This is a genomic window from Aeromicrobium sp. EU05-FHT14F07, from assembly GCF_058790455.1.
Genome location: NZ_JBYTCR010000008.1, coordinates 1 through 55,741 on the forward strand (window position 1 = coordinate 1; position 55,741 = coordinate 55,741).

Consider the following 55,741-nt stretch of genomic DNA (forward strand, 5'->3'; position numbering starts at 1 on the left):
GGTCAACTACGAGGACACAGCGGCCCCCGACCGGGAAGCCGCATAGAGAAGCCCTCCACGATTCGGGGGGAACCACACGCCGCGCAGGTCGCGCCCTTCTCATCGGGCAGGATCTCTGAATAGGCGAGGCGGGAGTGGTCATCGACGAGTGAGTGCACGTAGTCGTAGCCGATGCGGGTCTTGTTCACGCGTGAGCGATGGTTCTGGGTGCTCTGGCCCTGACCGCGCCAGCCGCCGCCGTCGGGGATGCGGCCGAGTTTCTTGACGTCCATGTGGACCAGCTGGCCCGGGCGCTCACGCTCGTAGCGCAGGGTCGTCTTCCTGGTGGCGCGCAGCAGCTCGCCGGTGATCGAGTCCAGGTCGCTCAGGTGCGGCATCTCGTGACGGGCCAGGACTCTGGAGACGGTGCGGGCTGGCACGTCCAGCTCCGCCGCGATCCAGTCCCGCCCGCGGCGCTCACGGGTCCGAAGCGCCACGATCGAGGCCTCGACGTGCGGGCTGGTGCGGCGGGGGCAGGAGCGAGGTCTGGAGGACCGATCGAGCAGACCACCCTCACCTTCGGCCTCGAACCGAGCAATCCACTTCGCCACGCAGCGACGTGAGATACCCATCGCTTTGGCGATGTGGGCTTGGGGCCAGCCAGCACGGTGCCGATCAATGATCAGCAGCCGGCCGTGGAATGTCGTCCGGGCGTTACGGTGGGACACGAGAGCCTCCTGGGCGGCGTGAATCTAGACAATCCACACCTCACCCCGGAGGCTCTCTCCACGTCAACGACCAGGCACCAACCTCATGGCCGGTTACAACTAGAGGGTGAAGGTCCCGTCGGGGTGGACCTGGGCCAGGCCTTCGTCGAGGAGGGCGTCGAGGCAGCGCTCGCGCTGCGCGACGTCGTCCCAGACCGCGTCGAGCGCAGCCTTGGGCACCGGGTCGGTCGCGTCGCGCAGCACCGCGAGGAGGCGGCCGCGGCACTGGCGGTCGGTGCCGGCCCACGCCTGGCCGCGGCGCGGGGGGCCGTCGTGGTCGGGGCGGCCGAGTGCGAGCCAGCGGCAGCGGTCGGCGACGGGGCAGACGTCGCAGCGGGGCGCCCGGGCGGTGCACACGAGGGCACCGAGCTCCATCGTCGCGGCCGCCCACCGATGCGCGTCGTCGGCCGGCAGCAGTGCCTGGGCCAGCCGACGCTCGGCGGCCGTGACCGACGCCGACGGGTACGCCTGGCCCAGCACGACCCGCGCGAGCACGCGTCTGACGTTCGTGTCCATGACCGCGTGCCGCTGGCCGAACGCGAACGACGCGACCGCGGCGGCCGTGTACTCGCCGACCCCGGGCAGCGCCAGCAGGGCCGCGTGGTCGTCGGGCACACGTCCGTCGTGCTCCGTCGTGATCGCGACGGCTGCCGCGTGCAGCCGGAGCGCCCGGCGGGGGTAGCCGAGCCGGCCCCACGCCCGCACTGCCTCGCTCGAGGGCTCCGCGGCGAGCTCGGAGGGCGTCGGCCACCGCTCCATCCAGGCCTCGAAGACGGGAAGCACCCGCACGACCGGCGTCTGCTGCAGCATCAGCTCCGACACGAGCACAGGCCACGGCTCGGGGAGAACGTCGGACGTCCCGCGCCAGGGCAGCTCACGGGCGTGGTCGTCGAACCAGCCGACGACCGCGTCGTGCAGTCCGGCGAGGTCGGCGGTGAGGGGAGCGGACGAGGTCGGCATGGCGCGTCGATCCTCGCACGAGCAGCCACGCGAACTACCCTCGGAGCGTGAGCACGCGACCGACCCGCCGTCCGTTGCCGCGGGCGATCTACTGGCGTCGCCGCTTCCTGCTCCTCGCGGTCGTCCTGCTCCTGGTCTGGCTCGTCGTGACGCTCTGGCCGGGCGGGTCGGACGACGCGGAGCCCGCCGCCGCACCCTCGCCGAGCCCGTCGGCGAGCGCGTCGGCCTCCGCGTCCCCGACACCCAGCCCGACCCCGTCGCGGTCGGCCCAGAGCGACGCGCAGGTGACGCTGACGGCCACCAGCACCGCCTGCACGCCGGAGTCGGTGCGCATGACGCCCACGGTCCCGGAGGACCAGTCGGCACGGCAGGCCGTGCGCGTCGAGCTGCTCATCTCCACCACCGCCAGGAAGGGCTGCACGCTCGACCCGGGCGACACCGACCTGATCGCGGTGATCAAGAGCGGCGACACCGCGGTGTGGGACTCCACCGTGTGCAAGACCGCCCTCCTCGACGAGCCGGTGGCGCTCAGCCCCGGCTGGGCGACGGCGGCGTCGGCGCGTTGGTCGGGTCGTGGCTCCGGCCCCGCCTGCTCGCCGCGGGAGGGCTGGGCGTCGCCCGGCACCTACACGCTGCGCATCGGGACGCTCGGCGGCGAACCGGGTGCGACGACCTTCACGCTCGTCCAGCCGAAGCCCAAGCCCCGCCCCAGTGCCTCCCCGACTCCCAGCGTCTCCCCGAGCGCGTCGGCGAGGCCGTCCGCCTCTCCGAAGCCCAGCGCCACCCCGACCCCGAGTGCGTCGCCGAGCCGGGACTGAGTCGGATCTCTGCTCGACCGGACCGCTGCGGCGGGCGCGGTGTCTGGTCTCCGAAAGGGCCTCGACCGGGCGGCTGGGCGGGAGCTGGGCTGGGTTCTCGGGCTGTGGGTTGCGCTCGGGGTGGACGCAAGATCCTGCGTTTGCGCGTGCCATCGGTGGATCTGCCACCTTCTGAGCGCTCTTCAGGTGGCAGACCCACCGCCGGCGGGGACGAGCGCGGAAGGATTCTTCCTTTCCGTGGGACGGTCCACGAGAAGGAAGAATCCTTCGTCCCCCCAACGCAAACGGCACCCACGATTCTGCGTTCACGCGAACCAGGTCGAACGCTTCTGCGTTCACGACGGGATCCCGTAGCAAACGCAGAGTCCTTGGCCATTCCGCACACGAACGCAGCATCTTGCGTCCCACAGCGCGAGCCACAGCCCGAGACCCGAAGCCGGCCCCCGCCCAGCCGCCCGGTCGAGGCCCTTTCGGAGACCACCCCGAGCGAAGGTCGAGGCAGCGCACCGGCGGGCCGAGACCCCCTACGGCAGCGCACTGGCGAGCCGAGACCCCCTGCGGCAGCGCGCCGGCAAGGTCACGACGACCGCAGCCAGCACAGCGGCGCGGCCCCGCTTCCCGCACTCCGAGCGCAGCAAGTCAGACGCGCAGCCGTCAGACGTAGCGCTCGAGGATGCTCGACTCCGCGAGTCGCGACAGGCCGTCGCGGACCCCGCGGGCGCGCAGGTCGCCGACGCCCTCGACGGTCTGCAGGTCGTCGATGCTGGCTGCCAGCAGCTTCTGCAGCGTGCCGAAGTGGTCGATGAGCCGGTCGATGACGGTCTGCGGCAGCCGGGGCACGCGGGCGAGCAGCCGGTAGCCGCGCGGTGCGAGCGGGTGGTCGAGGGAGTCGCCGGCGCCGATGCGCAGGGCCGTGGCCACGCTCGTCAGGTCGACGAGCTCGGTGGAGTCGATCTCGGCGAGGTCCTGCAGGACCGTGCTGACCGCCCGTCCCCGACGCCCGGACGGCATGTAGTCGCGGATGACGAGCTCGCGCTCGGCGTCGACCCCGCTGATCAGCTCCTCCAGCTGCAGCGCGAGCAGACGGCCGTCGGTACCGAGCTCGAGCACGTACTGGTCGATCTCGGCGGCGATCCGGCTGACCATCTCGAGGCGCTGCGCGACCGCGGCGACGTCGCGGACCGTGACGAGGTCCTCGATCTCGAGCGCCGACAACGCGTCGGACACCTCGTCGAGGCGGCTGCGGTACCGCTCGAGGGTGGCGATGGCCTGGTTGGCGCGTCCGATGATGGCGCCGGCGTCCTCGAGCACGTGGCGGGTGCCGTCGAGGTAGAGGGCGATGATGTGCATCGAGGCCGACACCGAGATGACCGGAAGACCGGTCTGTCGGGCGACGCGGTCGGCGGTGCGGTGCCGGGTGCCCGACTCGTCGGTGGGGATGGACGGGTCGGGCATGAGGTGCACGGCGGCCTGCAGGATCCGCTGCGCGCCGGAGTCGAGGATGATCGCGCCGTCCATCTTGGCCAGCTCACGCAGGCCGGTGGCGGTGAACGGGACGTCGAGCGCGAAGCCGCCCGTGCTGACGGCCTCGACGACCTTGTCCTGACCGAGCACGATGAGCGCGCCGGTGCGGCCGCGCAGGATGCGCTCGAGGCCCTCGCGCAGCGAGGTGCCGGGCGCGATCGCCGCGAGGACGGTGCGCAGGTCAGGTCGAGGTGCCACGGGCGACAGTGTAGGGGGAGGGTCCAGGTTCAGGGCTGCTCGACGCGTCCACGGGCGCTCGGCAGGGCCAGCACGGCGGCGACGACGTCACCGACCTGGGTGACGCGCAGCGACGGGGGCACGTCGTCGAGCCCCTCGGAGCGGGCCGGGACGATGGCGGCCGTGAACCCGAGCCGCGCGGCCTCGCGCAGCCGCTCGGCGGTGTGCCGCACGGGCCGCACCTCGCCGGCGAGCCCGACCTCGCCGAGGACCACGAGTCCGGCGGGCGCGACCCGGTCGGCCTGCGCGGAGGCTGCCGCGACCAGCACGGCGAGGTCGACGGACGGCTCGACGAGACGCGCGCCGCCGACGGACGCTGTGTAGACGTCGTGGCGCGAGAGGTTGACGCCGCAGTGGCGGGTGAGCACGGCGAGGATCATGGCCACGCGGGAGGAGTCGAGGCCGCTGGACGTGCGGCGCGGCGACGGGGCGTTGGTCTCGACGGCCAGCGCCTGCACCTCCGCGAGCAGCGGACGTCGGCCCTCCATGGTGACGGTGACGCAGGTGCCGGGGACCGGCTGCTCGTGACGGCTGACGAACAGGCCCGTCGGGTCGGGCACCTCGACCAGGCCGGAGTCGGCGAGGTCGAAGCAGCCGATCTCGTCGACGGGACCGAACCGGTTCTTCACGGCCCGCAGGAGTCGCAGTCGCGAGGCGCGGTCGCCCTCGAACTGCAGGACGACGTCGACGAGGTGCTCCAGGACGCGCGGCCCGGCGACGGCGCCGTCCTTCGTGACGTGGCCGACGAGCAGGGTCGCGATGCCCTCGCTCTTCGCCCGCTGGATGACCGCCGACGCGACCTCGCGCACCTGCGTGACGCCACCCGGCACACCGTCGACGTCGGCCGAGCCGATGGTCTGCACGGAGTCGACCACCAGCAGGCTGGGCCGCACCTGCTCGACGTGGGTGAGCAGTGCGCCGAGGTCGGTCTCCGCGGCGAGGTAGAGCTCGTCGTGGACCGCGCCGGTGCGTTCGGCACGGAGCCGCACCTGGCCCGCCGACTCCTCGCCGGAGACGTAGAGGGTGCGCCGACCCTGCCGCGCCCACCGGGCGGCGAGCTCGAGCAGCAGCGTCGACTTGCCGACGCCGGGCTCGCCGGCCAGGAGCAGCACACCGCCGGGCGTGACCCCGCCGCCGAGGACGCGGTCGAGCTCGCCGATGCCCGAGGAGACGGCCCGCGACGACTCGACCTCGACCTGCGTGATGGGTCGCGCCGGGGTGACGGTGGCGGCAGGCGCGGTGCGCCCGGCCCGGGCCGACGGTGACGCGACGTCGACCGTGCCCCACGCCTGGCACTCACCGCAGCGGCCGACCCACTTGCTGGTGGTCCAGCCGCACTCGGCGCAGGCGTACACGGGCTTGGCGGCCTTGGGCGCCTTCGCGGTGGGCATGGGGTCAGCCTAGGTGCGCGGTCCGACACCGACCCCGCTCCTTCCCCAGGGGTGCTGCCGAGGGGGAGGTGCGCAGGCTCAGATGCGGACGACGCCGCCGGGGGTCTCGAAGGAGACGCTCATGATGCCGGGCAGGCCGTGCGGCGCGACCCACTCGACCGCGATCTCCTCGAGGGCGGTCACGGCGGGCTCGCCGAGCCAGTCCGACAGCCGGTGGGGCGAGCCGGCCATCTCGACGGCGGTCAGTGCGATCTCCGACGGCGCCATCTGCGACGGGTGCTCCTCCGGCGGCACGTCCCAGCAGGTCACGTAGGGCAGCTGCGGGTCGGCCTTCATCCCGCTCGTGCCGATCTGGCGCCACTCCAGGTTGAAGCCGTCGGGGCGACGCCGGTTGCCGGGCACCGCGTGCCGGCCGATCCGACGCTCCACCTCGGTCATGTCGTCGACCGACACGCACCAGGCCATCCAGCCGCCGCCGGCCTCCGAGCGCTGGCGGACGACCTGCCCGAACGCGGCCTTGTCGGCGGCGGGGTGGTCGAGGACCTCCACGACCTCCACGTACTGGCGGTTGCGGAGCGGCAGCACCATGTTGCGGGTGCCGAAGCGCGGGTGGGCGCCGCCGTCGAGGAACGTCGCGCCGAGAGCCGCGGAGAGCTCGGCCACGGTGGCGTCGAGGCCGGCGGGGCCGGCGGCGTACGAGAGGTGGTCGAGGTGCATGGGCCATTCTTGCCAGACGGCCCACGTCTCCCGACGACCGGGGTCCACCAGGGCGAGGTGCGAGGTCGTCATCGCCGGCTCACCTCGCCGCCGCCGCGGTCGCGGGGTGGACGTTCGGGGCGCCGGACGCGAGGTGGTCCTCGCACTGGCGCTGGAGCTCGGCGTAGCCGGCCTCGCCCATCAGGGCGACGAGCTCGGCCCGGTTGCTGACGTACACCGGCTCCTCGCCCACGTGGGCCTCGGTGTTCGAGGAGCAGTACCAGTCGAGGTCGTGGCCCCCCGGCCCCCAGCCCGCGCGGACGTACTCGCCGATCTGCACCTCCGAGTAGCTGGTGCCGTCGCCGCGCTCCACGTCGCGGAACTGGCGGCGCAGCGGCAGCTGCCAGCACACGTCTGGCTTGAGGGTCAGCGGCTCGACGCCCTCCTCGAGGGCGAGGCCGTGCAGCGCGCACCCGTACCCGCCCGCGAACCCCCGGGGGTTGTGGAACACGCAGGCGCCGTCGAGGGCCCGCGTCTTGCGGTCGCCGTCGTCGTCGACGTCGGTCCAGGCGCCCTGCAGGGCGTGCGGACCGTCGGGGTGGCGGTACCAGCGCTCGGGCGTCAGGCGCCCGACGGCGTCGGCCACCCGCGTCTCGTCGTCGGCGTCGGCGAAGTGCGCGCCGAGGGTGCAGCAGCCAGCGTCCGGGCTGCTCGCGTAGATGCCCGCGCAGCCGGCACCGAAGATGCACGTCCAGCGCGACGTCAACCACGTCAGGTCGCAGCGGAACACCTCGTCGACGTCGTCCGGGTTCGCGAACTCCACCCACGTCCGCGGGAGTCCCAGGTCGACCTCAGGCATGCCTCCACTGTACGAACCGCCGGGGGAGCTCGGCCCGACGGGCGGCGTGGGAGGATGGGGGACATGCGCATGGGCGTCCTCGACATCGGGTCGAACACCGGGCACCTGCTCATCGTCGACGCGTACCGCGGCGGACCCCCGCTGCCGGCCTACTCCTTCAAGGAGCCGCTGCGTCTGGCGGAGCAGCTCGGTGACGACAACTGCGTCACCGACGACGGCGTCGCCCGTCTCGTCAAGTACGTGGGAGAGGCGAAGGCCGAGGCGCTGGAGCGCGGCTGCTCCAGCATCGTCGCCTTCGCGACGTCCGCGGTGCGCGACGCCGACAACGCCGACGCCGTCCTGGCCGCCGTCCACACGGCCACCGGCGTCGACCTGCGCGTGCTGCCGGGCGAGGACGAGGCGCGGCTGACGTTCCTCGCGGTGCGCCGCTGGTTCGGCTGGTCCGCCGGCCGGCTCGGGGTCTTCGACATCGGCGGCGGCTCCCTCGAGCTCGCGGTCGGCCCCGACGAGGAGCCTGAGGTCGCCCGGTCGGTGCCCCTCGGTGCCGGACGGCTCACCCGCGACTGGCTCGACGCCGGCCGCACGCACGAGGAGCTGCGGCTGCACGCGCGGTCCGTCATCGCCGACGTCGCCGGACCGCTGCTGCGCGGCGGCGGGTTCGACCGCGCCGTCGCCACCAGCAAGACGTTCCGGTCGCTCGCGCGGATGTGCGGCGCGGCGCCGTCGAACGAGGGCCAGTACGTGCGTCGCGTGCTGCGCCGCTCCGACCTGCGGCCCCTCATCTCCGAGGTCGTGCACCTCGACGTCGAGGAGATCGCCCAGCTGCCGGGCGTCTCGCACGACCGGGCCCACCAGATGGTCGCCGGGGCCGTCGTCGCGGAGGCGGCGATGGACCTGTTCGGCGTCGAGGAGCTCGAGATCTGCCCGTGGGCGCTGCGCGAGGGCGTGCTCCTCGAGCACCTGGCGCACCTCTGAGCATGGCCGCCCCCCTGCGCGTCTCCCTCTCGACGTCCTCGGTGTACCCGGGCACGACGGCGAGCGGCTTCGAGGCCGCGTCGCGGCTCGGGTACGACGGCGTCGAGGTCATGGTCGGCATCGACGAGGTCAGCACCGACGCCGAGGCGTGCCGCGCGCTGTCGCAGTTCCACGAGGTTCCGGTCGTCTCGGTGCACGCGCCGACGCTGCTCCTCACGCAGCGCGTGTGGGGCACCGACCCCTGGGGCAAGCTGCAGCGCAGCGCCGAGATGGCGCACACCGTCGGGGCGTCGGTCGTCGTCGTGCACCCGCCGTTCCGGTGGCAGCGCGAGTACGCGAAGGGCTTCGTCGAGGGCATCGCGGAGCTCGAGGACGAGCACGGGCTCGTGTTCGCGGTGGAGAACATGTACCCGTGGCGCACGGGCAAGCGGGAGTTCCACGCCTACCTGCCCGACTGGAACCCCGTGGGCGAGGACTACGCCCACGTGACGCTCGACCTGTCCCACAGCGCCACCGCCGCGGACGACCCGGTCGCGATGGCGCGGGAGCTGGGGGAGCGGCTCGCGCACGTGCACCTGGCCGACAGCACGGGCTCGCCGAAGGACGAGCACCTGGTCCCCGGTCGGGGCACGCAGCCGTGCGCGGAGTTCCTGCGCGAGGTGGCGGCGTCGTCGTTCGCCGGCGAGGTCGTGGTCGAGGTCAGCACGCGACGGGCCGCCGACCTGCAGGAGCGCGAGGCCGACCTGCTCGAGGCGCTCGCCTTCGCCCGGGAGCACGCCGCCCGCTGACCCCCGTGTCCCACTCCCACGCACCACGGCGCGCCACCAGCCCCGCTGAGTGTGACGTTTCGGGGGTGGAGAGGCCGCTGGCGGCCCGCAAACGTCACGCTCAGCGGAAAAGGAGGTGGGGGGTGGGCTGCCGGTCGGGCAGGATGCGGGCATGATCACCGTCGACCAGCTGCTCGCGTTCGGGCTCGCCGCCCTCGTGCTCATCGCGATCCCGGGGCCGAGCGTCGTGTTCGTGATCGGCCGCGCGCTCGCCTACGGCCGTTCCGTCGCCCTGATGACCGTGCTCGGGAACTCGCTCGGGCTGCTCGTCATCGTGGGACTCGTGACGGTCGGGCTGTCAGCGCTGCTCGAGCGCTCCGTGCTCGCGTTCACCGTGCTCAAGCTCGCCGGCGCGGCCTACCTCGTCTGGCTCGGCGTGCAGGCCGTGCGGCACCGCAGGGACCTGTCGATGTCGGACGTCGACGGTGCCGCACCTCGGACGCCCCTGCCGCTGCGGACCGCACTGCGCCAGGGGATCGTGGTGGGGCTCACCAACCCGAAGGCCTTCATGATCTTCGCCGCCGTGCTGCCCCAGTTCGTCGACCGCGGTGCCGGGCACGTCCCCGTCCAGATGCTGCTGCTCGGGCTCGTCGCCTTCACGATCGCGCTGCTCGGCGACGGCCTCTGGGCCGTGGTCGCCGGGAGCCTGCGCTCCTGGTTCGCCCGCTCGCCCCGCCGGGGTGAGGCGGTCGGCGCACTGGGCGGCGCGTCGATGGTCGGGCTCGGCGTCGCCCTCGCCGTGACCGGTCACCGACGGTAGACACCGCCTCGACCTACGACGCCGGGGCCGACCTCCCGAGCCGTCCGGACAGCACCGAGCCCACCACGAGCTGCATCTGGTGGTAGATCATCAGCGGCAGCACGACGAACGCCACGACGTCGCTCGGGAAGAGCACGGTGGCCATCGGCAGTCCGCTCGCCAGGCTCTTGTTGCTCCCGCAGAATAGCAGCGCCACCCGGTCGCCGCGGTCGAACCCGACCAGCCGGCCCCACGCGGTGCACCAGGCGAGCCCCAGTGCGAGGAGCGTGGCCGCCAGCGCGGCCACGACCGCGAAGTCGTGCAGGGGGACGGCCGACCAGATGCCGGCCTCGGTGCCCTCGCTGAACGCGACGTAGACGATCAGCAGGATCGTCGAGCGGTCGAAGCGCTTCAGGCCGGTGTCGTGGCGCTCGACCCACGCCCCCACCACGGGACGCAGCAGCTGCCCGAGCGCGAAGGGGGCCAGGAGCTGCAGCACGATGCGCAGCACCGAGCCCGCGTCGACCCGTGCCTCGCCGCCCATCAGGAGCGCGACGAGCAGCGGCGTCATCAGCACGCCCAGCAGGTTCGACGTCGATGCGCTGACCACCGCCGCCGCGACGTTGCCGCGCGCGAGCCGCGTGTAGACCACGCAGCCCTGCACGGTCGACGGCACGAGCGTCAGCAGCAGCAGACCGGCGGCCAGCTGCGGTGCGAGCCAGGAGTCCGGGAGCAGCCGCGTGCCCAGGCCGAGCACCGGGAACACCACGAACGTGACGCTGAGGATGCTCAGCTGCAGCCGCCAGTGCCTCAGGTTGCGCACCGTCTCGGCGGTCGAGAGCCGCGCGCCGTACAGGAAGAAGAGCAGTCCGATGCCGACGGTCGAGACCGTGCGCACCACCTCGAACGTCGTCCCGGTGGCCGGCAGGAAGGAGCCGAGAGCCGCGGCGCCGAGGAGGAGCACGAGGAACGGGTCGATGCGGCGCACGGCCCGACGGTACGCCCGCGCCCGCCCGAGACCGCCGAGCGCCCTAGGGTGGCGCCATGAGCGGCGCGACGACGGACCACCAGCCCGACGGCCCCCACGCCGGTGGCACCGACCCGGACCGCATCGCCATCCTGGGCGGCGGTGTGATGGGCGAGACGCTCCTGTCGGCGTTCGTCGCGTCGGGTCGGCGCCCGGGCGACCTCGTGGTGAGCGAGAAGCTCGAGGAGCGGGCCGCCGACCTGCGCACCCGCTACGGGGTGCAGACCACCGACCCGGCCACGGCCGTCCAGCGCGCCGCCGTCGTGCTCGTGGTCGTCAAGCCGCAGGACGTCGCGGCGCTCGTGCAGGAGATCGCCCCGTACGTCGACCCCTCGGCCACGGTGCTGTCGCTCGCGGCTGGCGTGCGCATCGCCGCCTACGAGGACGTGCTGGCGGACGGCGTCGCCGTGGCCCGCGCGATGCCCAACACACCCGCGGTGGTGGGGGAGGGCATGTTCGGCGTCTCGCCCGGTCGCGCGTGCGACGAGGACCGCCTCGCCGCGGTCGTGGCGCTCCTGGAGACGGGCGGTCGCGTGGCGGTCGTGCCGGAGGAGCAGCAGGACGCGGTCACCGCCGTCTCCGGCTCGGGTCCGGCCTACGTGTTCTACCTGGCCGAGGCGATGATCGACGCCGGCGTCGACGCGGGCCTCGACCGCGACACCGCGCGGGCGCTCACCGAGCAGACCCTCCGGGGCGCCGCGGCGCTGCTCACCGACTCCGACGACGAGCCCGCGGAGCTGCGCCGCCGGGTCACCTCGCCGAACGGCACGACGCACGCCGCGATCACCACCTTCGACGAGCACGGGGTCGACGAGGGACTGCGTGCAGGCGTGCGGGCGGCGGCGCGACGCTCGGCCGAGCTGTCGGGGTCGTAGGCTTCGACCATGCCGGACCGCGCCCCGCACGGACCCGCCGACGAGGCGGAGCAGAACCCTGGCCAGGCCACAGGGGGGCCCTGCCTCGTCTTCGACGACCGTCTCACCGGCTACGACTTCGGTGCCGCGCACCCGATGGCGCCGGTGCGCGTCGACCTGACGATGGTGCTGGCGGGCGAGCTCGGCGTGCTCGACCACCTCGAGGTCGTCGGTGCCGAGCCCGCCACCGACGAGGAGCTGTGCACCGTGCACACGCCGGTCTACGTCGAGAAGGTGCGCAAGCTGTCGGTGCACCCCACGCACGCCGACCCGAGCGTCGGCCTGGGCACCGAGGACAACCCGGTCTTCGGCGGCATGCACGACGCCAGCGCTCTGATCGCCGGCGCCACCCTCGAGGCGGTCCGGCGGGTCTGGACGGGCCGGAACACGCACGCCGTGAACGTCTCCGGCGGCCTGCACCACGCCATGCCCGGCTCGGCCAGCGGGTTCTGCATCTACAACGACCTCGGCGTCGGCATCGCGTGGCTGCTGGCCCAGGGGGCGCAGAAGGTCGTCTACCTCGACGTCGACGCGCACCACGGCGACGGGGTGCAGGCGATGTTCTACGACGACCCGCGCGTGCTGACCATCTCGATCCACGAGGGTCCGCAGTCGCTGTTCCCGGGCACCGGCTGGTCGACGGAGACCGGTGCGGAAGGCGCGGAGGGCACGGCGGTCAACGTCCCGCTGCCGCCCGGCACGTCCGACGCCGGCTGGCTGCGCGCCTTCCACGCCGTCGTGCCCGACGTGATCCGCGAGTTCGGCCCCGAGATCATCATCAGCCAGCACGGCTGCGACTCCCACATGGACGACCCGCTCACCAACCTCATGCTCAGCGTCGACGGCCAGCGGGCCTCCTACCTCGCGATCCGCGACCTCGCGCGCGAGGTGTGCGGCGGCCGGTGGGTGGCCACCGGCGGCGGCGGGTACGCCGTGACCGAGGTGGTGCCGCGGGCGTGGACGCACCTGCTGGGCATCGTCGCCGACCACGACGTCGACCCCGAGGCCGCGACCTCGCAGGGCTGGCGCGACCACGTCGAGCGGCTGCGCGGCGTGCGCGCCCCACAGCGGATGACGGACGGCCGGTCGGCCTCGTTCCGTGCGTGGGAGATGGGCTACGACCCGGCCAGCTGGCTCGACCGCAACATCCTCGCCGCGCGCACCGACACGTTCCCGCTGCTCGGTCTCGACCCGCACCTCTGAGCGTCGGGTGCACCGGCACCCTGCGCGGCCGGGTCCTGGACCCGGGCCGGACGTCCTGATCACACGGGTCTCGTGGAACTCGTTCCGTCTCGGCTATCCCTGGAGCCCCAGGAGGCACTACGCTGCGGAGCACGAGCCGCGCCGACTCCCGGAGGGGAAGCCGGGGGTGCGCGGTGCCCTGGAAGAGGTGAGGACCATGACTGCAGGAACGACCTTCCTGACCGTCGCGGAGGTTGCTGCGCAGATGCGCGTCTCCAAGATGACCGTGTACCGGCTCGTCCACAACGGCGAGCTGGAGGCCCTGCGCGTGGGCCGGAGCTTCCGCGTGCCCGAGAAGGCGGTGCGCGACTACCTCCAGAAGTCGTTCTACGAGGCCGGCTGAGTCGGTCCGGCCACCGTCGCGTAGGCTGGTCCTCCGCCAGTACCGCACCGAGTAGAGGTTTGTTTCGTGGGTTCAGTCATCAAGAAGCGTCGTAAGCGGATGTCGAAGAAGAAGCACCGCAAGATGCTCAAGCGCACCCGCGTCCAGCGCCGCAAGCTCGGCAAGTAGGCCCCATGGGGCGGGTCGTCCTCGTCACGGGGGTCTCCGGGACCCTCGCGTCGCGCGTCTCGCGACACCTGGCCGAGCTCGGCGCGTCCGCCGGCATCGACCGGGTGGTCGGGATCGACCTGCGTCCCCCCGTCGGTGACCTCGGCGGGGTCAAGTTCGTCCGTGCCGACATCCGGACCCCGGTGGTAGCCAAGGTCATCGCCGTCGAGGACGTCGACACCGTCGTCCACCTCGACCTCGCCCCCGCGAGCCACCGCTTCGGCGGCGGTGGCGGCGTCAAGGAGCGCAACGTCATCGGGACGATGCAGCTGCTCGCCGCCTGCCAGCGCTCCGCGACCGTCGCAAAGCTGGTCGTCGGGTCGTCGGCGGCCGTCTACGGCTCCTCGTCCCGCGACCCCGCCCTCTTCCGCGAGTCCGACTCCGCCCGCGGCGGCGTCCGCACCGGGTTCCCGAAGGACGTCGTCGAGGCCGAGTCCTATGTGCGCGGGTTCAGCCGACGGCGACCCGACATCCTCATCACGACCCTGCGCGCCGCGCAGACCCTGCACCCGCAGATCGAGAGCCCGTTGCACAGCTACCTGCGCAACCCGCTGCTCCCGTCGGTGCTCGGGTTCGACCCGCGGCTGCAGTTCCTGTCGCTGCACGACGCCCTGAACATCATCGCCGAGGCGGTGACCAAGGACCGTCCGGGCACGTTCAACGCGGCCGGTCCGGGGGTGCTGCTGCTGTCGCAGATCGCTCGACGCCTCGGCAAGCCGACCGTCCCCCTGCCGGCCATCGGCTTCGGTGCCGCCGCCGCGCGGGTCGTGCGCAGCATGGGCGGGGAGATCTCGCCCGACCTGCACCGTCTGCTCATGCACGGCCGGGCCGTCGACATCGCGGCCCTGCGCGACATCTTCGGGTACGAGCCGACGGCCACGACCGAGGAGGTGTTCGAGGAGTTCCGTGCCGCGCAGCGCCCCGGGGTCCTCGCACGTCTGGGAGGTCACGGATGAACGACGAACGTCGCACCATCGGCACCGACGGCGCCGCCGGCCGGGGCACACGCGGTGGCTCGCCGTCGTCCGGCGCGCGGTCCCTCGCCGGCGGCAAGGCGACGCCGCGCAAGCCCGTCCGGAAGGCTGCCGCGTCGTCCACGTCCGAGGGCAGTGCCAAGGCCCCCCGCAAGACCGCCGCGCCGGGCTCGGCGGGTGCCGCGAAGCCCGGCACCGGCCCATCCGCGACGTCCGGGTCGACCCCGCCGGCACGCGAGAAGCCCCGGAAGTCCGCGTCGAGGACCGGAGCGGGCCGGGCCAAGGCCCCGACGTCGGCCGGGAGCGGCTCGACGTCGCGTCCCCGACGTCCGTCGGCGGCCGCGGGAGCCGATGCCGCACCGCACCTGCGCGCGGTCACCGAGGAGGACGCCGCCGCTGCTGCCGCGGCTGCGGCCGAGGAGGCGGCGCGCGAGACGCGCACCGCGTCGGGTCGCGCCACCCTGCCCGGGCTGCCCGTCGAGGAGGTGCTCGTGGCCGTCGTCCAGGCGGCGCAGCGGATCCTCGGCAGCGACTGGGAGCACCGGCTGGCCGTGGCGGTCGCGGCGCTGCGCAAGCGCCTGTCGGGCGACTTCGAGGTCGACGAGTTCGGCTTCGACCCCCAGCTCGCCGAGGTCCTGACGGCGGCGTTCGAGCCGATCGCGGAGAAGTGGTTCCGGCTCGAGGTCCGCGGCGCGGAGAACATCCCGAGCGAGGGCGGCGCGCTGCTCGTCGCCAACCACTCCGGCACGGTGCCGGTGGACGGGCTGATGACCGGCTACGCGGTCAAGCGTCACGGCGGGCGCGACCTGCGTCCGTTGGGTGCCGACCTCGTGTTCGCCCTGCCGTTCGTCGGCCAGGTCGCCCGGCGTGCGGGCGCGACGCTCGCGTGCACGCAGGACGCGGAACGTCTGCTGGCCTCCGGCGAGATCGCCGGCGTCTGGCCCGAGGGCTTCAAGGGCATCGGCAAGCCCTTCGCGGAGCGGTACAAGCTGCAGCGGTTCGGCCGCGGCGGCTTCGTATCGTCGGCGCTGCGGGCGCAGGTGCCGATCGTGCCCGTCTCGATCGTCGGCGCCGAGGAGATCTACCCGCTGGTCGGCAACGTGCCGTCGCTGGCGCGTCTGCTGGGACTGCCCTACCTGCCCATCACGCCGTTCTTCCCGTTGCTCGGCCCGCTCGGCATGATCCCGCTGCCGAGCAAGTGGATCATCGAGTTCGGCGAGCCGATCCGCACCGACGCCTACGAGCCCGACGCGGCCGACGACCCGATGCTGCTGTTCAACGTCACCGACCAGGTGCGCGAGACGATCCAGCAGACCCTCTACCAGCTGCTCGTCGAGCGGGGCAACGCGTTCTTCTGAGCCGCGCGGTGCGGTCGGGCGTCGTCACGACACCGGTGTGCCGCGGTGGGGCTCGGCGCGGTCGGCTCCCGCCGGACTACTTCCTGGGTCCGAGCAGACCGCCGAGCAGGCCGGGCACGAGGCCCTCCTGGTCGTCGTCGCCCAGGAGGCCGCCCAGCAGCGGGTCGGTGACGGTGCCCAGGCCCTTGCTCTGCGTGGTCGGGGTGGGCGTCGGTGCGGGCAGCGTGGGCACCTGCACGAGCGGAGGCGTGGTGGACGGGGTGGTCGCGGACGGCGCCGTCGACGTGCCCGCGCTGGAGGGCGAGGGGGCGGCGGTGGAGCGGCCGGCCGAGGCCGCACGCGTCGACCCGTCGCCGGAGGCGGCCGGTGCGAGCACCGAGCGGACCACGTCGACGAGCGAGCCGAGGTCGGCGCTGCCGCAGCTGGCGCAGAGCCGGCCGGCCTGCCCGGCGAGGTCGGTCACCGCGGCGGCGGCGGCGGAGAACGACTCCGTCGCGTCGGCGGGGACGTCGGCCGCCATCGTCGTCAGGTCGACCGCGGAGGCGGCGGCGAAGTCGTTGACGGTCTCGATCGAGGCCGTGGAGCCGTCGGTGTCGTAGGCGTCGAACAGCGAGGCCGAGCCCTGCTCCGCCTGCGTGCTGAACTCGTCGAGCAGGTCGGGGACCTGGTGGCGTGCGGCGGGGGAGCCGTCGGCGATGACGGCACGCACCTCGCGCAGGCGCTCGGCCGCGAGCTCAAGACGCTGCGTGCCGCGTGCCTCGTCGGAGCGGTGCAGCGCGAGCTCGACGTCCTCCACCGTCCGCTTGACGGGGTAGAGCACGTCGCCCGGAAGGGCGGAGGCGCTGCTGGCCACCAGGCCGACGACGCCGAGGGACGAGACCGCTGCGACCGCGGCGGTGGCGAGCCTGCGACGTGCACGCGACGGTGCGGCGGCCGGGGCAGCGTCGCCCGCGGCAGCCGTGCGGCGCGAGGCACCCGGGGCGGGGACGAGGACCGTCCGGCCCTCGGCGATCAGCCGCTCGCGCAGCGCCGAGGTGAACTCGGGGCGGGGCGCGGCGCTGGCCGACGTGCGCAGGGTCTGCGCGGTGCGGACGAGCTCGGCGACCTGACCCGTGCCGTGCGCACCCGACTCCCACGCCTCGTGGAAGGCCTGGGCGTCGTCGCGGCCCGGTCGGCGGATCATCGCGTCGTCCTGTCTGTGGTCGTGGTGGTACGAGGTCCAACGACCAAGAAGACGTGCGAGTTACGGGAACGTGACGCGGTGGTCGCGAGGATGTGCGAACTCATCGCGCGTCCTGGGGCATCTTCTTCGCGAGGTTGCGCACCGCGCGCAGCTGGAGCTGCTTGATCGCACCCTCGGTGCGTCCGAGCGCGGCAGCGGTCTGGGCGATGCTCAGACCCTGGATGAAGCGCATGAGCACGCACTCGCGCTGCTCCGTCGGCAGCTCGGCCACGGCGGCGAACAGCATCTCGTTGGAGAGCAGCGCCATGACGTCGTCCTCGGTGCTCGGAGCGCTCTGCGGGCCCTCTGGCACGTCGTCGGAGACGATCTCCAGCCGCGCGCGACCGGACTTGAAGTGGTCGACGACCAGGTTGCGGGCGATCGTCGTGAGCCACGCGCCGAAGTCCTTGCCCTGCCAGCTGAACCGCTGGATGGCACGCAGTCCGCGCACGAACGTCTCGCTCGTGAGGTCCTCGGCGAGCGTCTGGGAGCCGACGCGGTAGTAGATGAACCGGTAGATGCCGGTGACGTAGTGGTCGTAGAGCTGGCCGAACGCGTCGACGTCGCCCTCGCGGGCGAGGTCGACGAGGGCACGCAGCCGCAGGGCCTCGGGGTCGCCGTCGGGATCGACGGGTCCGCTGGAGAACGCCGAGTGCGTCGCGGGCGCGGGCTCGGCCAGCGCCATGGCCAGGCGCAGGTCGTCAGGCGTCTGCAGGGCGAGCCGCAGCGCGGCGCGCAGTGCTCCCGTCCAACCCTCCATGATCCCTCCCGAAGATCTGCACGATCTTAAGCACTCGGCTCTGTTCCTGTCAGGAGTTCTCAGGTATCGACCTGGTGAACCTGACGACGGTGCTGGTCAGCGCGCCCGGCGGAGGGTGCGGACGGCCTGCCAGGCCGCTGCGCCCGCGACGGCCAGCCCGGCCGCGCGCGTGCCGGCGAGCGCGACCTTGCGGCCGGTCCGGTAGTCGCGCACGTCCCACCCCTGCGCCTTCGCGTGGGCGCGCAGGCGGGGGTCGGGGTTGATTGCGCACGGGTGGCCGACGAGCGAGAGCATCGGGAGGTCGTTGCTCGAGTCGGAGTAGGCGTAGCAGCGCTCGAGGTCGAGACCCTCGCGCTCCGCGATCGCGCGGACGGCGACGGCCTTGCCCTCGCCGTGCAGCAGCTCGCCGACCAGCTCCCCGGTGTAGGTGCCGTCGACGTGCTCGGCCACGGTGCCGAGGGCGCCCGTGAGGCCGAGGCGTCGTGCGATGACGGCGGCGATCTCGATGGGCGCGGCCGTCACCAGCCAGACCCGCTGCCCGGCGTCGAGGTGCTGCTGGGCCAGGGCACGGGTGCCGGGCCAGATCTTGTGAGCCATGTGCTCGTCGAAGATCTGCTCGCCGATCTCCTCCAGCTCCGACACGTCGTGGCCGGCGATGAACGCGAGCGCGGACGAGCGGGCCTTCGCGATGTGCTCGGGGTCCTCGACGCCGGCCAGGCGGAAGTAGACCTGCTGCCAGGCGGCCTTGACGATGTCGCCGGTCGTGAAGAAGTCGCGCTGGTGCAGCCCGCGGGCGAAGTGGTAGATCGACGCGCCCTGCATGATCGTGTTGTCGACGTCGAAGAAGGCTGCCGCGTCGGGGTCGGGATCGGGGGCGAGCCAGTGCTCGACCTCGCTCGCGGCCGCCGCAGCCTGGCCGGCGAGCACCGACCGCGACCGCAGGTTCGGCCCCGGACGGGGGACCCGCTGGCTGGACATGACCCGAACCTATCGGGTTCACGGCCCCGCGCCCAGGGTCGACGTGACGCCCCCCGTCTTTCCCCGCGTCTCGTGGACCTGACGACGAGATCCGACGTGGACACCGGCGTCGGCTCACCAGGACGCGGACGCCCGCGGACGGGGCGGGTGACTGGCGCACTGTGGTTGACTCGCATCGTGACCTCCTCGACCACGACGAACGTGTCTGCGCTGGTCAGCGACGCCGCGCGGCGCTCGCCCGAGGCCGTCGCCCTCGTGCAGCACCGGGGCGGCCGTCAGGAGCGCACGTGGGCGCAGCTCGACGCCGACGTCGACGCCGCGTCGCGCGCGCTGAGCGGGGTCGGCCTGCGTGCCGGCCACCGCGTGGCGCTCGTGATGGCCAACCGGATCGACCTGGCCGTCGCCTACTTCGGGATCCTGCGCGGCGGGATGGTCGCCGTCCCGGTCAACCCGCGCTCGACGGAGCGCGAGATCGGCCGCATGCTGGCCGACTCGGGCGCCAGGGTGGTGCTGTGCGACGAGAGCGCGGTCGACCAGGTGCGCTCCGCGGTCACCGACCTCGACGTGCTCGTCGTCGTCGACGGCACCCCGCCACGTGAGGGAGAGGTCGGGTTCGACCGTCTCCTGCGCGACGCCCCCGACGTCGAGCCCGCGGCCCCCCGCGACGAGGAGGCGCCGGCGGTGGTGCTCTACACCTCCGGCACGAGCGGCAAGCCGCGTGGCGCGATCCTGTCGCACCGGGCCCTGCTCGCCAACGTCGAGCAGACCGCGGCGGTCGAGCCCCCGATCGTCACGCCCGACGACGTCGTCCTCGGTCTGCTGCCCATGTTCCACATCTACGGGCTGAACGCCGTCCTCGGCCAGGCCGTGCGCCAGGGTGCGCGGGTGGTCATGGTCGACGGCTTCGACCCGGCCGGCCTGCTGCGGACGATCCGTGACGAGGGCGTCACCAACGTGGCCCTCGCGCCGCCGGTCGTCGCCGCGTGGGCCGGTCGCACCGACCTGCGCGAGCACCTCGCCGGCGTCAAGCACGTGCTGAGCGGGGCGTCGACGCTCGACCCGGAGCTCGCCGCGGAGTTCGCGGCGTCCTCGGGGCACGTCGTCGAGCAGGGCTACGGGCTCACCGAGACCGCTCCCGTCATCACCGCGACGCTTGCCTCAGGACGTCCGGACGGCGAGCCCCCGCGCCCCGGCTCCGTCGGACGTCCCCTGCCGGGCGTCGAGCTGCGTCTCGTCGACACCAGCGGGGAGGACGCCGAGCCCGGCGACCCGGCCGAGGTGTGGGTGCGCGGCCGCAACCTCTTCTCGGGCTACTGGCCCGACGGTTCCGACGGACCCCGCGACGACGGCTGGTACCCGACGGGCGACATCGGCTACCTCGACGACGCCGGCGACCTCACCTTGGTCGACCGGGTGCGCGAGCTGGTGATCGTGTCGGGCTTCAACGTCTACCCGGCCGAGGTCGAGCTCGTCGTCGCCGAGCTCGACGACGTCGCCGAGGTGGCGGTCGTCGGACTCCCGGACGAGCAGACGGGCGAGGCGGTCGTCGCGTTCGTCGTCCCGCGGGACGACGCACCGACCGACGGGCTCGAGGCCCGCGTGCTGGAGCACTGCTCCACGCGGCTGGCCCGGTTCAAGCAGCCACGTCAGGTCGTCGTGGTGGAGGGGCTTCCGCACTCCGCCACCGGGAAGGTCGCCAAGGGTCGGCTGCGGGCGCTGGCGCGCAGCCACGACCTCGGCCTTCAGGCCCGATGAGCCTCTTCCGTCGCCGCACGCGAGCGCCTGAGGAGGCGCGGCCGGACCCCGCTCCGGCCGTGCCGCACGCGCACGCCGCGCGCGTGGTCGTCTACAGCCGGGCGGGCTGCCACCTGTGCGAGACCGCCGAGGCCGAGGTCGAGCGGATCTGCGCCGAGCAGGGCAGCGACTGGGCGCGGGTCGACGTCGACGGCGACCCCGAGCTGGTCCGTCTCTTCCACGCCATGGTGCCAGTGGTGTTCGTCGACGGCCGCCAGCACGACTTCTTCCGCGTGACGCCGGCCCGGCTGGTCGCCGCGCTCGCCCGCCCGACGCCCTAGGGGACGGTGCGCTGAGCGACGGTCGACAGGCGCCGCCGCCCTACCACGTCGCGTGTGAGGAATCCCACCCACCCCCGTCGTCGATTTTGTTCCGTCGTTCACAAGCTCGTAAACTGGTCCGTGCGCTGCCCGCCCACGTCGGGTGAATCCTTGCGGCGCGATGGAGCACCGTGACCCTTCTGCGCGAGACCCCGACCGGGACCCCCGATCCCGCGGCGGCATCGGCGACCCGCGACGTCCCTGACGCGACGCTCGCACGCCTGCCGCTGTACCTGCGGGTCCTGCAGACGTTCGCGGACGCGGGCGCCGCGACCTGCTCGTCGGTCGAGCTGGCCGAGGCGGCGGGCGTCAACCCCGCGAAGGTGCGCAAGGACCTGTCCCACCTCGGCTCCTACGGCACCCGGGGCGTCGGCTACGACGTCGAGTACCTGCAGTACCAGATCGCGCGAGGGCTGGGGCAGACGCAGACGTGGGACGTCGTCATCGTCGGCGCCGGCAACCTCGGCTCGGCGCTGTCGACCTACGGCGGCTTCGCGCCGCGCGGCATCCGCGTGGCGGCCGTGCTCGACACCGACCCGGCCCGGGTCGGCAGCACGGTCGGTGGCGTCGAGGTGCGCCCGCTCGACGCGCTCGACGCCGTCGTCGCGCAGCACGCCATCGCGATCGCCGTGGTCGCCGTGCCCGGCGACGCCGCGCAGGACGTCGCCGACCGCCTGGTCGCCGCCGGCGTCACGAGCATCCTCAACTTCGCACCTGCCGTGCTGCAGGTGCCGCCCCACGTGCAGGTGCGCAAGGTCGACCTCTCGGTCGAGCTGCAGATCCTCGCGTACCACGAGCAGCGGAAGGCGGAGACGGCATGAGCGAGCGCCAGCGAGCGGTGAATGGGCACCTCATGCCGGCACGTCCGTACCGTGCTCTTCCCACGGAGGTGACGGCATGAGCGTCTTGGTGGTGGGCATGTCCCACCGGTCGGCCCCGATCGACGTGCTGGAGCGCGCGTCGCTCGACACCGACGCGGCGGTCAAGCTCGCGCACCGGGCGCTGGAGACGGCGTCGGTCACGGAGGCCGCCGTCATCTCCACCTGCAACCGGGTCGAGGTGTACGTGGAGGCCGACCGGTTCCACAACGCCCTGGAGGACGTCTCGCACCTGCTGGCCGAGCACGCGGGGCTGGGTCGTGAGGACCTCGTGTCGCACGCGTACGTGCACTACGACGACTCGGCGGTCGCGCACCTGTTCTCGGTGGCGGCGGGCATGGACTCGATGATCCTCGGCGAGAGCCAGATCCTCGGCCAGGTGCGCCAGGCGCTGCACACGGGCCAGGCGGAGTCGACGGTCGGCTCGGCGCTGAACGCGCTGTTCCAGCAGGCGCTGCGCATCGGCAAGCGCGGGCACGCGGAGACCGGGATCGACCGGCTGGCGCCGTCGACGGTGACGGCCGGCCTGGACGCCGTGGGCGACGTGGTGCTCGAGCCCGACACCCGGTTCCTGGTGGCCGGGGCGGGGACGATGGCCAGCCTCGCGGTCCGCACGCTCGTGGAGCGCGGTGTCGAGCCGCGCCGCATCATGGTCGCCAACCGCACGTTCCAGCGCGCCTACGAGCTTGTCGCCACCTTCGGCGTGAGCGCCGTCCGCTGGGAGGCGCTCGACGTCGAGCTGGCGGCGGCCGACGTGGTCATCAGCTGCACCGGTGCGGCCGGGTCGGTCTTCGAGGTCGACCGGGTCGCCGCGGCGCTCGCCCGGGGTGGTCGCCGGTCCGAGGAGATGGTGTTCGTCGACCTGGCGCTGCCGCGCGACGTCGCCGCCGGCGTGGGTGAGCTCGACGGGGTCACCGTGATCGACCTGGTCACGCTCGCCGCCCGCTCGGAGAACGCTGAGCTGGCCGGCGACGTCGAGCAGGTGCGGGCGATCGTCGCCGACGAGGTGCGCAGCTTCCTGGCGGCCAAGGCGCAGTCGCGCGTGACGCCCACCGTGAAGGCGCTGCGCAGCATGGCCACCGAGGTCGTGGACGCCGAGACGTCGCGTCTGCTGGGCCGCCTGGACGGTCTCGCGCCGGACCAGGTCGAGCAGGTCCGCATCGCGCTGAAGCGGGTCGCCGACAAGCTGATCCACGCGCCGACGGTGCGGGTGCAGCAGCTCATCGACGGCCCTGCGGGGCTCACCTACGCCGACGCGCTGTCGGACCTGTTCGCGCTCGACCCCGCCACGGTCGACGCCGTCACCCAGGTGAAGGGAGGCAAGGGATGAGCGACCGCGCCCCCCTGCGTCTCGGCACCCGTGCCAGCGCCCTCGCCACCACCCAGTCGGGGCAGGTGGCGGCCCTGATCACCGAGCTGACCGGCGTCGACGTCGAGCTCGTCACCGTCAGCACCGAGGGCGACCGGAACCAGGCCCCGCTCACCCAGATCGGCGGCACGGGCGTGTTCGTCGCTGCCCTGCGCGAGGCGGTGCTGGACGGTCACGTCGACCTCGCCGTGCACTCGCTGAAGGACCTGCCGACGACCCCCGACCCGTCGCTCACGCTCGCCGCGGTCACGTCGCGGGAGGACCCGCGCGACGTGCTCGTCGCCCGCGACGGGCTCACCCTGGGCGAGCTGCCGCACGGCTCGCGGGTGGGCACCGGGTCGCCGCGTCGCGCCGCCCAGATCAACGCGCTCGGTCTCGGCGTGGAGGTCGTGCCCGTGCGCGGCAACGTCGACACCCGCATCGGCAAGGTCACGTCGGGCGAGCTCGACGCCGTCGTCCTCGCCCGCGCCGGGCTCCTGCGCCTGGGGCGTGAGGACGAGGCCACCGAGGTGCTCGACCCGATCCAGGTGCTCCCGGCCCCCGGCCAGGGCGCCCTCGCCTGCGAGTGTCGCGCCGACGACGCCGAGACCGCTACGATCCTCGCCGTGCTCGACGACCGGGACACCCGGGCCGCCGTCACGGCCGAACGTTCCCTGCTCTCCGCGCTGGAGGCAGGGTGCAGCGCACCCGTCGGTGCGCTCGCCGACGTCGTCTGGGGAGACGACGGCGACGAGCTGTGGCTGCGCGCCGTGGTCGGAGACCCCTCCGGCTCACCCACCATCCGCCTGTCCGCCTCCGGCCCGCTCAGCGAGCCGGCAGCGGTCGGCGAACGTCTCGCTGCCGAGATGCTCGCCGAAGGTGCGTCCGAGCTGATGGCCGACACCCCGTCCGGCACATCGATCGGATCCACCTCATGACCACCCGGCAGTCCAGGAAGAAGACCGACACCGTGACACCACCCACCACCGCCACCGTCGAGGCACCCGCGAAGCAGGAGCCCGCCACCAAGCGGAGCCCGAAGCCGCTGGGGCACGTCAGCTTCGTCGGCACCGGCCCGGGCGATGCCAGCCTGCTGACCGTCCGCGCGGCCGAGCTCATCGCCGAGGCCGACGTCGCCATCATCGAGCAGCCCGAGCAGGCTGCCCTCGTGCCCGAGGGCGTCGAGGTCGTCGACGGCGGCGTCGGTGAGGACGGCACCGCCCTCACCCACGCCGCGCGTGCCCGGCTCGTCGTCCGGCACGCGAGGACCGGCGCCCACGTGGTGCGCCTGGTCAGCGGCGACCCGTTCACGTACGCCACGGCGCCCGAGGAGGCGGCCGCGTGCGCGAAGGCCGGCATCGCCTTCGAGATCGTGCCCGGCGTCTCGTCGGTCACCGGTGTCCCCGCCTACGCGGGCGTGCCGCTCACGAACAAGGCGCACCGTCAGTACCGCGTGGTCAGCGTCGGCGACGCGACCATCACCTGGGCCGACCACGCCGGTACCGACACGCTGGTGCTGCTGTCGGCCGTCGCGCGCATCGGTGAGGCCGCGGCCGGTCTGATCGAGGCGGGCCGCTCCCCGCAGACGCCTGTCGCCATGACCCGCGTCGGCACGACCACCGAGCAGACGACCGTCGTGTCCACGCTCGCCGACATCGCCGTCGACGCGAAGGCCGCGGCCATGACGTCGCCGGCCATCACCGTCGTCGGCGAGGTCGTCGCGATGCGCGAGGCGCTGTCGTGGTTCGAGACGAAGCCGCTGTACGGCTGGCGCGTGCTCGTGCCGCGCACCAAGGAGCAGTCGGCCGGCCTGGCCGCGCGGCTGCGCTCCTACGGCGCGGTCTCGGAGGAGGTGCCGACGATCTCCGTCGAGCCGCCCCGCAACCCGCAGCAGATGGACAAGGCCGTCCGTGGCCTGGTCGAGGGCCGCTACGAGTGGGTCGCGTTCACCAGCGCGAACGCCGTGAAGGCCGTGCGGGAGAAGTTCGAGGAGTACGGTCTCGACGCGCGCGCGTTCTCGGGCCTGAAGATCGCCGCGGTCGGCGAGAAGACCGCCGAGGCGATCAGCACGTGGGGCATCCGCGCCGACCTCGTGCCGAGCGGGGAGCAGTCGGCCCGCGGCCTGGTCGAGGACTGGCCGCCGTTCGACGAGCTGCTCGACCCGATCAACCGGGTGTTCCTCCCGCGCGCCGACATCGCGACCGAGACGCTCGTGGCCGGCCTGCAGGACCTCGGCTGGGAGGTCGACGACGTGACCGCCTACCGCACCGTGCGGGCGGCCCCGCCGCCGGCGCCGACGCGTGAGGCGATCAAGACCGGCAAGTTCGACGCGGTGCTGTTCACGTCGAGCTCGACCGTGCGCAACCTGGTCGGGATCGCGGGCAAGCCGCACGCGTCGACGATCATCGCGTGCATCGGCCCGGCCACGGCGCAGACGGCGGAGGAGCACGGCCTGCGGGTCGACGTCCTCGCCGAGCAGCCGTCGGCGGACGTGCTCGCGGACGCGCTCGCCGAGTTCGGTGCCGCCCGTCGGCTCGCCTTCCTGGAGGCGGGGGAGCCGGTGCTGAAGCCGTCGCAGAAGAAGCCGTCGTCGCGGCGCAAGGCCTGACGTGGCCCAGGACCGACCTGCCCAGGACCGGCCAGCACAGCGTCGACCGCCTGTGCACCGACCGCGCCGTCTCCGCACGACGCCCGCCATGCGGGCGCTCGTGCGCGAGACGCGCACGGAGCCGTCGCAGCTGATCCTGCCGATGTTCGTGGGGGAGGGGCTCGCCGAGCCCAAGCCGATCTCGAGCATGCCGGGCGTCGTGCAGCACACCCGGGCGTCGGCACGGGCAGCGGTGCGCGAGGCGGCCGACCTGGGCCTGGGCGGGGTCATGCTGTTCGGCGTGCCCGAGCACAAGGACGCGGTGGGTTCGGGGGCGCTCGACCCCGACGGCATCCTCAACGTCGCCCTGGCCGACGCCCGTGACGAGGTCGGTGACGATCTGCTCGTCATGGCCGACCTGTGCCTCGACGAGTTCACCGACCACGGCCACTGCGGCGTGCTCGACGACCAGGGTCGCGTCGACAACGACGCGACGCTGGAGATCTACGGCCGGATGGGCGTCGTGCAGGCCGAGTCGGGAGCCCACCTCGTCGGCCCGAGCGGCATGATGGACGGCCAGGTCGCGGTGGTGCGCGCGGCGCTCGACGACGCCGGCCACACCGACGTCGCGATCCTCGCCTACGCCGCGAAGTACGCGTCGGCGTTCTACGGCCCGTTCCGCGAGGCGGTCGACTCCTCGCTGCAGGGCGACCGCAAGACCTACCAGCAGGACCCGGGCAACGCCCGCGAGGCGCTGCGCGAGACGCTCCTCGACGTCGCGGAGGGTGCCGACATCGTCATGGTCAAGCCGGCGCTCGCCTACCTCGACCTCGTCGCGTCGATCCGCGCCGCCGTCGACCTGCCCGTCGCCGCCTACACCGTGTCGGGCGAGTACGCCATGGTCGAGGCCGCCGCCGAGAAGGGCTGGATCGACCGCGACCGCACCGTCTCGGAGGCGATCACCTCCATCCGTCGCGCCGGCGCCGACATCGTCCTCACCTACTGGGCCGCGGAGATCGCCCGCCGCGCCTGAGCGCCACCCTCGACCTCCGGGTGCGTGCGTCGGCGCGGGCTCTCGTGCGGGAGGGGGTGCGCTGGTGTGGCTTCCCGCTCGGGTGGGGGTGCGCTGGCGCGGTTCCGTGGTCGGGTGGGGCTGCGCTGGCGCGGTTCCGTGGTCGGGTGGGGCTGCGCTGGCGCGGCTTCTCGTGGAGGTGGTCTCCGAAAGGGCCTCGACCGGGCGGCTGGGCGCGAGCTGGGCTGGGTTCTCGGGCCGCGGCTCCCGTGGTGGACGCAAGATTCTGCGTTTGCGCGTGCCGGCGGTGGATCTGCCACCTGAAGAGCGCTCCTGAGGTGGCAGATTTACCGACGAGGGGGCGAGGGGTGTGAAGGATTCTTCCTTCTCGTGGACCGTTCCACGAGAAGGAAGAATCCTTCGTCCCCCCAACCCAAAGGGCACCCAAGATTCTGCATTCACGCGAATCAGGTCGAACGCTTCTGCGTTGACGACGGGATCCCGTAGCAAACGCAGAATCCTTGACCCTGCCGCACACGAACGCAGCATCTTGCGTCCCACAGCGCGGGCCACAGCCCGAGACCCGAAGCCGGCTCCCGCCCAGCCGCCCGGTCAAGGCCCTTTCGGAGCGCAGGACGAGTCGAAGCCGCGCCAGCGCAGTCCCACCCGAGCAGCAAGCCGCACCAACGCACCCCCACTCGAGCAGGAAGCCACACCGACGCACCCCCACTCGAGCAGGAAGCCACACCGACGCACCCCCACCCGAGCAGCAAGCCGCGCCAGCGCAGCCCCACCCGACCAGCAAGCCGCGCCAGCGCAGCCCCACCCGACCAGCAAGCCGCGCCGACGCAGCCCCAGGATCACGCGTACCCGCACCGACGCGCCCGCGGGACCATGACGAACCACGGGCCCCGGACGCGACGAACCCCCGACCGCAGGCCGGGGGTTCGTCGCGTCGGGGCGGGTCAGCCCTTCATGTACTTGTCCATGCAGGCCTTGAAGCGGGCCGCGTGGGTGTCGACGGGGAGCAGGGAGACCTCGACGGCGCAGCGCAGGTTCGCCTCGGTGGCGCTGAGCAGGTCGGTCACCGGCTTGGTGATGGGCGCGAGGGGCGTGTTCTCCACGGCACCCTGCACGGCGCCGCCGACGGTCGACCCGCCACCGGACCCGCCCGTGGAGCCACCGCCTGTTCCGCCGGAGCCACCCGAGCCGCCGGTGGAGCCGCCTCCGGACGATCCGCCGGTGGAGCCACCCGTTCCGCCGGTGGAGCCGCCTCCGGACGACCCGCCCGAGGAGCCGCCGGAGGAAGAGCTGCCGCCGCGCGGCTTCTTCGTCGACTCCTGGACCTTCTGCTCCTGCTTCACCGCGTCGCGACGCTGGGCGGGGGTGAGGGTCTGGTCGAACGACCGGCTGGTCAGCACCGAGCCGGTCGAGGTGCCGTTCGGGGTGGCGGTGAAGTCGCCGCTCGCGTACGCCTTGCTGATGCCCAGCACGAGGTCGACGTAGTCGGAGGAGTTGTTGTACCGCCGGACCGCGGCCGCGGCGCCGTCCTCCGTGGACAGGTCGCCGCTGCCGGAGCAGAGGTAGATCGCGGCCGCCGTGGCGGCGTCGTTGATGTTCTGGGGGTCCTTCTTGCCGTCGCCGTCGGCGTCGACGCCCACCGAGCGCCAGGTCCCGGGGATGAACTGCATCGGACCGACCGCACGGTCGTACACGGCGTCGTCGTCGAGCGCGCCGTTGTCGGTGTCGCGGATCTCGGCGATGCCCTCGCGACCGTCGAGCGGGATGCCGTAGATGCCGGGCTTCGCCACACCCTTCGCGTCGAGCGCGTTGCCACCGGTGCGGCCGTGGTTGGACTCGACCCGGCCGATCGCGGCGACGAGGTGCCAGGGGAGGTTGCAGGACGGGTCGGCCTTGCCCAGCAGCTCCTCGGCGCGACGGTACGCCGACAGGGCGGCCGTCGGGATGCCGTTGGTCGACAGCGTCGCGAGCGTGCCGCTGGCGCCCGCGCGCGAGTCGACGCCCGGAGGTGCCGCCTGCACGCTCGCCGGCTGCTCGAACGCCGTCGCGGGGACGTCGGGGATGTCGTCGGCGCTCACCCGGTCGCTGGCCGTGGCCAGACCGGTGTTGCTGATCGCCGCTCCCCAGGCGACCACGAGCAGACTCATCGGCACCAGGGCGCCGGCCTTCTGCCAGCGGCTGAGCTTACGTGCTCCCATACGTCTCGTGTCCCTCCCGCGACCGCCGTGGCGGCGGTCACAGTAACCAGATGTTACCGGCCCTCGCTCCCTCGTGGATGTGGCCTGCATCTCATCAACGACGGATGTGTCCCCCAGGTTACGTCCGAGTGGCCCGTACGGCACGCCTGACGGACGACGGGAGCCCCCCGCCGCCGTCCCGGCGCTGGGCCCGACCCGGGACAATGGAGGCCATGTCCTCCACCCCGCAGTCCCAGCAGTGGTTCGACCGCGCCGTCCAGGTGTCGCCGGGTGGGGTGAACTCCCCGGTGCGCGCCTTCCGCGCCGTCGGGGGAACGCCGCGCTTCATGACGTCGGCGCAGGGCGCCTGGCTGCGCGACGCGGACGGCACGCGCTACCTCGACCTCGTCGGCTCCTGGGGCCCGATGCTGCTCGGCCACGCCCATCCGGAGGTCATCGCCGCGGTCACCGACGCAGCCACCCGGGGCACGTCGTTCGGCACGCCGAGCCCGCCGGAGGTGGAGCTCGCCGAGGAGATCGTGGCGCGCACGCCGGTCGACCTCGTGCGCATGGTGACGTCGGGCACCGAGGCCACCATGTCGGCGATCCGTCTCGCCCGCGGGTTCACCGGTCGCACGCGCGTCGTGAAGTTCGCCGGCTGCTACCACGGCCACGTCGACGCCCTGCTGGCCGAGGCGGGGTCGGGCGTCGTCACCCTCGGCCTGCCGGGCTCGCCGGGCATCCCCGCGCACGTCACGGCCGACACGATCGTCCTGCCGTACAACGACCGCGACGCGGTCACCGCGGCGTTCGCCGAGCACGGCGACGAGATCGCCTGCGTCATCACCGAGGCCGCGGCCGGCAACATGGGCGTCGTCCCCCCGCTGCCGGGCTTCAACCAGTTCCTCTCCGAGACCTGCGCCGCGCACGGGGCGCTGCTGGTCAGCGACGAGGTCATGACCGGCTTCCGGGTGACCCGGTCCGGCCACTGGGGGCTCGACGGCGCGCACGAGGGCTGGCGCCCCGACCTCCTCACCTTCGGCAAGGTGATGGGCGGCGGGTTCCCGGCGGCCGCATTCGGGGGTCGCGCCGACGTCATGGCCCTCCTGGCGCCGAGCGGTCCGGTGTACCAGGCGGGCACGCTCGCGGGGAACCCCGTCGCGTCCACCGCGGGGCTCACCACGCTGCGCCTCGCCGACGACGCGGCGTACGCCCGCCTCGACGACTGGTCCGCGCGGGCCAGGGGCCTCGTGTCGTCGGCGCTCGACGAGGCCGGCGTGCCGCACGTCGTGCAGAACGTGGGCAGCATGTTCAGCGTCGTGTGGGGACTGACCGAGCCTGTGCACGACTTCGCGGGCGTGCAGCGCCAGGAGACGCACCGCTACACGGCCTTCTTCCACGCCATGCTCGACGCGGGCGTGTACCTGCCGCCGAGCGCCTACGAGTCCTGGTTCGTCTCGGCGGCTCACGACGACGAGGCACTCACTAGGATGGCGGAGGCCCTGCCTGCTGCGGCGCGTGCCGCTGCAGCGGCCACCCCGGCCTGAGTCGAGCCCGACGGCCCACCGTCCACCGCGAGGAACCCCCATGAGCGAACGCACCATCGTCCACCTGATGCGCCACGGCGAGGTCCACAACCCGCAGGGCGTCCTGTACGGGCGGCTGCCGGAGTTCTACCTCTCCGACCTCGGGCACCAGATGGCCGAGCGCGCCGCCGACCACCTGTCGACGAACGAGATCGTGCACCTCGTCTCCTCCCCGCTCGAGCGGGCCCAGCAGACCGTGGCGCCCCTGGCGAAGCTGCTCGACGCGCCGGTCACCACCGACGACCGCGTCATCGAGGCCGACAACCTGTTCGAGGGCCGCACCGTCGGCGCCGAGCCCAAGGCGTTCCTGCACCCCAAGAACTGGTGGTTGCTGCGCAACCCGTTCCGCCCGTCGTGGGGCGAGCCGTACCGCGAGATCGCCGCGCGGATGCAGGCGGCCGTCGCCGACGCCCGCGACGCCGCCCGCGGGCACGAGGCCGTCATCGTGTCGCACCAGCTCCCCGTCTGGATCGCGCGCCAGGCCTACGAGAAGAAGTCGTTCGTGCACGACCCCCGCACCCGCCAGTGCTCGCTCGCCAGCCTGACCAGCCTGACCTTCGACGGCGACCGCTACGTCGGCTTCACCTACGCCGAGCCCGCCGGCGACCTCCTGCCCGACGCGTTGAAGGCCGGCAAGAAGTTCGTCGGGGGCGCCTGAGCCGTGAGCCGTTCCCCGCGCCGACGTGGCGCCGCCGTCCTCCTCGCCCTGGGTCTCGTCGTGCTCGCGGCGTGCTCCGGTCGCGGCACGGAGGGCTCCACCGGCGGCTACGTCAGCGCCAGCCGCTTCGTCACGTCGGTCCCGGTCGAGGACCGTGCCGACGCCCCGGTGCTGGAGGGCGAGGACCTCGAGGGCAAGACCATCAGCTCGGCCGACTTCGCCGGCAAGACCCTCGTGGTCAACGTGTGGGGATCCTGGTGCCCGCCGTGCCGCAAGGAGGCGCCGGTGCTCGAGGAGGTCGCCCAGCAGTACGCCGACCGCGGGGTGCAGTTCCTCGGCCTGAACGTGCGCGACCAGACCGCCGCCGCCCGCGCCTTCGAGGAGCGGATCGGCACGACCTACCCGAGCATCGTCGACTCCGACGGCCGCCAGCAGCTCGGCTTCGCCGACAGCCTCCCGTCCCAGGCCATCCCCACCACCTGGATCATCGACGCGAAGGGACGAGTGGCCGCGCGCGTCATCGACCCCGAGCTGCGCGCCTCGACGCTGTCCGGCGTCCTCGACGACGTCCTGGCGAGCACCTCGTGACCGACTGGTTCGCCGACACCGTGCTGTCGGGGTCGCTCCTGCTGGCCGTGCCGATCGCCGTGCTCGCGGGGCTCGTGTCGTTCTTCTCCCCGTGCGTGCTGCCCCTGCTGCCGGGCTACCTCTCCTACGTCAGCGGCGTCGGGGTCCAGGACCTCGAGACCAAGGGACGGTCGCGGCTGCTGCTCGGGTCGGTGCTGTTCGTGCTCGGGTTCACGGTGGTGTTCGTGACGGGCGGTGCCCTGTTCGGCGCGCTCGGCCAGGAGCTCTACGACTACCGACGACCCATGTCGGTGGTGCTGGGCATCGTCGTGATCGTGCTCGGACTCGTCTTCAGCGGCGTGCTGCCCATCCTGCAGCGCGACGTGCGCGTGCACGCGGTGCCCGCGGTGGGCGTGGCCGTCGCACCGCTGCTCGGCCTGTTCTTCGGCCTCGGCTGGCTGCCCTGCATCGGCCCGACGCTGGGTGCCGTGCTCACCCTCGCGAACAACTCCGGCACGCTCGAGCGGGGCGCGTTCCTGACCTTCGTGTACTGCCTCGGCCTCGGCGTGCCGTTCGTGCTCGCGGCGCTCGGGTTCGGTCGGTTCATGCACGCCGTCCGGTGGGCGCGCCGCCACCAGCAGACCCTCCAGCGGGTCGGCGGCGGCCTCCTCGTCGTCGTCGGCGTCCTGCTCGTCACGGGCGTCTGGGACGCGGTCGTCGTGCAGCTGCAGACGTGGGCCGGCGGCTACGGGGCGGCGATCTGATGGCCCGCCCCCGCAAGGACCGCAAGCCCGCTGAGCTCGCGCCGGCACTCGGGCCGGTCGAGACGCTGCGGTGGGCGTGGCGCCAGCTCACGTCGATGCGCACGGCGCTCCTGCTCCTCCTGCTGCTCGCCATCGCGGCGGTGCCGGGGTCCGTGGTGCCGCAGCGCGGGGTCGACGCCCGCGCGGTCGAGGCCTTCCAGGCCCGCCACCCCGATCTCTCGCCGTGGCTGGAGCGGCTCGGCGTCTTCCACACGTACACGTCGCCGTGGTTCAGCGCCGTGTACGTGCTGCTGATGGTGTCGCTGATCGGCTGCATCCTGCCGCGGACCAAGGTGTACCTGAGGTCGGTGCGCGCCCGTCCGCCCCGCGCCCCCCGCAACTTCGACCGGCTGCCGGCGTCGGCCACCTTCGAGACCGAGGCCGACGTCGAGCAGGTGCTCGCCGTCGCGCGCGGTGCCCTCCGTGGTCCGCGGCTCCTGCCCAGCCGCGTCGACGTGGTCCGCGACGAGGGGGCGGCGAGCAGCGCCGGCGGGGGTGCCGGGCCGGGGGCGGCGACCAACAGAGGCGAGGTGCGGGCCGAGCGCGGTTACCTGCGCGAGCTCGGCAACCTCGTCTTCCACACCAGCATCGTGGCGGTGCTGGTGGGCGTGGCGGCGGGTGCGCTGTGGGGCTACCGCGGTGCCGCGATCGTCACCCAGGGCGAGGGCTTCGCCAACGTCCTCACCCAGTACGACGAGTTCGCGTCCGGCGCGCTGTTCGACACGAACGACCTGCCGCCCTTCTCGCTGCAGCTCGACAAGATGGTCGCCCGGTTCTGGACGACCGGTCCGCAGCGGGGGGCGCCGCGCCTGTTCGAGGCGTCGGGCACGTACCGCGAGGGCGTCGACGGGCGCGAGAAGCCCTACGAGATCCGCGTGAACCACCCGTTGAACGTCGGGGGCACGTCGGTCTTCCTCGTCGGCCAGGGCTACGCACCGGTGGTCAAGATCACCGACGCGAAGGGCGACGTCGTGTTCGACGGCGCGGTGCCCTTCCTGCCGGCCGACGGCACGTACACGTCCAACGGCGTGATCAAGGTGCCCGACGCGCGTCCCGAGCAGCTCGGGTTCCAGGGCTTCTTCCTGCCCACGGCGGTCTCGAACGGCACCGAGGAGGCGTCGATCTCGGCGTTCCCGGGGGCGGTCAACCCGCTGCTGGGCCTGTTCGTCTTCCACGGCGACCTCGGCGTCGACGACGGGCTGCCGCAGTCGGTGTACGTCCTCGACCAGGACAAGCTCGAGCAGTACAAGAACGCCGACGGCTCGAACTTCCGTGTGAGCCTCAGCCCCGGCCAGGAGGCCGACCTGCCCGACGGCGGCACGATCGAGTTCACCGACCTGACGCTGTTCGCGCGGTTCCAGATCGCGTCGACGCCGCTGGTCTGGCTGCCGCTCGGCGGCATCAGCATCGGCATCGTCGGGCTGGTGCTGTCGCTGGCCGTGCGGCCGCGGCGCACCTGGGTCCGTGCACGCCGGGTGGGTTCGCGTACCGTGGTGGAGGTCGCCGCCCTCGACCGTGTGCCGCGCGACGACCTCGGCACGAGCCTCGAGGACCTGCTGGCGCAGCTGCGCAGCGGCCTCGGCGACCTACCGGACGACCCGGAGAAGGAGCCCCGATGACCCTCGCCGACTACACGCAGGTGTCGAACTTTGCCGTCACCTCCGGCATGATCGTCGTGGCGCTCGCCTTCCTGGCCTACGTGGCCGAGTGGGGTTTCGCCCGTCAGGTCGTCAAGGAGGACCAGCCGGTGGCCGTCGCGGCCGGCGGCGTCCCGGTGGAGCCGGTCGAGCCGGAGACGGCGAGCCGCTCCGACGTCCTGCGCTCCGTCGCGTACTCGCTCACGGTGCTCGGCACCGTCGTGCTCGGGCTCGCGATGGTCACGCGTGGTCTGGCGTCGCAGCGTGTGCCGTGGGGCAACATGTATGAGTTCGGCGTGGGTGGCGCGTTCATCGCGCTGCTCGTGTACGTCGTCGTGGCGCGGATCTCGCCGATCGAGTGGGTCGGTGGCATCGTCTCGGGCTTCGCGCTGGCGGTGCTCGGCCTGGCCGTCTCGACCTACGTCGAGCCGGGCCCGCTCGTGCCGGCACTGCACTCGTACTGGCTCGTCATCCACGTGGCGGCGGTGATGATCGCCGGTGCGTTCTTCCTGCTGGGCACGGCGGCGTCGGTGATGTACCTGGTGCGTCAGCGGGCGGAGGACAACGGCACGGTGGGCCCGCGGCTGTCGCGGTTCCCGTCGGCGGCGGTCATGGACCGGCTCGCGTACCGGGTGATCGCGGTCGGGTTCCCGCTGTGGACCTTCGGCGCCCTCATCGCCGGCCCGATCTGGGCGCACTACGCGTGGGGCCGCTACTGGGGCTGGGACCCCAAGGAGGTCTGGGCCTTCATCACGTGGGTCGTGTACGCCGGCTACCTCCACGCCCGCGCCACCGCCGGCTGGAAGGGCAAGCGCGCCGCGATGATCGCCATCGTCGGCTTCGCCACCTTCGTCACCAGCTACTACGTCGTCAACCTCTTCGGCTCCGGCCTCCACTCCTACGCCAAGTAGCCCGACGTACCCCTCCCCGCGTTCTGGACAGTTCCGGGGCAGTCGGCGACGTCCAGATGCCCCGGAAGTGTCCAAGACGGCGAGTCGTGTCGGCCGTCCACAGGGGTAGGTTGCTCGGACGGGGGGTCAGGGCCAGCGTCGGGGCATGGATCTTCCGAGCGATCGACCGTTCACACTGCGCGAGGCGCAGGCCCGTGGTGTCACTCGCGACGTCCTGAGAGGGTCACGCTTCAGGCGTCTGCACCGCGGCGTCTACGTGCGGTCCGACGTCCTGCTCACCTGGAGGGTCAAGATCATGGCGGCGCTGCTCGTGCTGCCGTCCGACTGCGTCGTCAGTCATCTGACCGCCCTGAGGATCTGGGGGTACGACACCGGCGGTGACGACGTCGAGCTCTCCACCCGGACCTCGCTCCGGTCGAGGCTGCCAGGTGTCGTGCTCCACCGCCGCCTGCGCGCGATCCCCAGCACGACCGTGGCCGGGATCCCCGTCACCGGACCCGAGCGCACCTTCGTCGACTGCGGCACCCGTCTCGGGCTGGTGACGCTCGTCCAGGTGGCCGAGCACCTGCTGCGCACGACCTCGTGTACGCGGGAGGTGCTCGAGTCGTTCTGTCACGCGCAGCACCTGCACGGCGTGACGCGGACGCGTCGGGCCATGACCATGGTGCGAGAGGGGTCCGAGTCGCCGATGGAGACGCTGCTGCGGCTCATGCTGGTGTTCGCCCGTCTGCCGGAGCCGCAGGTGAACGTCGACGTCCTGGACGAGCGCGGCCGGTTCGTCGCTCGCGTCGACCTGCTGTACCCGCGGTGGAAGGTCGTGGTCGAGTACGACGGTCGCCACCACGAGACCGACCGCGCGCAGTGGGCACGCGACCGGCGACGGCGGGAGGCGCTCGAGGCGCTGGGCTACCGCGTCATCGTCGTGGCTGCGGCGGACCTCGCCGAGCCGAGGCAGGTGCCCTGGCGCGTCCACGCAGCCCTCGTCGCACGCGGGTACACGGGTCCTCGTCCGGTCACGAGCGTCCAGTGGCTCCGATGGTTCACCCGCCCGGCCGTTCTGGACACTTCCGGGGGACGGAACGCCGCCTGAGCCCCCCGCAACTGTCCAAAAGTTGCTGTCCGGGCGCTAGAGGCCGCGGAGGTAGTCGGGGTCGTCGTCCGGGCCGCGGGTGGGGGGACGGCCGCCGGGCCAGCCGTAGCCGGAGTCGCGCGGGGGGCGACCCTTGCGCGACTGCGTGCCCAGGAACATCCAGGCGAGGGGGCCGACGAACGGCAGCAGGATGATGACGAACCAGGCGGGCTTCGGCAGTCCGCGGACCTGCTGGCGCGGGGTGGCGAGGAGGTCGAAGAAGGCGTACACGAGCAGCACGACGGCGACGATCGCGATCAGTGCCTTGCCCATGGCGCCACCGTACCCGCGGGCCTCAACCGGCGCCGCCCGACGGTCGCGGCCGCGACGACGACCGTCGGACCGCCTGCCACGGGTGCCCGCGGCGGTCTTCCCGGCGCCGACTAGGCTCGACGCATGAAGGCGTTCTGGAGGTACACGCTCGCGCGGCTCAGCGTCCTGGCCGTCACCTACCTGCTGCTGTGGGGGATCGGGCGTACCTTCCTGGAGTTCGACGAGCTGACCAACCTGCTCGTGCTGCTCGCGGCCATGATCATCTCCTCCGTCATCTCGATCTTCCTGCTCGCCGGCATGCGCGAGCAGGTGGCGCTCCAGCTGCAGGAGCGTGCCGAGCGCATGACGTCGCGCATCGAGGAGTCCCGCAGTGCCGAAGACGTCGACTGAGATCCGCGCCTGGATCGACGAGGCGATCCGCCGCGTCGAGGCCGACGCCAACCGCAGCGCCGACACGCACCTGCACGCGCTGCCCGTCGCCACCCCCGACGTCGACCTGTACCTGAAGGACGAGTCGGTGCACCCCACCGGCAGCCTCAAGCATCGGCTCGCGCGGTCGCTGTTCCTGCACGCCCTCTGCAACGGCTGGATCGGTCCGGGCTCGACGGTGGTCGAAGCCTCGAGCGGGTCGACGGCCGTCAGCGAGGCCTACTTCGCGCGGCTCGTCGGGCTCCCTTTCGTCGCCGTCATGCCCGCTGCCACGAGCGCGGAGAAGGTGGCGCTCATCGAGTGGTACGGCGGACGCTGCCACTTCGTGGAGAACGCGGCCGACGTGTACGACGAGGCGCGCCGGGTGGCCGAGGAGTGCGACGGCCACTACATGGACCAGTTCACGTACGCCGAGCGGGCGACCGACTGGCGCGGCAACAACAACATCGCGGAGTCGATCTTCGAGCAGATGTCGGCCGAGCGGCACCCCGTGCCCGCCTGGGTGGTCGTGAGCGCCGGCACGGGCGGCACGTCCGCCACCATCGGCCGCTACCTGCGCTACCGCCGCCACCCCACGTCGCTGCTCGTCGCCGACCCCGAGAACTCCGCGTTCCTCGACGGCTGGGAGCAGGACAGGTCCGACGTGGTCACGGGGGTGTCGTCGCGGATCGAGGGCATCGGTCGGCCGCGGGTGGAGCCGTCGTTCGTGGGCGGCGTCATCGACGACATGCTGCGCGTGCCCGACGCCGCGTCGATCGCGACCATGCGGTGGACGAGCGACCGGCTGGGCCGTCTGGTGGGCGGCTCGACCGGCACGAACGTGTGGGCGTCGCTGACGCTCGCCACGCGGATGCGCACGGCGGGGGAGAGCGGCAGCATCGTCACCCTGCTGTGCGACGCCGGGGAGCGCTACCTCAGCAGCTACTACGACGACGCGTGGCTGGCGGAGCGCGGCATCGACCTCGCGCCGTGGACCGAGCGGCTGGCCGAGTACGACGCGACCGGGCGGCTGCCCGGTATCGACTGATGGGGGTCGGCTGAAGGGGGTCGACGGTCCCGCGGTCAGGTGACCTCGACGAGCGTCCACGACTCGACGGCACCGTCGGCGAGCACGAGCCGGCCGAGGGTGCCGTGCGGCTGACGTCGCTTGTCGGTCGGGGAGCCGGGGTTGAGGATGCGCGGCCCGTCCTGGTCGGTCTCGTCCCAGGGGATGTGCGAGTGGCCGAACACGACGACGTCGGCGTCGGGGAAGCGTCGCCGCATACGTCGCACGCGGCCCTGCTTCTGCCCGGCGTCGTGGATCATCGCGACGCGCACGCCGGCCAGCTCGAGCTCGAGCGTCTCGGGTGCGCCCCACGCGGCGACGTCGGCGCCGTCGTTGTTGCCCTGCACGACGTGCACCGGCGCGATGGTGGCGAGCTCGTCGAGCACCGACGGCTCGCACACGTCGCCCGCGTGCAGCACGAGGTCGACGCCGCGCAGCTCCTCGGCCACGCGTCCGGGCATGCCCTTCCAGAACCTCGGGGCATGGGTGTCGGAGACGACGCCCACCACCAGCCTGCCCCGCCCGGAGGTCATCGGCCGAGGACGAGCCCGAGGGCGAGACCGGCCGACCAGAGCAGCTCGGCGATGCCGGTGGCCTTGAGCACGGGGACGAGCGCAGGTCCTTGGGCGTCGGCGAGCACGGCCCGCAGCGCGGGGACGGCGGGCGCGAGGCCGGGCAGCGCGAGCAGCGCCCAGGGCGTCGCGCCGACGGCCAGCACGATCGCGAGCGCGGCGCTGAGCCCGACGAGCGCGGCGTAGAACCACCGCGAGCGCGCGTCGCCCAGCACCACGGCGAGGGTCCGCTTCCCGGCCTCGACGTCGGTGGGGATGTCGCGCAGGTTGTTGGCCACGAGGATCGCGCAGGCGAGCGCTCCGACGCCGACGGCAGCCGCCCACGCCTCCCACGGCAGCCCCTCGACCTGCACGTAGACGGTGCCGAGGACGGCCACCAGCCCGAAGAACAGGAACACGCTCACCTCGCCCAGTGCGCGGTAGCCGTACGGGTTCGGGCCGCCCGTGTAGGTCCAGGCCGCGCCGAGCGCGGCGACGCCGACGAGCAGCAGCCACCACGTCGTCGTGGCCGCGAGGGCCAGGCCCAGCAGCGCGCCGAGGCCGAGGAAGCCGAGCGCGGCGGCCTTGACCGCCGACGGTCGCGCCAGGCCCGACCCGACGAGCCGCAGCGGACCCACGCGGTCGTCGTCGGTGCCGCGGATGCCGTCGGAGTAGTCGTTGGCGTAGTTCACGCCCACCTGCAGCGCGAGGGACACGCCGAGCGCGAGCAGGGCCTTGGTCCAGACCACGTCGGCCACGTACGCCGCCACGCCGGTGCCGGCCAGGACGGGCGCGACGGCCGCGGGGAGGGTGCGGGGACGGGCCCCCTCGACCCACTGCGAGAGGGTCGCGCTGCTGCGGTCGGTCACGATGCTCCTAGGGTTCAGCGGATAGTGTGCCAGCGCCTAGGGTGGGGGGATGACGCAGCCGCCGTTCCCGTTCGTCCTGGTGCTGCTGACGGGCATCTTCGTGTGGCTGGCTGTGACCTCCGACGGCGGCTGGCTGCCCCTCGCCGCCGGGTTCGGAGCGCTGGTGACGGGTGCCGCCGCGCTGTACCAGTCGCGCCCGGTGCGCGACCCGCTGGAGGAGGAGCCGGACGAGTGGGAGCCGGGCTCCTGAGCGGAGGGGCGTCGCTGCGCCCGGTGTCGGGCTCGGCGCGTGAGGTGCTCGACCTGCTGCGACCGTGGGTGGCCGGTGACGACGTCGAGCCTCTGGTCGTGCGCACGTCGGGCAGCACGGGCGAGCCGAAGGACGTGCGCCTGTCGCGGTCCGCGGTGCTGGCGTCGGCGAGGGCCACGCACGCACGGCTCGGCGGTCCCGGCCAGTGGCTGCTGGCGCTCCCCGTGACCGGGGTGGGCGGCCTGCAGGTGCTGGTGCGCTCCCTGCTCGCCGGGCAGGAGCCGGTGCTCCTCGACGAGCACGACGACCTCGTCGACGCGCTGCGGGCGCTCGAGGCTCCCCGGACCTACGCGTCGCTCGTGCCCACCCAGCTGCACCGGCTGGCCGCGGCGGGGCGGCTCGACGTGCTCGCGGCGCTCGACGCGGTGCTGGTGGGAGGTGCCGCGCTCGACCCGACGCTGCGCGAGCAGGCGACGTCGGCCGGGGTGCGGGTCGTGCGCACCTACGGGATGAGCGAGACCAGCGGCGGGTGCGTGTACGACGGCGTCCCGCTCGACGGCGTGCGCGTGCGGGTCGTCGACGAGCGCGACGGCGTGGGTCGGGTGCAGGTGGCGGGGCCGGTGCTGTTCGACGGCTACGGCGACGTCGCGCGCACCGACGAGTGGTTCGACACCGCCGACTTCGGGAGCGTGGACGACGCAGGTGTGCTGACCGTCGTCGGTCGGGCCGACGACGTGGTGGTGAGCGGCGGGGTGAACGTGCCGCTGCCCGCGGTCGAGCGGGCGCTGCGCGCGCTGCCCGAGGTGCACGACGCGGCCGTGGCCGGCGTGCCCGACGACGAGTGGGGCACCCGCGTGGTGGCGGTCGTGGTCCCGGCCGACGCGACCTGCCTCGACGCGGTGGGAGCCGACCGCCTCCGCGACGCTCTGGAGGAGCAGGGACTGCCGCGACGCTGGGCGCCGCGCGACGTCACCCTCGTCGACGCCGTCCCCCTCCTCCCGAACGGCAAGGTCGACCGCATCGCCGTCCGCCGCCTGTTCTAGCCCCCACCCTTCCTGCCCTTGGGGTTGGGCCCCACCCCAAAGGTGACTCCCCACCCCAGCGCTGAGGTGGGACGAGCCCTTGGGGTGGGGGAGACGGCCCTCCGAGGATGTCCGGAGCCGTCCTCCAGGCGCTGTGTCCGGCGCGCCGCGACGTGCCTCGTCCGTTGGCTCTGGATGAATCCCCCCAACCCCAAGGGAACTCCCCCACGCAGCGCTGCGTGGGGGAGTCAGACTTTGAGTTGGGCCCAACCCAAAAGGGGGGAGGGGGTCAGGCGGAGGCGACGGCCTCGTCGACGGGGGTCTCGCCGGTGACGAGGTCCCACTGACGGCCGATGCCGGCGCCGGTGTGGAGGATCTCGGCGAGCACGGCGGCGACGTCGGCACGCGGGACCTCGCCGCGGGCCACGGAGTCGCCGAGCGTCACGGTGCCCCGCGCAGGGTCGTCGGTGAGCTTGCCGGGGCGGACGATCGTCCAGTCCAGGCCGCTCTCGCGGAGCGCGACGTCGGCGTCGCGCTTGGCCTCGACGTAGGCGCGCCACACGTCGTCGGTGTCCTCGGGGAGCGGCAGGTCGACACCGATCGCGGAGACCTGCACGAAACGACGGATGCCCGCGATCCGGGCGCCCTCGACCGACTTCAGCGAGCCCTCGAGGTCGACGGCCCGCTTGCGGCCGATGTTGCCGTCCGGTCCGCCACCGGCGGCGAAGACGACCGCGTCACAGCCGTCGAACACGGACGCGAACGCGTCGGCGTCCTGCTGCTCGATGTCGAGCCGGCGCGCCGTGGCCCCCCGCTGCTCGACGTCGCTCGTGTGCGCGTCGTTGCGGATGAGCGCGACGACGTCGTGGTCGCGTGCGCGGAGCTGCTCGATGAGGTGGAGGGCGATCTGTCCGTGGCCCCCGACGATGGCGATGGTCGACATACGTCCACCGTGGCACGGCGCACCTGACGTCGCAGTCCGGCCCCGGGGCGTTGTGCGCGACCTCACCCGCAGGCCCCGATGCTGCCGCGCCGCTACCCTCGGCAGGTGCACACGTTCGCGATCGGCATGCCCGTCCGGTTCCGCGGCATCCGCCGACGCGAGGGTCTGCTCGTGCGCGGCGCCGCAGGGTGGGGCGAGTTCAGCCCGTTCCTCGACTACGACGACGTGGAGTGCGTGCCGTGGCTGCGCGCCGCCCTGGAGGCCGCCCACGACGGCTGGCCCGAGCCCGTCCGCGACCGGGTGCCCGTGAACGCGACCGTGCCGGCCGTCGGCCCCGAGCAGGCCGCGCAGATCGTCCGGTCCTCGGGCGCCGCGACCGCCAAGGTCAAGGTCGCCGAGCGCGGTCAGACGCTGGCCGACGACGTCGCACGCGTCGAGGCCGTCCGCGACGTCCTGGGGACCGACGGTCGGGTGCGGGTCGACGCGAACGGCGGGTGGTCCGTCGACGACGCGGTCGCCGCCGTCAAGGCCCTCGACGCCGTCGGGACGCTCGAGTACGTCGAGCAGCCGTGCGCCACGGTGGAGGAGCTTGCGCTGGTCCGACGTCGGGTCGACGTGCCCGTGGCCGCCGACGAGTCGATCCGTCGCGCCGCCGACCCCTACCGCGTCCGCGACCTCGAGGCCGCCGACGTCGCCGTGCTCAAGGTCCAGCCGCTCGGCGGGGTGCGCGCGTGCCTGCGGGTGGCCGAGGAGATCGGCCTGCCCGTCGTCGTCTCGAGCGCGGTCGAGTCGTCGGTGGGCCTGGCCGCTGGCGTCGCCCTCGCGGCGGCCCTGCCCGAGCTGCCCTACGCGTGCGGCCTCGGCACGACGTCGCTGCTGGGCGGCGACGTCACGAGCACCCCGCTGCACCCCGTCGACGGCTGGCTCCCCGTGCGACCGGTCGAGGTCGACGAGGTCGCGCTGGCCGAGGTCGCCGCCGACGCCGCGACCGACGCCGCCTGGCGCACCAGGTTCGAGCGCGTCGACGCCCTGCTCCGGTCGCAGGCCGGCGGATGAGCGCCACCGGCACGGCGCACCGGCTCCTGCGGATCCTCGTGGAGCACGGCGTCACCGATGCGGTGCTCTCGCCCGGCTCGCGGTCCGCGCCGGTCGCTCTCGCGCTCCGCGCCGCCGACGCCGCCGGACTGCTCCGGCTGCACGTGCGCGTCGACGAGCGGGAGGCCGGGTTCCTGGCGCTCGGCCTGTCCCGGACGTCGCACCGGCTCGTCCCCGTCGTCACGACGTCGGGCACCGCGGTCGCGAACCTGCACCCCGCGATGCTCGAGGCGCTGCACGCGGGCGTCGGCGTGCTGGCCGTGACCGCCGACCGTCCGGCGAGGCTGCGCGGCACGGGCGCCAACCAGACCACGGTGCAGCCCGGCATCTTCCCCGGCGTCCGCGCCGTGCAGGCGGTCGGCGACGTCGCCACCCTGCCCGCCGACGCTCCCGCCCACCTCAACCTCGAGCTCGACGAGCCGCTGGTGGAGCCCGGGACCGACTGGACCGCCGGGCTCGTCGCCCTCCCGGTGGCCGGGCACACGCGCCGCATCCCGGACGGGCCGCCGCTCGTCCTCGACCCCGGTCCCCGCACCGTCGTGCTCGCGGGCGACGAGTCCGGTGCCCGCGCCCGCGTGCTCGCCCGCGACGCCGGCTGGCCGCTGCTCGCCGAGCCGACGTCGGGGTCGCGCACGGGCGGTGCGCTGTCCACGTACCGGCTCCTGCTCGGCCACGAGCCCCTGGCCGGGCGCGTCGAGCGCGTGGTGTCGTTCGGCCACCCGACGCTGAGCCGCCCGGTCACGCGGCTGCTGGCGCGCGCCGACGTCGACGTCGTGCACGTGGGCACGCAGGCCACGTTCCCGGTGCCCGCCGGGGAGAGCGTCACCTTCACCGACGAGGTCGCGGCGGACGGCGTCGCCGACCCCGCCTGGCTGCAGGAGTGGACGGACGCCGACACCCGCGTGCAGCGCGGCGTCGACGCTCTGCTCGCGGCGCACCCCGACAGCGGCCTCGCCGTCGCGCGCGTCGTCGCCGAGGCCCTCCCTCCCGGCGGGCTGCTCGTCGTGGGCGCGTCGCAGCCGATCCGCGACCTCGACGTCGTCGCGCGGCCCTGGGCCGTGGGGGAGCGTCGCTACGTCGTGGCCAACCGCGGCCTCGCCGGCATCGACGGCACCGTCTCGACCGCCGTCGGCGCGGCGCTCGCGCGCGACTCGAGCCGGGCGCTGGCGCTCATGGGCGACCTGACCTTCCTGCACGGCAGCAACGGCCTGCTGGTGGGCCCTGACGAGCCGCGGCCCGACCTCACGGTCGTGGTGGTCAACGACGACGGCGGTGCCATCTTCTCCACGCTGGAGCAGGGCGGACCGGAGCACGCCGACGCGTTCGAGCGCGTCTTCGCGACGCCGACCGGCGCTGACCTCGGGGCCCTGTGCGCCGGCTACCGCGTGCCGCACCGACGGGTCGACCCTGCCGGCCTCGCGGACGCCCTCGCCTCGCCCGTCGGGGGGATCGAGGTGGTCGAGGTGGTGCTGCGCCGCGACGACCGTCGTGCCCTCGACGCGGCGCTGCGCTCGGCGACCGCGGCCGCGCTCGCCGAGGACTGACGGCCGCCGTGGCTGCGCCGACCGACGACGTCCAGCAGTCGAGAAACCGTGACAGTCCTGGTGGCAGTGACCGTGCCGACGGTACGGTGAGTGGCGTGCGTCACGTGCGCGCCGACGAGAGGACGGGCATGGGGATCGAGACCTTCGACTACGTGGTGATCGGGTCGGGCAGCGGCGGCGGCGTGGTCGCCGCGCGACTCACGGAGGACCCCGACGTCCGCGTCCTGCTCCTCGAGGCGGGGCCGATGGACGACGACGACATGATCCACCTGCCGGCCGGGTTCTCGACGCTGTTCAAGACGTCCTGGGACTGGGGCTACCAGACCACGCCGCAGAAGCACCTCGGCAACCGTCGGGCCGACTGGCCGCGCATGAAGGCGCTCGGCGGCTGCACGTCGATGAACGCGATGATCTACATCCGCGGCAACCACGCCGACTACGACGAGTGGCGCGACGCCTACGGCGCGGACGGCTGGGGCTACGACGACGTGCTGCCCTACTTCAAGCGCTCCGAGGGCAACCAGCGGCTGCGCAACTCCTTCCACGGCAACGACGGACCGCTGCACGTCGAGGACCGCCGCCACGACCACGAGCTGAGCCACGCGTTCGTCGAGTCGGCCGTCGCGAACGGCATGAAGCGCACCGACGACTTCAACGGTGCGGAGCAGGAGGGTGCGGGGCTCTACCAGGTCACGTGCCGCAAGGGCCGACGCTGGTCGGTCGCCGACGCCTACATCCGGCCCGCCCTGTCGCGCCCGAACCTGGTGCTGCGCACCGAGGCGTTCGTGACGTCGATCGACCTCGAGGGGAAGAAGGGTGCCAAGCGCGCGGTCGGCGTCACCTACCGGCGGGGCGCGTTCACCGAGACGGTGCGCGTGAACGCCGAGGTCGTCCTCGCGGGCGGAGCCATCAACAGCCCCCAGCTCCTCATGCTGTCGGGCATCGGCCCCACCGCGCACCTGAAGGACCACGGCATCGACGTCCAGGTCGACCTGCCCGGCGTCGGGCAGAACCTGCAGGACCACCCGGTCTCCGGCGTCCTGGCGCACACCCAGGGCACGACCGACCTCGCCGCGTCGCTCAACCTGCCGCAGCTGCTGAAGGCCCAGAAGCTCGGCCGCGGCCCGCTCACGTCGAACGTCGCCGAGGCCGGCGCGTTCTTCACCTCCCGCGACGACCTCGACCTGCCCGACCTGCAGTTCCACTTCGCGCCCACCGGCTTCTGGGACAACGGCCTGCACGAGCCCACGCAACCGGCCCTGACGCTCGCCGCGACGCTCGTGCGCGTGCAGAGCCGGGGGCACGTGCGGCTCCGGTCGGCCGACCCGTCCTGGAAGCCGGAGATCGAGGCCGGCTACCTCGACGACCGCGCCGACCTCGAGGCGCTCGCGGCCGGCATCCGCCGTGCCTGCGAGATCCTCAAGGACGGTCCCCTCGCCCGGTACGTCAAGGCGCCGTGGGAGCCCGCGTCGCTCGACCCCACCGACGACCAGGTGTACGCCTCGATCAACCGGCTCTGCCAGACCCTCTACCACCCCGTCGCCACCTGCGCGATGGGCACGGGCGACGAGAGCGTCGTCGACCCGCAGCTGCGCGTGCGCGGTGTCGAGGGTCTGCGCGTCGCCGACGCCTCCGTCATGCCCGCGGTCCCGCGCGGCAACACCAACGCCCCCACGATCATGGTCGGCGAGAAGGCCGCCGACCTGCTGAAGGAGTCCCGATGACCTCGACGTTCGACCGCCACCCGTCCCCGCCGCAGACCTCGGCCTCGGTCCCCGCCGACGGGGTGGAGACCTTCGAGTCGCTCGACCCGGCCACCGGAGACCTTGTCGGCGTGCACCCGGTCGCCGGCCCGGAGGACGTCGCCCTCGCCGTCGAGCGGGCGCGCGACGCCGCCGAGTGGTGGGGCGCGCTGAGCTTCGACGAGCGCGCGGAGCACCTGCTCACGTGGCGCAGCGTCATCACCCGCCGGATCGCGCAGCTCTCGGAGCTGTCGCACCGCGAGACCGGCAAGCCGATCCCCGACGCCCAGCTCGAGATCGCGCTGGCCATCGACCACGTCGCCTGGGCCGCCAAGCACGCCAAGAAGGTGCTCGGCCCGCAGCGCGTCGCCTCCGGCCTCGTCATGGCCAACCAGAAGTCGACCGTGGAGTACAAGCCGCTCGGCGTCGTCGGCGTCATCGGCCCGTGGAACTACCCGGTCTTCACCCCGATGGGCTCGATCGCGTACGCGCTGGCGGCCGGCAACACGGTCGTGTTCAAGCCGAGCGAGTACACGCCGGGCGTCGGCGTGTGGCTCGCCGAGACCTTCGCCGAGGTGGTGGGTGGCATCCCGGTGCTGCAGGCGATCACCGGGCTCGGCGCCACGGGTGCCGCGCTGTGCACCTCCGGTGTCGACAAGCTGGCGTTCACCGGCTCGACGGCCACCGGCAAGAAGGTCATGGCGGCGTGCGCCGAGCGCCTGACCCCCGTCGTCATCGAGGCGGGCGGCAAGGACTCGCTCATCGTCGACGAGGACGCGAACATCGCCAAGGCCGCGGAGGCCGCGCTGTGGGGCGGCATGTCCAACGCGGGCCAGACGTGCATCGGCACCGAGCGCGTCTACGTGCACGAGAAGGTCTTCGACGCGTTCGTCGCCGAGATCACCGAGCAGGCCCAGGGGCTGCGCGCCGGCACCGACGCGGGCGCCAAGATCGGCCCGATCACGATGCCGTCGCAGGTCGACGTCATCCGGGGTCACGTCCAGGACGCGCTCGACCGCGGGGCCACGGCCGTCGTCGGCGGCGCCGACGCGGTCGGGGAGCGCTTCGTGCAGCCGACGATCCTCACGCACGTGCCCGAGACGTCGACGGCGATCACCGAGGAGACATTCGGGCCCACCCTCGCCGTCAACCCGGTCCGCGACATGGACGAGGCGGTCCGCCTCACCAACGCGGGCAGGTACGGGCTCGCCGGCGCGGTGTTCTCCAAGCGCAACGGCGTGGAGATCGCCCGGCGCATCCGCTCGGGCATGACGTCGGTCAACGGCATCATCACGTTCGCGGGCGTGCCCGGCCTCCCGTTCGGCGGCGTCGGGGAGTCGGGCTTCGGCCGTATCCACGGCCCCGACGGGCTCAGGGAGTTCACCTACGCGAAGGCGATCACGCAGCAGCGGTACGCACCGCTGCTGAACCTCACGTCGTTCAAGCGGGCCGCGAAGGACGAGAAGGGCCTGAACCTCGTCGTCACGCTGCTGCACGGCGGCAAGAAGACGCTCAAGCCGTAGTCCGGCCGGTGCCCGACGGGCACAAGCCGTAGTCCGGCCGGTGCCCGACGGGCCCGCACCGCGCTCCCGAGGGCCGGTGCGGGCCCGTCGGCGTCGGACCTGAGGTAGCGGATAGGGCATCTGCCCGATGTGGCGGCCTACCTCAGACGGCGACGGTGGAGGGGTTCCCGAGCCGCAGAAGAGGTACCGCCATGATCCTCGACCCGCCGGGCTACGTGCCCACCGAGATCGCCCTCCGCACGACGATCGCCCGCAACGCGTTCGCCGCCCAGCCGCGCCGTCCCCGCCGTCGCCGGACCCACCGTCGACTCGTGCAGTGGACGGTCCCGACCTTCCCCGACGGCACCAGGACGACCACGCGCCGGCACGCCGACGGCACCGCGTGACGTCGCGCGCCGACCATCGGCGCGCGACGGCATGATGGAGGCCGTGCACAGTCCGATCGTCGGCCGCGACGCCGTCCTCGACGAGCTCGACGGGGCGCTGGGCCTCGACGGCTCGACGCGCGGCCGTGCCGTGCTGCTCGGCGGCGACGCCGGCATCGGCAAGACGCGCGTCGTCGACGAGACCGTCGAGCGGGCGCGCGCGGCCGGGGTGCGCGTGCTCGTCGGACACTGCCTCGACCTCGGCGAGCACGTGCCGGCCTTCCAGCCCGTCGCCGACGCGCTCGCCGGCCTCGACGCGACGTCGTCGGCCGACGACGTGGTGGGGCTCGGCGAGCTCGCCACGTCGCTGCCCGCCCTCGCGGTGCTCCGGTCCGGCGGCGTGGGCGAGGACGACGGCGACCGGCTGCGTGCCGACGTCGTCGCGGCGGTCGCGCGCACGCTCGAGCACCTCGCGGCCGCGGGGCCCGTGCTGCTCGTCCTGGAGGACCTGCACTGGGCCGACGCCTCCACGCGTCACCTCGTCCGCTACCTGCTCGGCCGTCGGTTCGTTCGCCCGGTCGGGCTCCTGCTCTCCTTCCGCAGCGACGACCTGCACCGTCGGCACCCGCTGCGTCCGGCGCTCGCGGAGTGGACACGGCTGCCGTCGGTGCACCGCATCGACCTCGCGCCGCTCGACGACGCGGCCATGGCCGACCTGCTGAGGGGCCGGACGTCCCGCGACCTCACCGCGGACGGCGTCGACACGATCCTGGCTCGGGCCGAGGGCAACGCCTTCTACGCCGAGGAGCTGCTGGACGCCGGTCTGGCGGGCGGGTCGCTGCCGGAGAACCTCGCCGACCTCCTGCTCGTCCGGGTGGACCGGTTGCACGACGACGCCCGGGCGGTCGTGCGGGCGGTCGCGTGCGCGGGCGGTCCCGTCGCCGACGCGCTCCTGCGGCGCGCGCTCGAGACCGTGGGTCCGGTGGACGACGCCCTGCGCGAGGCCGTCGACCTGAAGGTGCTCGTGCCCGTCGGCGAGGCGCTGCGGTTCCGTCACGCCCTGCTGGCCGAGGCCGTGCTCGACGACCTGCTGCCGGGGGAGCGCCGTCGGATGCACGCCGCGTTCCTGCGGGCGCTGGAGGCCGACCCCGGTCCGGTCGCCGCGGCCACCGTCGCCCTCCACGCGCACGGCGCCGGAGAGCCGGCGCTCGCCTTCGAGGCCGACCTGCGTGCGGCCGACGAGGCCCGGCGGGTTGGCGGACACGACGAGGCTGCGGGGCACCTGCAGCGCGCGCTCGCGGTCGTCGACCACGCGCCCGAGGGCCACGACGTCGTCGGTCTCGTGACGCTGACCGCCGACACCCTGCTCGCCTCCGGTCGGTTGCGGACGGCCGGTGCGCTGCTCGCCGACCACCTCGAGCGCGAGCCGCGCGGCGAGGGTCGGGCGCGGCTGCTGTACACCCAGGGGCAGATCACCTACCTCGGCGGGACCGACGCCGAGGCCGACGCGGCGAGCCGTGCCGCCCTCGCGGCGGCGGAGGACGCCTCGGTGGCCGTCCGGGCGCGCGTGGAGTCGTTGCGCGCCCAGGTGGCGTCGACGCTCGGCCTGCTCGACGAGTCGCTCGAACGCGCGGAGACGGCGCTGCGGCTGGCCGAGCAGGCCGGTGACGACCAGACGGTGGCCGAGGCCCAGACCACGCTGCTGCGGGTGCTCGCGCGCACCGGCGCGGACACCGCGGGCACGCGCGAGGGGTACCTCGAGCTGGCCGAGGCGGCGCGGGTCCGGGGCGACGTCCACGGCGAGCTGCGGACGTGGCACCACCTGGCCTTCTCGCACTTCAACGCCGGCGAGCTCGACCGCGCCGACCACTACTTCCGGGTCTGTCTCGAGCGTGGCCGGGCCACCGGTCGTCCCTGGGCGCCCTACGGCTTCGACGGCCGCTTCTTCGCCGCGCTCGTGGCCTACCTGCGGGGCGACTGGGAGGAGGTCGCGGTCCTCGCCCGGGACCTCCGGGGGGCGACGCGGCTCGCCCGTGCCTGCCTGCAGGCCGTCGGGATGCTCGTGGCAGCAGGGCGTGGGATGCCCGTACCGGCCGACGTCGTCACGTCGGTGCGGGCGCGGTGGGACCTCGACCTCGCCCTTGCCGTGCACAGCGGCACCGCCCTCGTCGACGCCGCGGCCGACGCGCACGGCGCGATCCAGGCCCACGACGAGCTGGTCGCCACGCTCGACGCGGTCTGGCGCGACCACCTCGGGCCGCAGCGGCTGCGCCTCGGCGGGCTGCTGGTGGGACGTCTCGCCGGCGCGGCGGCCACGAGCGGCGCCGCGGACCGTCGGCTCTTCCTCGAGGCTGCCGACGCCGCGCTCGTCGCGGCCGAGGAGGCGGCGGCCCTGGCGCCGCAGCTGGGACCGGAGGGCAGGGCGTGGCTCGTGCGCCTCCGGGCGGAGCGGCTGCGGCTGCGGTGGCTGGCCGACGTCGACGTCGACGGCACGGTCCTCGAGCGCCTCTGGCGGGAGACGGTCGAGGCGTTCGACGCCTACGGCGAGGTCTACGAGCAGGCGCGGTCGCAGGTCCGGCTGGCGCAGGTGCTGCTCGCGTCGGGGAGGCGCGAGGAGGCGGTGCCGCTCGTGGCCGAGGCCAGGGCGACGGCGCAGCGGCTCGGGGCCCAGCCTCTCCTCGACGAGGCGGCGGCCCTCGTGCCGGAGCGGTCGGAGGTCCGTGCCGCGGCGCACGCCGTCGCACTCACTCCCCGCGAGCGCGAGGTGCTGTCACTCGTGGCCGAGGGGCGCACCAACGGCGAGGTCGCGGCGCGGCTGTTCATCAGCACCAAGACCGCATCGGTCCACGTGTCCCACATCCTCGCCAAGCTGGGTGCATCGTCGCGCACGGAGGCGGCGGCCGTGGCCCGTCGCGACGGGCTGCTCTGAGCCTCAGGCGAGGGCGTCGCGCACGGGGACGAGCTTGGCCTGGCTCTCGGCCAGCTCGTCGGCCGGCACGGAGTCGGCGACGATGCCGCAGCCCGCGAACAGGCGCACGCGGCGGCCCTCGTCCTCCAGCTGCGCCGACCGCAGGCCGATGCCCCACTCGCCGTCGCCCTCGGCGCCGATCCAGCCGACCGGCCCGGCGTAGCGCCCGCGGTCGAGCCCCTCGATCTCGGCGATGAGCGCGACGGCGGCCTCGGTGGGGGTGCCGCCGACCGCCGCCGACGGGTGGAGCGCGGCCACGAGGTTCAGCGCGCTCGCGTCGCCGCGCAGCACGGCGGTGACGTCGGTGGCCAGGTGCATGACGTTCGGCAGGTGCAGCACGAACGGCGCGTCGGGCACGTTGGTGCTCGAGCAGTGCGGGGCGAGCGCCTCGGCGACCGAGCGGACGGCGTACTCGTGCTCCTCGAGGTCCTTGCTGGACCGCGCCAGCGACGCCGCGAGCGCGAGGTCGCGGGTGTCGTCGCCCGTGCGGCGGATCGTGCCGGCCAGGACACGCGACGTCACCAGCCCGCGCTCGAGACGCACCAGCATCTCCGGCGTGGACCCGAAGAAGCCGTCGACGTGGAACGTCCAGCACCCGGGGTAGTCGCGGGCCAGTCGGCGCAGCGGCGAGCGGACGTCGAGCGGCGCGTCGAGCTCGGCGACGAGGTCGCGGGCGAGGACCACCTTGTCGAGCTGTCCTGCGGAGATGCGGCGCACCGCCTCGGCCACGACGTCCTGCCACGCGTCGCTGTCGACCGATCCGTCGACGAGCTCCACGCCGTGCGGGTGCTGGGGCGGGTCCGCGGGCGCGAGCGACGGCGGCGACGAGATCGACGTGCCCACGACCGTGACCCAGCTGCGGCCGTCGCGGCGGCCCACGACCACCTCGGGCACGACGAGGCTGCTGCCGCGACCGTCGTCGGCGAACGCGAAGCTGCCGAACGCGACCAGCCCGCTGCCGGGCACGTGCACCTCGTCGCGCGTGACGCTGTGCCGCGTGACCTCGCGCCACCAGCGGTGCGCACGGTCGAACCGGTCGGGTCCGTCGACGGACAGCGACGCGGCACGGCCCCAGCCCACCAGCCCGTCACCGTGGTGCACCCAGGCGACTGCGTCGGTGTCGCGGTGCAGCAGCGCGAGCAGCGGACCCGGGTCGTCGACCTCGACGGTGCGGGCGACGAGCGGCGACGGCAGGGGGGTCGCCGCAGCGGCCACGGGGGGAGGGCTCGTCACCCGATCGAGCCTACTCGTGGGACGCTTGCGGGGTGAGCCGAGCCGGACTGGACAAGGAGCCCCGCGACGTCGCGCGCATGTTCGACACCGTCGCCCAGCGCTACGACGTGACGAACGACGTCCTGTCCCTCGGCCAGGACCGACGCTGGCGTCGCAGGGTCGTCGACCTCGTCGCCCCGAAGCCGGGCGAGCGCATCCTCGACCTCGCGGCCGGCACCGGGACCTCCAGCGACCCGTTCCGCGAGGCGGGCGCCACCGTCGTGCCCTGCGACTTCTCCCTCGGCATGCTGCAGGAGGGCCGCAGGCGGTTCTCGCACCTGCCGTTCGTGGCCGGTGACGGGATGCGTCTGCCGTTCGCCGACGCCTCCTTCGACGCGGTCACGATCTCCTTCGGGCTGCGCAACATCCACGACCCGCTGCAGGGTCTGCGCGAGCTGCGTCGCGTGACCCGGCCGGGCGGTCGGATCGTCGTGTGCGAGTTCTCCACGCCGACGTGGGAGCCGTTCGCGGCGGTCTACTCGAACTACCTGATGCGTGCGCTGCCGTCGATCGCGCGCCGCACGTCGTCGAACCCGGAGTCGTACGTGTACCTGGCGGAGTCGATCCGCGCCTGGCCCGACCAGAAGGGCCTCGCCCTGCGCATGGTCGAGGCGGGCTGGGGTCGGGTCGAGTGGCACAACCTCTCGGGCGGCATCGTCGCCCTGCACCACTCCTTCCGTCCCTGAGGCCCGCACGGGGGTGGCAGACCCACCGCTGACGGAGGTGCGTCGGCCGCCGGCCTGGCGCCGCTGGGTCATGACCACCGGTCACTTGCACATGTGCGCGGATGTGCACACAATGAACTGTGCTCACGACGCTGCGTCACCACCCGCGCTACGCCCGGCTCTTCGCCGCCCAGCTGAGCGGTCTGCTCGGCACGGGCGTGCTGACCGTCGCGCTGGCGCTGCTCGCCGCCGACCTCGCGGGACCCCGGGCGGCCGGGGTGCTGGCGACGGCGATGACGGTCAAGATCGGCGCCTACGTCGTGCTGTCGCCCTGGATCGCGCGGCTGACCGCCGGATGGGCGCCGGTGCGCGTGCTGGTGGGTGCCGACGTCGTGCGCGTCGCGGTCGCGGCGTCGCTGCCGCTCGTCGACGCCACCTGGCAGGTCTACGTGCTCGTCCTGGTGCTGCAGGCCGCGTCCGCCGGATTCACGCCCGCCTACCAGGCACTGCTGCCACGGGTGCTGCCCGAGGAGGACGACTACCGCCAGGCGCTGTCGCTGTCGAGGGTCGCGTACGACGCGGAGGCGGTGGTGAGTCCTGCCCTCGCCGCGCTGGCGCTCGTGCTGGTCGACGCCCGTTCGCTGTTCCTGCTGTCCGCGGTCGGGTTCGTCGGCTCGCTGGCCTGGGTGCTGGCGGCGCGGCCGCCCGCCGCGGCCCCGTCGGCGGGGGAGCGGGAGGACCGCAGTGGCGGGTTCGTAGCGTTCGTGCGGGTGCCCGACCTGCGGCGGCTGCTCCTGCTGGACCTCGTCGCCGCCTGCGCCTACGCGTCGGCCCTCGTCCTCACCGCGACGCTGGTCGCGGACGTGGGGTGGGGCGAGCCCCAGGTCGGTGTGGTGCTCGCCGTGTTCGGCGCCGGGTCAGTGGTCGGCGCGGTGCTCGTCTCCCGCTGGGCAGGGGCGCCGTGGGGGCCGATGTGCTGCGGCGCGGGTGTCGTGGCCGTGACGCTGCTCGCCGCCTCCGTGGTCGGTGACGCCGGTGCGGGCCTCGTCGTCACGTGGGCCGTCCTCGGCCTGGGGTCGTCGCTGGTCCTCACGCCGTCCGGGCAGGTGCTGCGGGCGCAGGGGGAGGGGCGACGGCTGACGCTCCTCTTCGCAGGACACTTCGCCTGGTCGCACGCCTGCTACCTGCTCACCTACCCCCTCGCCGGGCTCGTGGCCGTGCGCGCGACGCCGGACGTCGCCCTCGCCGTCCTGGGCGGCCTCGCCCTCGTCGCCTCCTTCGCCGCGCTGCACCCCCACCCCGCCCCCGCCCGCCGGTTGACGTGGGGCCCCACGCAAACCGGCTCCCCCCACCGCAAACATGCGGCCTGAGCGCGCGTTTGGGTGGGGCCCCACGTAAACGCGCACGGGCGGGAGGGTGCGACCGGCGCGCCGACCCCTCGGCGACCCCGGCTGCGACACAATGACGACGTGAGCGACGGCGGCGTGGGCGGACGGGCGATCAGGCCTGCGCCGAGCCTGCGTCACGACGTCGAGCCCACGGCCGAGCGACTGGCCGAGGCGTCGGAGGTGTTCGGCCTGCTGGCCGACCGCACCCGGCTGCACCTCCTGTGGGTGCTCGCGCGCGAGGACGCCGACGTGACCACGCTCGCCGACACGGTCGGCGCGAGCCGCACCTCGGTGAGCCAGCACCTCGCGAAGCTGCGCCTGGCCGGACTCGTCGAGGCGCACCGGGAGGGCCGCCGCGTGCGGTACACCCTCGTCGGCGGGCACCTGCGTCGCCTCCTCCTCGAGGCCCTGGGACACGCCGACCACGTGGTCACCGGCGAGCCGCACCACGTCTGACCTGCGCGGACACCACCTCGAACTGCCTCGCGACGCGACTTAGTGTGACCTCAGTTACACGCGCCCCTCGCCGGGCGTAGAGTGAGGCGCAGGTCACGTTGTGAAGTGGTTCACAAGGTCACGACCTCGGGAAGACCCCACGCCCACGCATGCTGGAGGTGACGGTGAACGAGTACACACCGGTCCTCGTCCTGGGTGCCCTCGCGGCCGGGTTCGCCGTGTTCAGCATCGCCATCGCGCCGCTCACCGGCCCGAAGCGGTACAACCGCGCCAAGCTCGACCGCTACGAGTCCGGCATCGAGCCCAGCCCGCTCCCCGACGGCGGCGGCAAGGTCAGCGTCAAGTACTTCTTCACCGCGATGATGTTCATCGTCTTCGACATCGAGATCGTCTTCCTCTACCCCTTCGCCGTCGCCTTCGACCAGATGAGCTGGTTCGCCGTGTTCGCGATCCTGCTCTTCCTCGTCAACGTCACGATCGCGTACGCCTACGAGTGGCGCCGCGGTGGAATGGAGTGGACCTGATGGGTCTCGAGGAGAAGCTGCCCAGCGGTGTCCTGCTCTCGACGGTCGAGGGCCTCGCCGGCTACATGCGCAAGGCGTCGTTCTGGCCCGCCACGTTCGGGCTCGCCTGCTGCGCCATCGAGATGATGACCTTCGGCGCCCCCCGGTTCGACTCCTCGCGCTTCGGCATGGAGGTCTTCCGCCCCAGCCCCCGCCAGGCCGACCTGATGATCGTCGCCGGTCGCGTGAGCAACAAGATGGCGCCGGTGCTGCGCCAGATCTACGACCAGATGGCCGAGCCCAAGTACGTGCTCGCCATGGGCGTCTGCGCCAGCTCCGGCGGCATGTTCAACAACTACGCGATCGTCCAGGGCGTCGACCACGTCGTCCCCGTCGACATGTACCTCCCCGGCTGCCCGCCCCGCCCCGAGATGCTCATCGACGCGATCCTCAAGCTCCACGACAAGATCCAGCACACCACGCTCGGCGCGCACCGTCTCGAGGAGATCCGCACCGACGAGGCCGCCGCGCTCGCGGCCACGCCGACGTCGGCCATGAAGGGCCTGATGCGCTGATGGCCGACGACAAGACCCGCACCGTCGACGACCACACC

At 73.4% G+C, this 55,741-nt stretch carries 55 protein-coding genes and 1 pseudogene (1 of these 56 cut by a window edge); 40 read left to right on the plus strand and 16 right to left on the minus strand.

Annotated features, from left to right (window positions below; translation table 11 throughout):
* Positions 1-80 precede the first annotated feature (80 nt).
* Together AC3WRM_RS08970 and AC3WRM_RS08975 are read right to left on the minus strand one after the other, a co-directional pair.
* Positions 81-707, minus strand: a pseudogene (locus AC3WRM_RS08970) (helix-turn-helix domain-containing protein); the annotation flags it as partial.
* A 99-nt stretch (positions 708-806) separates the two neighbouring features.
* Positions 807-1,706, minus strand: a complete 900-nt coding sequence (locus AC3WRM_RS08975) for an HhH-GPD family protein (protein ID WP_492248116.1) — start codon at positions 1,704-1,706, stop codon at positions 807-809.
* Between the two features lie 47 nt (positions 1,707-1,753).
* Between AC3WRM_RS08975 and AC3WRM_RS08980 the strand changes: the two genes are divergently transcribed.
* Entirely contained in the window at positions 1,754-2,524 is a 771-nt protein-coding gene (locus AC3WRM_RS08980) for a hypothetical protein (RefSeq protein WP_492248115.1), read from the plus strand.
* A 654-nt stretch (positions 2,525-3,178) separates the two neighbouring features.
* Here AC3WRM_RS08980 and disA read toward each other — a convergent pair.
* The 4 genes from disA to AC3WRM_RS09000 form a co-directional block, all read right to left on the minus strand.
* Entirely contained in the window at positions 3,179-4,246 is a 1,068-nt protein-coding gene (gene disA / locus AC3WRM_RS08985) for a DNA integrity scanning diadenylate cyclase DisA (RefSeq protein WP_286689727.1), read from the minus strand.
* A gap of 29 nt (positions 4,247-4,275) precedes the next feature.
* Positions 4,276-5,676 carry a DNA repair protein RadA gene (gene radA, locus AC3WRM_RS08990; protein WP_492248114.1) on the minus strand — a complete coding sequence of 467 codons (1,401 nt, stop codon included), beginning with the start codon at positions 5,674-5,676 and terminating at the stop codon, positions 4,276-4,278.
* A 78-nt stretch (positions 5,677-5,754) separates the two neighbouring features.
* Entirely contained in the window at positions 5,755-6,393 is a 639-nt protein-coding gene (locus AC3WRM_RS08995) for a VOC family protein (protein ID WP_492248118.1), read from the minus strand.
* A gap of 79 nt (positions 6,394-6,472) precedes the next feature.
* Positions 6,473-7,231 (minus strand): DUF3109 family protein, encoded by a 759-nt coding sequence (locus tag AC3WRM_RS09000; RefSeq protein ID WP_492248113.1) that lies wholly within the window; start codon positions 7,229-7,231, stop codon positions 6,473-6,475.
* 63 nt (positions 7,232-7,294) lie between these two features.
* Here AC3WRM_RS09000 and AC3WRM_RS09005 point away from each other — a divergent pair, with 63 nt between their 5' ends.
* From AC3WRM_RS09005 to AC3WRM_RS09015, 3 genes are all read left to right on the plus strand, one after another.
* A complete protein-coding gene (locus AC3WRM_RS09005; RefSeq protein WP_492248112.1) occupies positions 7,295-8,206 on the plus strand; it encodes a Ppx/GppA family phosphatase in 912 nt (303 codons plus the stop codon).
* 2 nt (positions 8,207-8,208) lie between these two features.
* Positions 8,209-8,994 carry a sugar phosphate isomerase/epimerase family protein gene (locus tag AC3WRM_RS09010; protein ID WP_492248111.1) on the plus strand — a complete coding sequence of 262 codons (786 nt, stop codon included), beginning with the start codon at positions 8,209-8,211 and terminating at the stop codon, positions 8,992-8,994.
* Positions 8,995-9,145: 151 nt separating this feature from the next.
* The gene (locus AC3WRM_RS09015) at positions 9,146-9,793 is read left to right on the plus strand and encodes a LysE family translocator (protein WP_492248110.1); all 648 of its coding nucleotides are present in this window, start codon (positions 9,146-9,148) and stop codon (positions 9,791-9,793) included.
* Positions 9,794-9,806: 13 nt separating this feature from the next.
* On the opposite strand, the gene AC3WRM_RS09020 is transcribed toward AC3WRM_RS09015, so the two are convergent.
* Positions 9,807-10,760, minus strand: a complete 954-nt coding sequence (locus AC3WRM_RS09020) for a bile acid:sodium symporter family protein (RefSeq protein ID WP_492248109.1) — start codon at positions 10,758-10,760, stop codon at positions 9,807-9,809.
* 56 nt (positions 10,761-10,816) lie between these two features.
* On the opposite strand from AC3WRM_RS09020, the gene proC reads away from it, so the two are divergent.
* The 6 genes from proC (at position 10,817) to AC3WRM_RS09050 (ending at position 15,837) form a co-directional block, all read left to right on the plus strand.
* Positions 10,817-11,674 carry a pyrroline-5-carboxylate reductase gene (gene proC, locus AC3WRM_RS09025; protein WP_492248108.1) on the plus strand — a complete coding sequence of 286 codons (858 nt, stop codon included), beginning with the start codon at positions 10,817-10,819 and terminating at the stop codon, positions 11,672-11,674.
* Between the two features lie 9 nt (positions 11,675-11,683).
* Positions 11,684-12,916: an acetoin utilization protein AcuC gene (locus AC3WRM_RS09030; RefSeq protein ID WP_492248107.1), complete on the plus strand. Its 1,233-nt coding sequence runs from the start codon at positions 11,684-11,686 to the stop codon at positions 12,914-12,916.
* Positions 12,917-13,112: 196 nt separating this feature from the next.
* Positions 13,113-13,298 carry a helix-turn-helix domain-containing protein gene (locus AC3WRM_RS09035; RefSeq protein ID WP_492248106.1) on the plus strand — a complete coding sequence of 62 codons (186 nt, stop codon included), beginning with the start codon at positions 13,113-13,115 and terminating at the stop codon, positions 13,296-13,298.
* A 66-nt stretch (positions 13,299-13,364) separates the two neighbouring features.
* Positions 13,365-13,466 carry a 30S ribosomal protein bS22 gene (locus AC3WRM_RS09040; RefSeq protein ID WP_012359487.1) on the plus strand — a complete coding sequence of 34 codons (102 nt, stop codon included), beginning with the start codon at positions 13,365-13,367 and terminating at the stop codon, positions 13,464-13,466.
* 5 nt (positions 13,467-13,471) lie between these two features.
* The gene (locus AC3WRM_RS09045; protein ID WP_492248105.1) at positions 13,472-14,461 is read left to right on the plus strand and encodes an NAD-dependent epimerase/dehydratase family protein; all 990 of its coding nucleotides are present in this window, start codon (positions 13,472-13,474) and stop codon (positions 14,459-14,461) included.
* Positions 14,458-15,837, plus strand: coding sequence for a lysophospholipid acyltransferase family protein (locus tag AC3WRM_RS09050; protein WP_492248104.1), 1,380 nt, complete (start codon positions 14,458-14,460; stop codon positions 15,835-15,837). The genes AC3WRM_RS09045 and AC3WRM_RS09050 overlap by 4 nt, the downstream gene beginning before the upstream one ends.
* Positions 15,838-15,913: 76 nt before the next feature.
* Here the strand turns inward: AC3WRM_RS09050 and AC3WRM_RS09055 are convergent, their stop codons facing one another.
* The 3 genes from AC3WRM_RS09055 to AC3WRM_RS09065 all read right to left on the minus strand — a co-directional run bounded on the left by AC3WRM_RS09055 (position 15,914) and on the right by AC3WRM_RS09065 (position 18,797).
* A complete protein-coding gene (locus tag AC3WRM_RS09055; RefSeq protein WP_492248103.1) occupies positions 15,914-17,020 on the minus strand; it encodes a DUF5667 domain-containing protein in 1,107 nt (368 codons plus the stop codon).
* Positions 17,021-17,120: 100 nt separating this feature from the next.
* Entirely contained in the window at positions 17,121-17,819 is a 699-nt protein-coding gene (locus AC3WRM_RS09060; RefSeq protein WP_492248102.1) for a sigma-70 family RNA polymerase sigma factor, read from the minus strand.
* A gap of 96 nt (positions 17,820-17,915) precedes the next feature.
* Entirely contained in the window at positions 17,916-18,797 is an 882-nt protein-coding gene (locus tag AC3WRM_RS09065; protein ID WP_492248101.1) for an HAD family hydrolase, read from the minus strand.
* Between the two features lie 177 nt (positions 18,798-18,974).
* Between AC3WRM_RS09065 and AC3WRM_RS09070 the strand changes: the two genes are divergently transcribed.
* From AC3WRM_RS09070 to hemB, 7 genes are all read left to right on the plus strand, one after another.
* Positions 18,975-20,552, plus strand: coding sequence for an AMP-binding protein (locus tag AC3WRM_RS09070; RefSeq protein WP_492248100.1), 1,578 nt, complete (start codon positions 18,975-18,977; stop codon positions 20,550-20,552).
* Positions 20,549-20,872 carry a glutaredoxin family protein gene (locus AC3WRM_RS09075; protein WP_492248099.1) on the plus strand — a complete coding sequence of 108 codons (324 nt, stop codon included), beginning with the start codon at positions 20,549-20,551 and terminating at the stop codon, positions 20,870-20,872. Before AC3WRM_RS09070 ends, AC3WRM_RS09075 begins: the two co-directional genes overlap by 4 nt.
* Positions 20,873-21,042: 170 nt before the next feature.
* Complete coding sequence (locus AC3WRM_RS09080; RefSeq protein ID WP_492248098.1) at positions 21,043-21,732, plus strand: redox-sensing transcriptional repressor Rex; 690 nt, start codon at positions 21,043-21,045, stop codon at positions 21,730-21,732.
* A gap of 76 nt (positions 21,733-21,808) precedes the next feature.
* Entirely contained in the window at positions 21,809-23,119 is a 1,311-nt protein-coding gene (locus AC3WRM_RS09085) for a glutamyl-tRNA reductase (protein WP_492248097.1), read from the plus strand.
* Positions 23,116-24,075, plus strand: coding sequence for a hydroxymethylbilane synthase (gene hemC / locus AC3WRM_RS09090; RefSeq protein WP_492248096.1), 960 nt, complete (start codon positions 23,116-23,118; stop codon positions 24,073-24,075). Before AC3WRM_RS09085 ends, hemC begins: the two co-directional genes overlap by 4 nt.
* Positions 24,072-25,745, plus strand: a complete 1,674-nt coding sequence (locus tag AC3WRM_RS09095; RefSeq protein WP_492248095.1) for a bifunctional uroporphyrinogen-III C-methyltransferase/uroporphyrinogen-III synthase — start codon at positions 24,072-24,074, stop codon at positions 25,743-25,745. The genes hemC and AC3WRM_RS09095 overlap by 4 nt, the downstream gene beginning before the upstream one ends.
* A gap of 1 nt (position 25,746) precedes the next feature.
* Positions 25,747-26,757 (plus strand): porphobilinogen synthase, encoded by a 1,011-nt coding sequence (hemB, locus tag AC3WRM_RS09100; RefSeq protein WP_492248094.1) that lies wholly within the window; start codon positions 25,747-25,749, stop codon positions 26,755-26,757.
* Between the two features lie 944 nt (positions 26,758-27,701).
* On the opposite strand, the gene AC3WRM_RS09105 is transcribed toward hemB, so the two are convergent.
* Positions 27,702-28,955 (minus strand): lytic transglycosylase domain-containing protein, encoded by a 1,254-nt coding sequence (locus tag AC3WRM_RS09105; protein ID WP_492248093.1) that lies wholly within the window; start codon positions 28,953-28,955, stop codon positions 27,702-27,704.
* Between the two features lie 212 nt (positions 28,956-29,167).
* On the opposite strand from AC3WRM_RS09105, the gene hemL reads away from it, so the two are divergent.
* The 7 genes from hemL to AC3WRM_RS09140 all read left to right on the plus strand — a co-directional run bounded on the left by hemL (position 29,168) and on the right by AC3WRM_RS09140 (position 36,186).
* Positions 29,168-30,481, plus strand: coding sequence for a glutamate-1-semialdehyde 2,1-aminomutase (gene hemL / locus AC3WRM_RS09110; protein ID WP_492248092.1), 1,314 nt, complete (start codon positions 29,168-29,170; stop codon positions 30,479-30,481).
* A 40-nt stretch (positions 30,482-30,521) separates the two neighbouring features.
* Entirely contained in the window at positions 30,522-31,178 is a 657-nt protein-coding gene (locus tag AC3WRM_RS09115) for a histidine phosphatase family protein (protein ID WP_492248091.1), read from the plus strand.
* Positions 31,179-31,181: 3 nt separating this feature from the next.
* Entirely contained in the window at positions 31,182-31,766 is a 585-nt protein-coding gene (locus AC3WRM_RS09120) for a TlpA family protein disulfide reductase (RefSeq protein WP_492248090.1), read from the plus strand.
* Positions 31,763-32,509 carry a cytochrome c biogenesis CcdA family protein gene (locus AC3WRM_RS09125; protein WP_492248089.1) on the plus strand — a complete coding sequence of 249 codons (747 nt, stop codon included), beginning with the start codon at positions 31,763-31,765 and terminating at the stop codon, positions 32,507-32,509. Before AC3WRM_RS09120 ends, AC3WRM_RS09125 begins: the two co-directional genes overlap by 4 nt.
* A complete protein-coding gene (gene resB, locus AC3WRM_RS09130; protein ID WP_492248088.1) occupies positions 32,509-34,167 on the plus strand; it encodes a cytochrome c biogenesis protein ResB in 1,659 nt (552 codons plus the stop codon). Before AC3WRM_RS09125 ends, resB begins: the two co-directional genes overlap by 1 nt.
* Positions 34,164-35,096 carry a c-type cytochrome biogenesis protein CcsB gene (gene ccsB / locus AC3WRM_RS09135; RefSeq protein ID WP_492248087.1) on the plus strand — a complete coding sequence of 311 codons (933 nt, stop codon included), beginning with the start codon at positions 34,164-34,166 and terminating at the stop codon, positions 35,094-35,096. The genes resB and ccsB overlap by 4 nt, the downstream gene beginning before the upstream one ends.
* A 145-nt stretch (positions 35,097-35,241) precedes the next feature.
* Positions 35,242-36,186, plus strand: a complete 945-nt coding sequence (locus AC3WRM_RS09140) for a DUF559 domain-containing protein (protein ID WP_492248086.1) — start codon at positions 35,242-35,244, stop codon at positions 36,184-36,186.
* Positions 36,187-36,222: 36 nt separating this feature from the next.
* Here AC3WRM_RS09140 and AC3WRM_RS09145 read toward each other — a convergent pair whose 3' ends face one another.
* Positions 36,223-36,498 (minus strand): PLD nuclease N-terminal domain-containing protein, encoded by a 276-nt coding sequence (locus AC3WRM_RS09145; protein ID WP_492248085.1) that lies wholly within the window; start codon positions 36,496-36,498, stop codon positions 36,223-36,225.
* Positions 36,499-36,621: 123 nt separating this feature from the next.
* On the opposite strand from AC3WRM_RS09145, the gene AC3WRM_RS09150 reads away from it, so the two are divergent.
* Both AC3WRM_RS09150 and cds1 read left to right on the plus strand, forming a co-directional pair.
* Positions 36,622-36,888, plus strand: coding sequence for a DUF4229 domain-containing protein (locus AC3WRM_RS09150; RefSeq protein WP_067854568.1), 267 nt, complete (start codon positions 36,622-36,624; stop codon positions 36,886-36,888).
* Entirely contained in the window at positions 36,869-37,954 is a 1,086-nt protein-coding gene (cds1, locus tag AC3WRM_RS09155) for an L-cysteine desulfhydrase Cds1 (protein ID WP_492248084.1), read from the plus strand. The genes AC3WRM_RS09150 and cds1 overlap by 20 nt, the downstream gene beginning before the upstream one ends.
* 35 nt (positions 37,955-37,989) lie before the next feature.
* Here the strand turns inward: cds1 and AC3WRM_RS09160 are convergent, their stop codons facing one another.
* On the minus strand, positions 37,990-38,505 hold the full coding sequence (locus AC3WRM_RS09160) for a metallophosphoesterase family protein (RefSeq protein WP_492248083.1): 516 nt from the start codon (positions 38,503-38,505) through the stop codon (positions 37,990-37,992).
* Positions 38,502-39,392: a 1,4-dihydroxy-2-naphthoate polyprenyltransferase gene (locus tag AC3WRM_RS09165; RefSeq protein ID WP_492248082.1), complete on the minus strand. Its 891-nt coding sequence runs from the start codon at positions 39,390-39,392 to the stop codon at positions 38,502-38,504. Before AC3WRM_RS09165 ends, AC3WRM_RS09160 begins: the two co-directional genes overlap by 4 nt.
* 49 nt (positions 39,393-39,441) lie before the next feature.
* Between AC3WRM_RS09165 and AC3WRM_RS09170 the strand changes: the two genes are divergently transcribed.
* Positions 39,442-39,642, plus strand: a complete 201-nt coding sequence (locus AC3WRM_RS09170) for a hypothetical protein (protein ID WP_492248081.1) — start codon at positions 39,442-39,444, stop codon at positions 39,640-39,642.
* Positions 39,624-40,685: an AMP-binding protein gene (locus AC3WRM_RS09175; protein ID WP_492248080.1), complete on the plus strand. Its 1,062-nt coding sequence runs from the start codon at positions 39,624-39,626 to the stop codon at positions 40,683-40,685. The genes AC3WRM_RS09170 and AC3WRM_RS09175 overlap by 19 nt, the downstream gene beginning before the upstream one ends.
* A 268-nt stretch (positions 40,686-40,953) precedes the next feature.
* On the opposite strand, the gene AC3WRM_RS09180 is transcribed toward AC3WRM_RS09175, so the two are convergent.
* Entirely contained in the window at positions 40,954-41,607 is a 654-nt protein-coding gene (locus AC3WRM_RS09180; protein WP_253026985.1) for an SDR family oxidoreductase, read from the minus strand.
* A gap of 78 nt (positions 41,608-41,685) precedes the next feature.
* Between AC3WRM_RS09180 and AC3WRM_RS09185 the strand changes: the two genes are divergently transcribed.
* The 6 genes from AC3WRM_RS09185 (at position 41,686) to AC3WRM_RS09210 (ending at position 50,805) form a co-directional block, all read left to right on the plus strand.
* A complete protein-coding gene (locus tag AC3WRM_RS09185; protein ID WP_492248079.1) occupies positions 41,686-42,663 on the plus strand; it encodes an o-succinylbenzoate synthase in 978 nt (325 codons plus the stop codon).
* Positions 42,660-44,246, plus strand: a complete 1,587-nt coding sequence (gene menD, locus AC3WRM_RS09190; protein ID WP_492248078.1) for a 2-succinyl-5-enolpyruvyl-6-hydroxy-3-cyclohexene-1-carboxylate synthase — start codon at positions 42,660-42,662, stop codon at positions 44,244-44,246. Before AC3WRM_RS09185 ends, menD begins: the two co-directional genes overlap by 4 nt.
* A 95-nt stretch (positions 44,247-44,341) precedes the next feature.
* Positions 44,342-45,970 (plus strand): GMC family oxidoreductase, encoded by a 1,629-nt coding sequence (locus AC3WRM_RS09195; RefSeq protein WP_492248077.1) that lies wholly within the window; start codon positions 44,342-44,344, stop codon positions 45,968-45,970.
* The gene (locus tag AC3WRM_RS09200; protein ID WP_492248076.1) at positions 45,967-47,511 is read left to right on the plus strand and encodes an aldehyde dehydrogenase family protein; all 1,545 of its coding nucleotides are present in this window, start codon (positions 45,967-45,969) and stop codon (positions 47,509-47,511) included. The genes AC3WRM_RS09195 and AC3WRM_RS09200 overlap by 4 nt, the downstream gene beginning before the upstream one ends.
* Positions 47,512-47,702: 191 nt before the next feature.
* Positions 47,703-47,897, plus strand: a complete 195-nt coding sequence (locus AC3WRM_RS09205) for a hypothetical protein (protein WP_492248075.1) — start codon at positions 47,703-47,705, stop codon at positions 47,895-47,897.
* Positions 47,898-47,940: 43 nt separating this feature from the next.
* On the plus strand, positions 47,941-50,805 hold the full coding sequence (locus AC3WRM_RS09210; RefSeq protein WP_492248074.1) for a helix-turn-helix transcriptional regulator: 2,865 nt from the start codon (positions 47,941-47,943) through the stop codon (positions 50,803-50,805).
* A gap of 3 nt (positions 50,806-50,808) precedes the next feature.
* Here the strand turns inward: AC3WRM_RS09210 and AC3WRM_RS09215 are convergent, their stop codons facing one another.
* Positions 50,809-52,077 (minus strand): isochorismate synthase, encoded by a 1,269-nt coding sequence (locus AC3WRM_RS09215; protein ID WP_492248073.1) that lies wholly within the window; start codon positions 52,075-52,077, stop codon positions 50,809-50,811.
* A gap of 32 nt (positions 52,078-52,109) precedes the next feature.
* Here AC3WRM_RS09215 and AC3WRM_RS09220 point away from each other — a divergent pair, with 32 nt between their 5' ends.
* From AC3WRM_RS09220 to AC3WRM_RS09245, 6 genes are all read left to right on the plus strand, one after another.
* A complete protein-coding gene (locus AC3WRM_RS09220; protein ID WP_492248072.1) occupies positions 52,110-52,802 on the plus strand; it encodes a demethylmenaquinone methyltransferase in 693 nt (230 codons plus the stop codon).
* A 119-nt stretch (positions 52,803-52,921) separates the two neighbouring features.
* The gene (locus AC3WRM_RS09225; RefSeq protein WP_492248071.1) at positions 52,922-54,151 is read left to right on the plus strand and encodes an MFS transporter; all 1,230 of its coding nucleotides are present in this window, start codon (positions 52,922-52,924) and stop codon (positions 54,149-54,151) included.
* 99 nt (positions 54,152-54,250) lie between these two features.
* A complete protein-coding gene (locus AC3WRM_RS09230) occupies positions 54,251-54,625 on the plus strand; it encodes an ArsR/SmtB family transcription factor (RefSeq protein WP_492248070.1) in 375 nt (124 codons plus the stop codon).
* Positions 54,626-54,789: 164 nt separating this feature from the next.
* Positions 54,790-55,149, plus strand: a complete 360-nt coding sequence (locus AC3WRM_RS09235) for an NADH-quinone oxidoreductase subunit A (RefSeq protein WP_067861288.1) — start codon at positions 54,790-54,792, stop codon at positions 55,147-55,149.
* A complete protein-coding gene (locus AC3WRM_RS09240) occupies positions 55,149-55,703 on the plus strand; it encodes a NuoB/complex I 20 kDa subunit family protein (RefSeq protein ID WP_492248069.1) in 555 nt (184 codons plus the stop codon). Before AC3WRM_RS09235 ends, AC3WRM_RS09240 begins: the two co-directional genes overlap by 1 nt.
* A protein-coding gene (locus AC3WRM_RS09245; RefSeq protein ID WP_492248068.1) for an NADH-quinone oxidoreductase subunit C crosses the window boundary here: on the plus strand, positions 55,703-55,741 show its start. Its footprint extends 732 nt past the window's final position; only the first 39 of its 771 coding nucleotides appear in the window; it begins with the start codon at positions 55,703-55,705; its stop codon lies beyond the right edge, outside the window. The genes AC3WRM_RS09240 and AC3WRM_RS09245 overlap by 1 nt, the downstream gene beginning before the upstream one ends.

Bases quoted from the DNA above. Each gene is read 5' to 3' on its own strand.
- AC3WRM_RS09140 (WP_492248086.1), top strand. From the start codon at position 35,242: ATGGATCTTCCGAGCGATCGACCGTTCACACTGCGCGAGGCGCAGGCC.
- AC3WRM_RS09010 (WP_492248111.1), top strand. From the start codon at position 8,209: ATGGCCGCCCCCCTGCGCGTCTCCCTCTCGACGTCCTCGGTGTACCCG.
- AC3WRM_RS09075 (WP_492248099.1), top strand. From the start codon at position 20,549: ATGAGCCTCTTCCGTCGCCGCACGCGAGCGCCTGAGGAGGCGCGGCCG.
- AC3WRM_RS09060 (WP_492248102.1), bottom strand. From the start codon at position 17,819: ATGGAGGGTTGGACGGGAGCACTGCGCGCCGCGCTGCGGCTCGCCCTG.
- hemL (WP_492248092.1), top strand. From the start codon at position 29,168: ATGTCCTCCACCCCGCAGTCCCAGCAGTGGTTCGACCGCGCCGTCCAG.
- AC3WRM_RS09160 (WP_492248083.1), bottom strand. From the start codon at position 38,505: ATGACCTCCGGGCGGGGCAGGCTGGTGGTGGGCGTCGTCTCCGACACC.
- AC3WRM_RS09170 (WP_492248081.1), top strand. From the start codon at position 39,442: ATGACGCAGCCGCCGTTCCCGTTCGTCCTGGTGCTGCTGACGGGCATC.
- AC3WRM_RS08975 (WP_492248116.1), bottom strand. From the start codon at position 1,706: ATGCCGACCTCGTCCGCTCCCCTCACCGCCGACCTCGCCGGACTGCAC.
- AC3WRM_RS09205 (WP_492248075.1), top strand. From the start codon at position 47,703: ATGATCCTCGACCCGCCGGGCTACGTGCCCACCGAGATCGCCCTCCGC.
- AC3WRM_RS09045 (WP_492248105.1), top strand. From the start codon at position 13,472: ATGGGGCGGGTCGTCCTCGTCACGGGGGTCTCCGGGACCCTCGCGTCG.
- proC (WP_492248108.1), top strand. From the start codon at position 10,817: ATGAGCGGCGCGACGACGGACCACCAGCCCGACGGCCCCCACGCCGGT.
- resB (WP_492248088.1), top strand. From the start codon at position 32,509: ATGGCCCGCCCCCGCAAGGACCGCAAGCCCGCTGAGCTCGCGCCGGCA.
- AC3WRM_RS09050 (WP_492248104.1), top strand. From the start codon at position 14,458: ATGAACGACGAACGTCGCACCATCGGCACCGACGGCGCCGCCGGCCGG.
- AC3WRM_RS09035 (WP_492248106.1), top strand. From the start codon at position 13,113: ATGACTGCAGGAACGACCTTCCTGACCGTCGCGGAGGTTGCTGCGCAG.
- AC3WRM_RS09005 (WP_492248112.1), top strand. From the start codon at position 7,295: ATGCGCATGGGCGTCCTCGACATCGGGTCGAACACCGGGCACCTGCTC.
- AC3WRM_RS09150 (WP_067854568.1), top strand. From the start codon at position 36,622: ATGAAGGCGTTCTGGAGGTACACGCTCGCGCGGCTCAGCGTCCTGGCC.
- AC3WRM_RS09180 (WP_253026985.1), bottom strand. From the start codon at position 41,607: ATGTCGACCATCGCCATCGTCGGGGGCCACGGACAGATCGCCCTCCAC.
- AC3WRM_RS09095 (WP_492248095.1), top strand. From the start codon at position 24,072: ATGACCACCCGGCAGTCCAGGAAGAAGACCGACACCGTGACACCACCC.
- AC3WRM_RS09000 (WP_492248113.1), bottom strand. From the start codon at position 7,231: ATGCCTGAGGTCGACCTGGGACTCCCGCGGACGTGGGTGGAGTTCGCG.
- menD (WP_492248078.1), top strand. From the start codon at position 42,660: ATGAGCGCCACCGGCACGGCGCACCGGCTCCTGCGGATCCTCGTGGAG.
- AC3WRM_RS09145 (WP_492248085.1), bottom strand. From the start codon at position 36,498: ATGGGCAAGGCACTGATCGCGATCGTCGCCGTCGTGCTGCTCGTGTAC.
- AC3WRM_RS09240 (WP_492248069.1), top strand. From the start codon at position 55,149: ATGGGTCTCGAGGAGAAGCTGCCCAGCGGTGTCCTGCTCTCGACGGTC.
- hemC (WP_492248096.1), top strand. From the start codon at position 23,116: ATGAGCGACCGCGCCCCCCTGCGTCTCGGCACCCGTGCCAGCGCCCTC.
- ccsB (WP_492248087.1), top strand. From the start codon at position 34,164: ATGACCCTCGCCGACTACACGCAGGTGTCGAACTTTGCCGTCACCTCC.
- AC3WRM_RS09105 (WP_492248093.1), bottom strand. From the start codon at position 28,955: ATGGGAGCACGTAAGCTCAGCCGCTGGCAGAAGGCCGGCGCCCTGGTG.
- AC3WRM_RS09200 (WP_492248076.1), top strand. From the start codon at position 45,967: ATGACCTCGACGTTCGACCGCCACCCGTCCCCGCCGCAGACCTCGGCC.
- AC3WRM_RS09085 (WP_492248097.1), top strand. From the start codon at position 21,809: ATGAGCGTCTTGGTGGTGGGCATGTCCCACCGGTCGGCCCCGATCGAC.
- radA (WP_492248114.1), bottom strand. From the start codon at position 5,676: ATGCCCACCGCGAAGGCGCCCAAGGCCGCCAAGCCCGTGTACGCCTGC.
- AC3WRM_RS08995 (WP_492248118.1), bottom strand. From the start codon at position 6,393: ATGCACCTCGACCACCTCTCGTACGCCGCCGGCCCCGCCGGCCTCGAC.
- AC3WRM_RS09055 (WP_492248103.1), bottom strand. From the start codon at position 17,020: ATGATCCGCCGACCGGGCCGCGACGACGCCCAGGCCTTCCACGAGGCG.
- AC3WRM_RS09185 (WP_492248079.1), top strand. From the start codon at position 41,686: ATGCTGCCGCGCCGCTACCCTCGGCAGGTGCACACGTTCGCGATCGGC.
- AC3WRM_RS09030 (WP_492248107.1), top strand. From the start codon at position 11,684: ATGCCGGACCGCGCCCCGCACGGACCCGCCGACGAGGCGGAGCAGAAC.
- AC3WRM_RS09065 (WP_492248101.1), bottom strand. From the start codon at position 18,797: ATGTCCAGCCAGCGGGTCCCCCGTCCGGGGCCGAACCTGCGGTCGCGG.
- AC3WRM_RS09015 (WP_492248110.1), top strand. From the start codon at position 9,146: ATGATCACCGTCGACCAGCTGCTCGCGTTCGGGCTCGCCGCCCTCGTG.
- AC3WRM_RS09115 (WP_492248091.1), top strand. From the start codon at position 30,522: ATGAGCGAACGCACCATCGTCCACCTGATGCGCCACGGCGAGGTCCAC.